Source organism: Lentzea pudingi (genome assembly GCF_014646255.1).
GTDB classification, from domain to species: domain Bacteria; phylum Actinomycetota; class Actinomycetes; order Mycobacteriales; family Pseudonocardiaceae; genus Lentzea; species Lentzea pudingi.
In genome coordinates this window covers 1-56313 of the sequence record NZ_BMNC01000016.1, presented here as the reverse complement: position 1 = coordinate 56313, position 56313 = coordinate 1, and the positions used below count along the sequence as shown (strand labels likewise).

General features: G+C 69.6%; 54 protein-coding genes (1 of these 54 only partly in view). 23 read left to right on the top strand and 31 right to left on the bottom strand.

Annotated features, from left to right (window positions below; genetic code table 11):
- From IEY88_RS35960 to IEY88_RS35945, 4 genes are all read right to left on the bottom strand, one after another.
- On the bottom strand, positions 1-596 hold the 5' portion of the coding sequence (locus IEY88_RS35960) for a succinate dehydrogenase/fumarate reductase iron-sulfur subunit (protein WP_189159384.1). 154 nt of this gene lie to the left of the window's left edge; 596 of the gene's 750 nt are visible here — the first part of the coding sequence; the start codon lies at positions 594-596; its stop codon lies off the left edge, out of view.
- Complete coding sequence (locus IEY88_RS35955; protein WP_189159383.1) at positions 593-2461, bottom strand: fumarate reductase/succinate dehydrogenase flavoprotein subunit; 1869 nt, start codon at positions 2459-2461, stop codon at positions 593-595. The genes IEY88_RS35960 and IEY88_RS35955 overlap by 4 nt, the downstream gene beginning before the upstream one ends.
- 9 nt (positions 2462-2470) lie before the next feature.
- Complete coding sequence (gene sdhC / locus IEY88_RS35950; RefSeq protein WP_189159382.1) at positions 2471-3235, bottom strand: succinate dehydrogenase subunit SdhC; 765 nt, start codon at positions 3233-3235, stop codon at positions 2471-2473.
- An 86-nt stretch (positions 3236-3321) separates the two neighbouring features.
- The gene (locus IEY88_RS35945) at positions 3322-3612 is read right to left on the bottom strand and encodes an Rv0250c family protein (protein WP_189159381.1); all 291 of its coding nucleotides are present in this window, start codon (positions 3610-3612) and stop codon (positions 3322-3324) included.
- A 227-nt stretch (positions 3613-3839) separates the two neighbouring features.
- Between IEY88_RS35945 and edd the strand changes: the two genes are divergently transcribed.
- Together edd and eda are read left to right on the top strand one after the other, a co-directional pair.
- Positions 3840-5696, top strand: coding sequence for a phosphogluconate dehydratase (edd, locus tag IEY88_RS35940; protein ID WP_189159380.1), 1857 nt, complete (start codon positions 3840-3842; stop codon positions 5694-5696).
- Positions 5697-6144: 448 nt separating this feature from the next.
- A complete protein-coding gene (gene eda, locus IEY88_RS35935; RefSeq protein ID WP_090073250.1) occupies positions 6145-6768 on the top strand; it encodes a bifunctional 4-hydroxy-2-oxoglutarate aldolase/2-dehydro-3-deoxy-phosphogluconate aldolase in 624 nt (207 codons plus the stop codon).
- 233 nt (positions 6769-7001) lie between these two features.
- Here the strand turns inward: eda and IEY88_RS35930 are convergent, their stop codons facing one another.
- From IEY88_RS35930 to IEY88_RS35920, 3 genes are all read right to left on the bottom strand, one after another.
- Positions 7002-9542 (bottom strand): BREX system ATP-binding domain-containing protein, encoded by a 2541-nt coding sequence (locus IEY88_RS35930; protein WP_189159378.1) that lies wholly within the window; start codon positions 9540-9542, stop codon positions 7002-7004.
- A 247-nt stretch (positions 9543-9789) separates the two neighbouring features.
- A complete protein-coding gene (locus tag IEY88_RS35925; RefSeq protein ID WP_189159377.1) occupies positions 9790-10236 on the bottom strand; it encodes a zf-HC2 domain-containing protein in 447 nt (148 codons plus the stop codon).
- A gap of 2 nt (positions 10237-10238) precedes the next feature.
- Positions 10239-10766, bottom strand: coding sequence for a sigma-70 family RNA polymerase sigma factor (locus IEY88_RS35920; RefSeq protein ID WP_189159376.1), 528 nt, complete (start codon positions 10764-10766; stop codon positions 10239-10241).
- A gap of 273 nt (positions 10767-11039) precedes the next feature.
- Between IEY88_RS35920 and IEY88_RS35915 the strand changes: the two genes are divergently transcribed.
- On the top strand, positions 11040-12260 hold the full coding sequence (locus IEY88_RS35915) for a DUF4142 domain-containing protein (protein WP_189159375.1): 1221 nt from the start codon (positions 11040-11042) through the stop codon (positions 12258-12260).
- A gap of 308 nt (positions 12261-12568) precedes the next feature.
- Here the strand turns inward: IEY88_RS35915 and IEY88_RS35910 are convergent, their stop codons facing one another.
- Genes IEY88_RS35910 through IEY88_RS45190 form a run of 3 tightly spaced genes read right to left on the bottom strand, consistent with a single transcriptional unit; the run spans position 12569 to position 14624 of the window.
- Positions 12569-13696, bottom strand: coding sequence for an AAA family ATPase (locus IEY88_RS35910; protein ID WP_189159374.1), 1128 nt, complete (start codon positions 13694-13696; stop codon positions 12569-12571).
- On the bottom strand, positions 13689-14456 hold the full coding sequence (locus IEY88_RS35905) for an RNA ligase family protein (RefSeq protein WP_189159373.1): 768 nt from the start codon (positions 14454-14456) through the stop codon (positions 13689-13691). Before IEY88_RS35905 ends, IEY88_RS35910 begins: the two co-directional genes overlap by 8 nt.
- 42 nt (positions 14457-14498) lie before the next feature.
- Positions 14499-14624: a hypothetical protein gene (locus tag IEY88_RS45190; protein WP_268241281.1), complete on the bottom strand. Its 126-nt coding sequence runs from the start codon at positions 14622-14624 to the stop codon at positions 14499-14501.
- A gap of 48 nt (positions 14625-14672) precedes the next feature.
- Between IEY88_RS45190 and IEY88_RS35900 the strand changes: the two genes are divergently transcribed.
- The 3 genes from IEY88_RS35900 (at position 14673) to IEY88_RS35890 (ending at position 16213) form a co-directional block, all read left to right on the top strand.
- Positions 14673-14810 (top strand): hypothetical protein, encoded by a 138-nt coding sequence (locus IEY88_RS35900; protein WP_189159372.1) that lies wholly within the window; start codon positions 14673-14675, stop codon positions 14808-14810.
- Positions 14811-14816: 6 nt separating this feature from the next.
- Entirely contained in the window at positions 14817-15239 is a 423-nt protein-coding gene (locus IEY88_RS35895; RefSeq protein WP_189159371.1) for a hypothetical protein, read from the top strand.
- Between the two features lie 167 nt (positions 15240-15406).
- Positions 15407-16213 carry a S1 family peptidase gene (locus IEY88_RS35890; protein ID WP_189159370.1) on the top strand — a complete coding sequence of 269 codons (807 nt, stop codon included), beginning with the start codon at positions 15407-15409 and terminating at the stop codon, positions 16211-16213.
- Positions 16214-16277: 64 nt separating this feature from the next.
- On the opposite strand, the gene IEY88_RS35885 is transcribed toward IEY88_RS35890, so the two are convergent.
- From IEY88_RS35885 to IEY88_RS35855, 7 genes are all read right to left on the bottom strand, one after another.
- Positions 16278-17078 (bottom strand): alpha/beta fold hydrolase, encoded by an 801-nt coding sequence (locus tag IEY88_RS35885; RefSeq protein ID WP_189159369.1) that lies wholly within the window; start codon positions 17076-17078, stop codon positions 16278-16280.
- Positions 17079-17188: 110 nt separating this feature from the next.
- A complete protein-coding gene (locus IEY88_RS35880) occupies positions 17189-17644 on the bottom strand; it encodes a MarR family winged helix-turn-helix transcriptional regulator (RefSeq protein WP_229694076.1) in 456 nt (151 codons plus the stop codon).
- 76 nt (positions 17645-17720) lie between these two features.
- The gene (locus IEY88_RS35875) at positions 17721-18230 is read right to left on the bottom strand and encodes a regulatory protein RecX (protein ID WP_189159367.1); all 510 of its coding nucleotides are present in this window, start codon (positions 18228-18230) and stop codon (positions 17721-17723) included.
- A gap of 13 nt (positions 18231-18243) precedes the next feature.
- Entirely contained in the window at positions 18244-19290 is a 1047-nt protein-coding gene (recA, locus tag IEY88_RS35870; RefSeq protein WP_189159366.1) for a recombinase RecA, read from the bottom strand.
- Positions 19291-19437: 147 nt separating this feature from the next.
- Complete coding sequence (locus tag IEY88_RS35865) at positions 19438-19632, bottom strand: DUF3046 domain-containing protein (protein WP_189159365.1); 195 nt, start codon at positions 19630-19632, stop codon at positions 19438-19440.
- 9 nt (positions 19633-19641) lie between these two features.
- A complete protein-coding gene (locus tag IEY88_RS35860) occupies positions 19642-20904 on the bottom strand; it encodes an MFS transporter (protein ID WP_189159364.1) in 1263 nt (420 codons plus the stop codon).
- A gap of 53 nt (positions 20905-20957) precedes the next feature.
- A complete protein-coding gene (locus IEY88_RS35855; RefSeq protein WP_189159363.1) occupies positions 20958-22826 on the bottom strand; it encodes an Hsp70 family protein in 1869 nt (622 codons plus the stop codon).
- A gap of 109 nt (positions 22827-22935) precedes the next feature.
- On the opposite strand from IEY88_RS35855, the gene IEY88_RS35850 reads away from it, so the two are divergent.
- A complete protein-coding gene (locus IEY88_RS35850) occupies positions 22936-27477 on the top strand; it encodes an ATP-dependent helicase (RefSeq protein WP_189159362.1) in 4542 nt (1513 codons plus the stop codon).
- Between the two features lie 9 nt (positions 27478-27486).
- Here the strand turns inward: IEY88_RS35850 and IEY88_RS35845 are convergent, their stop codons facing one another.
- The 4 genes from IEY88_RS35845 to IEY88_RS35830 form a co-directional block, all read right to left on the bottom strand.
- Positions 27487-28479, bottom strand: coding sequence for a 1-aminocyclopropane-1-carboxylate deaminase (locus IEY88_RS35845; RefSeq protein WP_189159361.1), 993 nt, complete (start codon positions 28477-28479; stop codon positions 27487-27489).
- The gene (locus tag IEY88_RS35840; RefSeq protein WP_189159360.1) at positions 28476-29105 is read right to left on the bottom strand and encodes a GntR family transcriptional regulator; all 630 of its coding nucleotides are present in this window, start codon (positions 29103-29105) and stop codon (positions 28476-28478) included. Before IEY88_RS35840 ends, IEY88_RS35845 begins: the two co-directional genes overlap by 4 nt.
- A 334-nt stretch (positions 29106-29439) precedes the next feature.
- Entirely contained in the window at positions 29440-30003 is a 564-nt protein-coding gene (locus tag IEY88_RS35835) for a GNAT family N-acetyltransferase (RefSeq protein ID WP_189159359.1), read from the bottom strand.
- Entirely contained in the window at positions 30000-30488 is a 489-nt protein-coding gene (locus tag IEY88_RS35830; RefSeq protein WP_189159358.1) for a YbaK/EbsC family protein, read from the bottom strand. The genes IEY88_RS35835 and IEY88_RS35830 overlap by 4 nt, the downstream gene beginning before the upstream one ends.
- Before the next feature lie 203 nt (positions 30489-30691).
- Here IEY88_RS35830 and IEY88_RS35825 point away from each other — a divergent pair, with 203 nt between their 5' ends.
- Both IEY88_RS35825 and IEY88_RS35820 read left to right on the top strand, forming a co-directional pair.
- Positions 30692-31111, top strand: coding sequence for an SAV_6107 family HEPN domain-containing protein (locus tag IEY88_RS35825; RefSeq protein WP_189159357.1), 420 nt, complete (start codon positions 30692-30694; stop codon positions 31109-31111).
- Positions 31108-31854, top strand: a complete 747-nt coding sequence (locus IEY88_RS35820) for a maleylpyruvate isomerase N-terminal domain-containing protein (protein WP_229694075.1) — start codon at positions 31108-31110, stop codon at positions 31852-31854. Before IEY88_RS35825 ends, IEY88_RS35820 begins: the two co-directional genes overlap by 4 nt.
- On the opposite strand, the gene IEY88_RS35815 is transcribed toward IEY88_RS35820, so the two are convergent.
- A complete protein-coding gene (locus tag IEY88_RS35815) occupies positions 31831-33399 on the bottom strand; it encodes an alkaline phosphatase D family protein (RefSeq protein WP_189159356.1) in 1569 nt (522 codons plus the stop codon). The genes IEY88_RS35820 and IEY88_RS35815 overlap by 24 nt on opposite strands.
- A 24-nt stretch (positions 33400-33423) precedes the next feature.
- Here IEY88_RS35815 and IEY88_RS35810 point away from each other — a divergent pair, with 24 nt between their 5' ends.
- Positions 33424-33918 (top strand): VOC family protein, encoded by a 495-nt coding sequence (locus IEY88_RS35810; RefSeq protein ID WP_189159355.1) that lies wholly within the window; start codon positions 33424-33426, stop codon positions 33916-33918.
- A gap of 210 nt (positions 33919-34128) precedes the next feature.
- Here IEY88_RS35810 and IEY88_RS35805 read toward each other — a convergent pair whose 3' ends face one another.
- The gene (locus IEY88_RS35805; protein ID WP_189159354.1) at positions 34129-35781 is read right to left on the bottom strand and encodes a DUF885 domain-containing protein; all 1653 of its coding nucleotides are present in this window, start codon (positions 35779-35781) and stop codon (positions 34129-34131) included.
- 106 nt (positions 35782-35887) lie between these two features.
- Between IEY88_RS35805 and IEY88_RS35800 the strand changes: the two genes are divergently transcribed.
- Positions 35888-36541 carry a DUF3153 domain-containing protein gene (locus IEY88_RS35800; RefSeq protein ID WP_189159353.1) on the top strand — a complete coding sequence of 218 codons (654 nt, stop codon included), beginning with the start codon at positions 35888-35890 and terminating at the stop codon, positions 36539-36541.
- Here the strand turns inward: IEY88_RS35800 and metF are convergent.
- Positions 36538-37419, bottom strand: coding sequence for a methylenetetrahydrofolate reductase [NAD(P)H] (gene metF, locus IEY88_RS35795; RefSeq protein WP_189159352.1), 882 nt, complete (start codon positions 37417-37419; stop codon positions 36538-36540). The genes IEY88_RS35800 and metF overlap by 4 nt on opposite strands.
- A 104-nt stretch (positions 37420-37523) precedes the next feature.
- On the opposite strand from metF, the gene IEY88_RS35790 reads away from it, so the two are divergent.
- The 3 genes from IEY88_RS35790 (at position 37524) to IEY88_RS35780 (ending at position 41080) form a co-directional block, all read left to right on the top strand.
- The gene (locus IEY88_RS35790; RefSeq protein ID WP_373294256.1) at positions 37524-38591 is read left to right on the top strand and encodes a polyprenyl synthetase family protein; all 1068 of its coding nucleotides are present in this window, start codon (positions 37524-37526) and stop codon (positions 38589-38591) included.
- 168 nt (positions 38592-38759) lie between these two features.
- On the top strand, positions 38760-40208 hold the full coding sequence (mptB, locus tag IEY88_RS35785) for a polyprenol phosphomannose-dependent alpha 1,6 mannosyltransferase MptB (RefSeq protein WP_229694074.1): 1449 nt from the start codon (positions 38760-38762) through the stop codon (positions 40206-40208).
- A gap of 11 nt (positions 40209-40219) precedes the next feature.
- Positions 40220-41080: a phytoene/squalene synthase family protein gene (locus IEY88_RS35780; RefSeq protein WP_308426038.1), complete on the top strand. Its 861-nt coding sequence runs from the start codon at positions 40220-40222 to the stop codon at positions 41078-41080.
- Between the two features lie 77 nt (positions 41081-41157).
- Here the strand turns inward: IEY88_RS35780 and IEY88_RS35775 are convergent, their stop codons facing one another.
- Positions 41158-41523, bottom strand: coding sequence for an Rv2175c family DNA-binding protein (locus IEY88_RS35775; protein ID WP_268241280.1), 366 nt, complete (start codon positions 41521-41523; stop codon positions 41158-41160).
- A gap of 77 nt (positions 41524-41600) precedes the next feature.
- Here IEY88_RS35775 and pknB point away from each other — a divergent pair, with 77 nt between their 5' ends.
- A complete protein-coding gene (gene pknB, locus IEY88_RS35770) occupies positions 41601-43661 on the top strand; it encodes a Stk1 family PASTA domain-containing Ser/Thr kinase (protein ID WP_189159347.1) in 2061 nt (686 codons plus the stop codon).
- A gap of 74 nt (positions 43662-43735) precedes the next feature.
- Here the strand turns inward: pknB and IEY88_RS35765 are convergent, their stop codons facing one another.
- Positions 43736-45124 (bottom strand): class II 3-deoxy-7-phosphoheptulonate synthase, encoded by a 1389-nt coding sequence (locus IEY88_RS35765; RefSeq protein ID WP_189159346.1) that lies wholly within the window; start codon positions 45122-45124, stop codon positions 43736-43738.
- Positions 45125-45300: 176 nt separating this feature from the next.
- Here IEY88_RS35765 and IEY88_RS35760 point away from each other — a divergent pair, with 176 nt between their 5' ends.
- On the top strand, positions 45301-46308 hold the full coding sequence (locus IEY88_RS35760) for a DUF2891 domain-containing protein (protein ID WP_189159345.1): 1008 nt from the start codon (positions 45301-45303) through the stop codon (positions 46306-46308).
- Positions 46309-46403: 95 nt separating this feature from the next.
- On the opposite strand, the gene IEY88_RS35755 is transcribed toward IEY88_RS35760, so the two are convergent.
- Positions 46404-47168, bottom strand: coding sequence for an IclR family transcriptional regulator (locus IEY88_RS35755; RefSeq protein ID WP_189159344.1), 765 nt, complete (start codon positions 47166-47168; stop codon positions 46404-46406).
- An 80-nt stretch (positions 47169-47248) separates the two neighbouring features.
- Here IEY88_RS35755 and IEY88_RS35750 point away from each other — a divergent pair, with 80 nt between their 5' ends.
- From IEY88_RS35750 to dmpG, 3 genes are read left to right on the top strand one after another with little or no spacing between them, the layout of a single operon-like run.
- Complete coding sequence (locus tag IEY88_RS35750; protein ID WP_189159343.1) at positions 47249-48028, top strand: 2-keto-4-pentenoate hydratase; 780 nt, start codon at positions 47249-47251, stop codon at positions 48026-48028.
- Positions 48025-48942, top strand: coding sequence for an acetaldehyde dehydrogenase (acetylating) (locus tag IEY88_RS35745; protein WP_189159342.1), 918 nt, complete (start codon positions 48025-48027; stop codon positions 48940-48942). Before IEY88_RS35750 ends, IEY88_RS35745 begins: the two co-directional genes overlap by 4 nt.
- Positions 48939-49943: a 4-hydroxy-2-oxovalerate aldolase gene (gene dmpG, locus IEY88_RS35740; protein ID WP_189159341.1), complete on the top strand. Its 1005-nt coding sequence runs from the start codon at positions 48939-48941 to the stop codon at positions 49941-49943. The genes IEY88_RS35745 and dmpG overlap by 4 nt, the downstream gene beginning before the upstream one ends.
- Here the strand turns inward: dmpG and IEY88_RS35735 are convergent.
- Genes IEY88_RS35735 through IEY88_RS35720 form a run of 4 tightly spaced genes read right to left on the bottom strand, consistent with a single transcriptional unit; the run spans position 49927 to position 53058 of the window.
- Entirely contained in the window at positions 49927-50856 is a 930-nt protein-coding gene (locus IEY88_RS35735; RefSeq protein WP_189159340.1) for a DODA-type extradiol aromatic ring-opening family dioxygenase, read from the bottom strand. The two genes, dmpG and IEY88_RS35735, sit on opposite strands and share 17 nt — an antisense overlap.
- The gene (locus tag IEY88_RS35730) at positions 50856-51740 is read right to left on the bottom strand and encodes an alpha/beta fold hydrolase (RefSeq protein WP_229694073.1); all 885 of its coding nucleotides are present in this window, start codon (positions 51738-51740) and stop codon (positions 50856-50858) included. The genes IEY88_RS35735 and IEY88_RS35730 overlap by 1 nt, the downstream gene beginning before the upstream one ends.
- The gene (locus IEY88_RS35725; protein WP_229694072.1) at positions 51737-52252 is read right to left on the bottom strand and encodes a cupin domain-containing protein; all 516 of its coding nucleotides are present in this window, start codon (positions 52250-52252) and stop codon (positions 51737-51739) included. The genes IEY88_RS35730 and IEY88_RS35725 overlap by 4 nt, the downstream gene beginning before the upstream one ends.
- Before the next feature lie 38 nt (positions 52253-52290).
- The gene (locus IEY88_RS35720) at positions 52291-53058 is read right to left on the bottom strand and encodes an SDR family oxidoreductase (RefSeq protein ID WP_189159338.1); all 768 of its coding nucleotides are present in this window, start codon (positions 53056-53058) and stop codon (positions 52291-52293) included.
- A 39-nt stretch (positions 53059-53097) separates the two neighbouring features.
- Here IEY88_RS35720 and IEY88_RS35715 point away from each other — a divergent pair, with 39 nt between their 5' ends.
- From IEY88_RS35715 to IEY88_RS35700, 4 genes are all read left to right on the top strand, one after another.
- Positions 53098-53880 carry an IclR family transcriptional regulator gene (locus IEY88_RS35715; protein ID WP_189159337.1) on the top strand — a complete coding sequence of 261 codons (783 nt, stop codon included), beginning with the start codon at positions 53098-53100 and terminating at the stop codon, positions 53878-53880.
- A gap of 77 nt (positions 53881-53957) precedes the next feature.
- Positions 53958-55463, top strand: coding sequence for a flavin-containing monooxygenase (locus IEY88_RS35710; protein WP_189159336.1), 1506 nt, complete (start codon positions 53958-53960; stop codon positions 55461-55463).
- Positions 55423-55881, top strand: a complete 459-nt coding sequence (locus tag IEY88_RS35705; RefSeq protein WP_189159335.1) for a cupin domain-containing protein — start codon at positions 55423-55425, stop codon at positions 55879-55881. The genes IEY88_RS35710 and IEY88_RS35705 overlap by 41 nt, the downstream gene beginning before the upstream one ends.
- A complete protein-coding gene (locus tag IEY88_RS35700; protein ID WP_189159334.1) occupies positions 55878-56237 on the top strand; it encodes a nuclear transport factor 2 family protein in 360 nt (119 codons plus the stop codon). Before IEY88_RS35705 ends, IEY88_RS35700 begins: the two co-directional genes overlap by 4 nt.
- Positions 56238-56313 lie beyond the last annotated feature (76 nt).

Here is a 56313-nt window from a genome sequence, read left to right as displayed (position 1 = left end):
AGCCCGTGCTCGTCCTGCGCCTGGTCGACGCGGTCCGCGGTGTCGAGCGGGTGCATCTCCAGTTCGGCGACCCGCATGAGGAACCGCGGCCCCGAGAACGCCTCCTTGTTCTCCTCGTGGTCACGCACCACGTGGCAGGTGTTCTGGCACAGGAAGCACTCGATGCACTTGCGGAACTCCTGCGAGCGCTCGACGTCGACCTGCTGCATCCGGTACTCGCCCGGCGCCAGGTCCTTCGGCGGCGCGAACGACGGGACCTCGCGTGCCTTGGTGTAGTTGAAGGACACGTTGGTCACGAGGTCGCGGATGATCGGGAACGTCCGCATCGGCGTGACCGTGATCGTCTCCGACTCCTGGAAGATCGACATCCGGGTCATGCAGAGCAGCCGCGGCCGTCCGTTGATCTCCGCCGAGCACGAGCCGCACTTGCCGGCCTTGCAGTTCCACCGCACCGCGAGGTCCGGGGCCTGCGTGGCCTGCAGCCGGTGGATGATGTCGAGGACGACCTCACCCTCGTTGACCTCGACGGTGAAGTCCTCCAGCCCGCCGCCGGAGTCGTCACCGCGCCACACCCGGAACTTCCCCTGGTAGCTCATGACAACTCCTCCGAGGTGAGGTACTTCTCGAGCTCGGTGCGGTCGAACAGGTCCAGCAGGTCGTGCCGGATCGGGATCTGCGGCTTCTCGGTGACGGTGGCGCCGTCTCCCTCGGCCTTGCACACCAGCAGTTTCCTGCGCCACTCGGCGTCCATCGAGGGATGGTCGTCGCGCGTGTGGCCACCGCGGGACTCGGTGCGCAGCAGTGCCGCCTTCGCCACGCACTCCGACACCAGCAGCATGTTGCGCAGGTCGAGGGCGAGGTGCCAGCCGGGGTTGAACTGCTGGTGGCCCTCGACGGTCAGCGACCGGGCGCGTTCCTTGAGCTTCTCCAGCCGCTGCAACGCCTCTTGCATCTCACCGGCTTTCCGGATGATGCCGACGAGGTCGTTCATCGACTGCTGCAGCTCCATGTGCAGCGTGTACGGGTTCTCACCGCCTTCCTGCTGGAAGGGTGCGAGGGCGGTGGCACGTGCCTCGCCGACGAGGTCCTCCGACACCGTCGGGCGTTCGGTCATCGCCCGCACGTACTCGGCGGCCCCGGCTCCCGCCCTGCGTCCGAAGACGAGCAGGTCCGACAAGCTGTTGCCGCCCAGGCGGTTCGAGCCGTGCATGCCGCCGGAGACCTCGCCGGCCGCGTAGAGACCGGGCACCGAGGACGACCCCGTGTCCGGGTCGACCTCGACGCCGCCCATCACGTAGTGGCAGGTCGGGCCGACCTCCATCGGCTGCGCGGTGATGTCCACATCGGCCAGTTCCTTGAACTGGTGGTGCATGGACGGCAGCCGGCGGCGGATCTCCTCGGCGGGCAGACGCGTGGACACGTCGAGGAAAACTCCGCCGTGCGGTGAGCCCCGGTTCGCCTTGACCTCGGAGTTGATCGCGCGGGCGACCTCGTCACGCGGCAGCAGTTCCGGTGGGCGCCGGTTGCCGGCCTGGTCGGTGTACCAGCGGTCGGCCTCTTCCTCGTTGTCGGCGTACTTGTCCTTGAACACCTCGGGGATGTAGTCGAACATGAACCGCTTGCCGTCGGAGTTCCGCAGCACACCACCGTCACCGCGGACGGACTCGGTGACGAGGATGCCCTTGACCGACGGCGGCCAGACCATCCCGGTGGGGTGGAACTGGATGAACTCCATGTTGATCAGCGAGGCACCGGCGCGCATCGCGAGCGCGTGGCCGTCGCCGGTGTACTCCCAGGAGTTCGAGGTGACCTTGAACGACTTGCCGATGCCGCCGGTCGCGAGGATCACCGCGGGTGCCTCGAACAGCACGAACCGGCCGGACTCGCGCCAGTAGCCGAACGAGCCCGCGATCCTGTCCCCGTCCTTGACGAGGTCGGTGACGGTGAACTCCTGGAACACCCGCAGGCGTGCCTCGTAGTCGCCGAACTCCTTGAAGTCCTCCTGCTGCAACGACACGATCTTCTGCTGCAGCGTGCGGATCAGTTCGAGCCCGGTGCGGTCGCCGACGTGCGCGAGCCGCGGGTACTCGTGGCCGCCGAAGTTGCGTTGCGAGATCCGGCCGTCCTTGGTGCGGTCGAACAGCGCGCCGTAGGTCTCGAGCTCCCAGACCCGTTGCGGCGCTTCCTGTGCGTGCAGTTCGGCCATGCGCCAGTTGTTCAGGAACTTGCCGCCGCGCATGGTGTCGCGGAAGTGGACCTGCCAGTTGTCGCTCTCGTTCGCGTTGCCCATGGCGGCGGCGATGCCACCCTCGGCCATGACGGTGTGGGCCTTGCCGAACAACGACTTGCAGAGAACGGCGACGCGCAGGCCGTGCTCACGGGCCTCGATCGCGGCACGCAGACCGGCGCCACCCGCGCCGATCACGAGAACGTCGAACGAATGCCTTTCCAGCTCGGGCAAAACCACTCCTTAGTTGATGAAGCGGAGGTCGGAGATCGTTCCCGAGGCGACCAGCGCGACGTACAGGTCCGTGAGGCAGACGAAGATCAGCGAGGCCCACGCGAGCTGCATGTGCCGGTTGTTCAGCTTCGAGATCTGCGTCCACGTCCAGTACCGGACCGGGTGCTTGGAGAAGTGCTTGAGCCGCCCGCCCGCGATGTGGCGGCACGAGTGGCACGACAGCGTGTAGGCGCCGAGCAGGCCGACGTTGACCAGCAGGATGATGTTGCCCAGACCGACGCCGGTCCCGAACGCGAGGACCGCGTCGTAGATGTTGATCAGCAGCAGGAGTGACGCCGCGTAGAAGAAGTAGCGGTGCAGGTTCTGCGCGATGAGCGGGAACCTGGTCTCACCGGTGTACTTGCTGTGCGGCTCGGCCACGGCGCACGCGGGCGGCGACGCCCAGGCCGCGCGGTAGTAGGCCTTGCGGTAGTAGTAGCAGGTGATCCGGAATCCCAGCAGGAACGGGATGATCAGCAGCGGCGGTGTCAGGAAGCCGGGCAGCGCCGGGAACCACTGACCGAAGTGGGATGCCGCGGGGACGCACTCCTCCGTGAGACAGGGCGAGTACATCGGTGTGAGGTAGTGGTACTGGTCGACCCAGTAGTAGTCCCCCTGGAACGTGCGGAACGCCGCGTAGATCGAGATGAGCAGCAGGCCGACGAATGTCGTCAGCGGCGGCAACCACCATCGGTCCGTGCGCAGAGTCCTGGCGGCGATCTCTGCCCTCGCCATTGGTCACCTTTCTGGGGGTCCACGTCGTTGTGGAGGAAACGCGTAACGGCCCCCGCTGACTGCGAGGGCCGTGAATTCGGACTGGGTCAGGTCCGGTGCCGGTACCCACCGAGTCCTTCGTCGTCCGCGTCCTTCCAGAGCGACTCGTCGTAGGGCGTGTCGGGCACGACCACGACCTCGCGTTCCACTTGAGGCGCTTCGCGCTGCCTCGGGGTGCTCAGGTCGACGAGTTCGGTGGCGTCGATGTCCATGCGTTCTACGTCGTTGGCAAGACGTTGTACGGCTGCCACGTCGCCGTACCTGGCGCGCAGGTTGCTGACGGCATGCCGCATCTGACCGATGACCCGCCGCAGCTCGACGATCTCCGTGGACGTCATGGGACACCTCCGTTCCAAGGTCGTGCCCCGCACTCTGCCCAATCTCAAGCCATGTGACAAGCACCACACGCCAAGATTCAAAACTGGTTCCAGACCAGTTACTGAATCGTTTTTGTGCCTACGACCAGCCATGACTTATTGTGTGTGGCGTCACGCCCGTCCGTGGGACGCCACCGTTGTCGTCTCGTAAGGGCCCCACCACGGCCCGTGATGACCCGGAGACCCCCATGACCGAACTGCATCCTGTTCTGACAGAGGTGACACGCCGGATCGCCGCCCGCAGCGCCGATTCCCGCCGCGCGTACCTCGAGCGCGTGGCCGCCGCCGCGCAGGACGGAACGTCCCGGTCCGGCTTCGCCTGCAGCAACCTCGCGCACGGCTTCGCCGGAATCACCGGCGGCGACAAGGCCGCGTTGCGCGCGCTGCGCAAGTCCAACGTCGCGATCGTCTCGTCCTACAACGACATGCTGTCGGCGCACCAGCCGTTCCAGGAGTACCCGGCCTGGATCAAGGACGCGGTCCGCGCCGTCGGCGGCGTGTCCCAGTTCGCCGGCGGTGTGCCGGCGATGTGCGACGGCATCACCCAGGGCCGCGAGGGCATGGAGCTGTCGCTGTTCAGCCGCGACGTCATCGCCATGTCGACCGGCGTGGCTCTGTCGCACGAGATGTTCGACGCCGCGGTGCTCCTGGGCGTGTGCGACAAGATCGTGCCGGGCCTGCTGATCGGCGCGCTGTCGTTCGGGCACCTGCCGTCGATCCTGGTGCCCGCGGGCCCGATGTCGTCCGGCCTGTCGAACAAGGAGAAGGCCCGCGTCCGGCAGCTCTACGCGGAGGGCAAGGCCTCCCGTGACGACCTGCTGGAGGCCGAGGCCGCCTCGTACCACTCCCCCGGCACCTGCACGTTCTACGGCACCGCGAACTCGAACCAGATGGTCGTCGAGGTCATGGGCCTGCACCTGCCGGGAGCCTCGTTCGTCCCGCCGGGCACGTCGTTGCGCCGCGCGCTGACCGAACACGCCGGCCGACGCGCCGTCGAGATGGCCAAGGGCGACGGCTACACCCCGATCGCGCACGTCGTCGACGAGAAGGCCGTGGTCAACGGCGTGGTCGCGCTGCTGGCCACCGGCGGCTCCACGAACCACACGATGCACCTGGTCGCCATCGCCGCCGCCGCGGGCATCGAACTGAGCTGGGACGACCTCAACGACCTGTCGGCCGTCGTACCGCTGATCGCGCGGGTCTACCCGAACGGCAGCGCCGACATCAACCACTTCCAGGCCGCCGGCGGCGTCCAGTTCGTCGTGGGCACCCTGCTCGACGAGGGCCTGCTGCACGCCGACGTCACCACCGTGGCGGGCTTCGGCCTGGACCGCTACCGCCAGGAACCGATGCTGGCCGACGGCGAACTGATCTGGGTCGACGGCCCCGGCCGCTCACTCGACCTCGAGGTCCTGCGCCCCGCCTCGGACCCGTTCGCCTCCGACGGCGGCCTGCGCATGCTCTCCGGCAACCTCGGCCGCTCCGTCATCAAGGTCTCGGCCGTGGCGTCGGAGAACCACGTCGTCGAGGCCCCGGCCCGCGTGTTCACCACGCAGGAGGCGTTCCAGGAGGCCTTCAAGGCGGGCGAACTGGACCGCGACGTCGTCGTGGTGGTCCGCCAGCAGGGCCCGCAGGCCAACGGCATGCCCGAACTGCACAAGCTCACCCCGCCGCTCGGCGTCCTGATGGACCGCGGCCACAAGGTGGCGCTGGTGACCGACGGCCGCATGTCCGGCGCCTCGGGCAAGATCCCGGCGGCGATCCAGCTGACCCCGGAAGCCGCGGTCGGCGGCCCACTCGGCCGCGTGCGCGACGGCGACGTCGTCCGCTTGGACGCCACCGCCGGAACCCTGGAGGTCCAGGTGCCCGCGGAGGAACTGGCGACACGTCCCCTGGTCGACTTCCCGCCGACCAGCCGCGAGTGGATGGGCACGGGCCGCGAACTGTTCGCCGCCCTCCGCCGCAGCGTCGGACCGGCCGACCGCGGCGCCACGGTGTTCGGGCCGATCACCGCCGACCACTTCGCCCCGGTCACCCACCACTAGCCGTTGCACCCGCTGCAACCAATATATTGGTTCATGCACCACCGCTGACCTGCCCCTTAGCAATGACTCTTTGGACTTCGTCCGCAAAAGACCCATTGCAAAGGGGCGGCGACGCCCGATTAGTCCGTCCCATCCGCCCGACCGCAGGCCTGTCGGCTTGCCCAACCGCAGGCCTGTTGACTTGCCCGACCGCGCCCCGCCCAGCCGCACGTACCTTCACGCCGCCAACCCGGATGCCATTGCAATGAGTCTTTTGACTTCGTCCGCAAACGTTTTTTGCATCCGGGTGAGCGGCAGCAGGCACAGTGAGGGCGCGAGACGGGGTGCTCACGAGTCACGGCAGCCCGAGCGTCCGACCGGCAATATGCGATATATCGGTTTTCGATCCCCTAGATTCGACCCAATTTCGGCAAGGAGAGCAGCAGTGACCAACGGTGACAATCTTCGGGTGACCACCGGCGCGGACCTCCTCGGTCTGTCGCCCGTCATCCCCGTCGTCGTGGTCGACGACGCCGACCACGCGGTGCCGCTCGCCCAGGCACTGCTGCGCGGTGGCGTCCGCGTCATCGAGCTCACGCTGCGCACCCCCGCCGCGCTCGCCGCGATCGAGAACGTCGCGCGCGAGGTCCCGGAGATCGTGATCGGCGCGGGCACCGTCACGGCGCCGGAGCACGCGGAGCAGGCGGCGAAGGCCGGGGCGGCGTTCCTCGTCACCCCCGGCACGACCGACCGGGTGCTCGACGCCGCCGACGCGACCGGGCTGCCGTACCTGCCGGGTGCGGCGACGGTGTCCGAGGTGCTGCGGCTCGCCGAGCGCGGGCTGACCGCGTTGAAGTTCTTCCCCGCCGAGGCCGCGGGCGGTGTCGACTACCTCAAGTCGATCGGTGGCCCGGTCCCGCACGTGCGGTTCTGCCCGACCGGCGGCATCACCCCGCAGACCGCGCCGAACTACCTCGCGCTGCCGAACGTCGGCTGCGTCGGCGGTTCGTGGCTGGCCCCGAAGGACGCCCTCGTGCAGGGCGACTGGGACCGCATCGAGACCCTTGCCCGTGAGGCTTCGCAGCTCGGCTAATCGCGGACCGGAAGTCCAGCTCACACCACGAGACCGGCGTCCCACCACGTTGGATCCTTCACCCCAACGGGAGGCGACGCCGGTCTCGAACTGTCAAGGTCGGGAAGCGCGCGTCCGGCAATCAGCCCAAGATTCCCCTTACCACGCAACGCTTCCGTCAATCGAGTCCATCATGGACAGTACGATGTGCACGGTCGCACTCGGCGTCTCGCCGGTAGGTCTGATGGTCGCTGTCAGGACCACAAGGCGGCGACGAGCTCGGCTCGTCCCGTGATGCCGAGCTTGCGATAAGCGCTCGACAGGTGCAGTTCCACCGTGCGCCGGGTGAGGTGCAGGGCTTCGGCGATCTGCCGGTTCGTCAGGCCCTGCGCCGCCATCCGGGCGACCCGGTTCTCCTGCTTGGTCAGGCCCTGCACCTGGTCGTCCTCGTCGCGGACCTCGTCGCCCGCGAGCTTGGCCAGAGGGTGCGCGCTCAGGCGCCGGGCCAGTTCGAACGACTGCCGCAGGTGCACCGCGGCCGCGTCGGCACGGCCCTTGCGGCGCAGGTGGTGGCCGAGCCAGTACGACGACTGGGCGTGCAGCAGCCGGTGCGGTGACGAGGCGAGGAGTTGTTCGGCCTCGGTCAGGACGTCGATGTCGTCCGTGCTGATGCCGACGCTCATCAACGCCGTCCCGATCACCCTCGGGGAACCCCACCGCTTGGCCAGGTCGAGTTCCTCGTGCGCGAGCCGGGCCGCGTCGTCACGGTTGCCCAGCGCCAAGTGCGCGCGCACGGCGTGGTGCCGCCACGCGATCAGCGCGGGGTTGGGCATCTCGCGGCTGGCAAGCCGGCGGCCTGCCTCCAGCAGGTCCTCCAGCCCGCCCTCCGCGTGGCACGACGCGAGCTTGAGCCGGCCGCGGGCGTAGACGATGTTGATGTGCTGCAACAGATCGCCGTCCTCGACGACGAGCGGGGCGGCCTCGTCGAACTGTCCCATCTCGATGCAGACCTCGGCCAGCTTCGCGGTCGCGAGCACGACGGCCGGGCAGTCGATGTTGCCCGTCGACACCGGCGGGGTCAGGAACGTGTACGCGCGCGCCAGGTCGCCGCCGTTGTGGAAGGCGGAGGCGCGGGCGATCATGCTGAGCATCCCGCGGCGCAGGTGCGGGTCGTGCGAGACCGGCGCGGTGCTGTGCGAGAGCCAGAACTTGTTGATGTGCTCGGGATTGTCGCCGAGGACCGGCACCAGGAACGTGAAGACGTAGGACGCGCCGAAGACGTCGATCCACTCGCCTTCGAGCGCTTCCAGCGCGTACTCGACGGCTTCGGGGTACGAGTCACCGCTGCGGGCGTTGCCGACGGCGAGCAACGCCGACCGCGCGCGCTGGAGGTTCGGGTCCTGCGGGACGTCTCCGACGAGGTCCTCGAAGTACTTGCCGGCGCAGTTGGCCATGTGCGCGTTGCGGTTCGCCGCGAGCAGGTACGTGGTGCAGACGAGGTTCCAGACCATGTCGCGGTCCTCTGGCAGCAACCGGGCGACGACCATGATCGCGAGCGAGACGGCGAAGTGGGCGTCCGAACCCGTGCACATGCGCTGGATCAACGCGAGCGCGACGTTCGCGGCGAGGTGCGGGTCCTCGCACTGCACCAGCGCGTCACGGACCCGGTCGCGGCCCAGTGCGTTGTCCTGCAGGTGTTCCGTGTGTCCGAGCTCGACCTCGATCGCGAGGCGGTCCTCGTCGGACAGGTGTTCCTCGAGCGCCCGTTCCAGGTGCTCGACGCCGCCGACCTCGCGCAGCAGGTCGACGGACCACGGCAGGCGCACCGACCTGGCTTTCAGCACGTGCTCGGCGACGCGCTCGTCCGGGGCGTCCGACTCGAACAGCAGCCACGCCGCGCGGGAGTGCGCGGCGGACCGGACCGCGATCGGCATGTCAGCGAGGATGCTGTTGCGCACGAACGGATGCCGGAACGTGAGCGGGTCGGTGTCGGCGAGCACGCCGAGGCGGACGAGCATGTCGACGGCGGGCAGCGCGTCGAAACCGGTGAGCGCGGAGAGCAGTTCGAGGCCGGCGTCGCCGTCCAGCACCGCGGCGGAGCGCGCGACCTCGGCGGCTCCGGTGTACTCGCGCAGCCGCATGCCGATCATCTCGCCGACGGCGGCGGAACCCTCGCCTTCCTCGCGCAGCAGGGCCTGCAGCAGGTAGGGGTTGCCGCCGGTGAGCTCGTGGCAGCGCTTCGGGTCCCGGGCCGGGAGGTTCTCGGTCAGGCTCGCGACGGCGGCGACGTCGAGGCCGTCGAGGTCGAGGCGGTGCGGGTGGGCACCCGCGATCTCGGGCAGCGTGACCTCGTCGGTGGAGAAGTAACCCTGGGACGCGCCGAGCGCGATGACGACCGGCATCTCCTGCAGCCGCGGGCGCAGGTACGCGAGGGCGCGCTTGGAGAAGGTGTCGGCGACGTGCACGTCGTCGATGACCATCAGGATCGGGCCCTTGCGCGCGGAGTTCGCGGCGCGCGCGTACAGCTCTTCCAGGTCGTGTTCGTTCGCGAGGCACGGCGCGAGCTGGCGCACCACCGCGCCGGGGAGGTGGCTCTCCAGCCGGGCGCTCTTGGCCAGCCGGACGGTGAAGCCGCGTTCGCGGGCCTCGGCGGCGAGCGCGTCGAGCACCGCCGTCTTGCCGATGCCGAACCCGCCGGTGACGACGACGCAGGAGCCGGTGCCCTGGACCGCGTCGTCCAGCAAGCGACCGAGAGTCGCGAGTTCCGCGTCCCGGCCGAGTAGTGGAGATGTCACCTCTGTCTGCCCCTGCCTTCGGTACCGAGAGGACCGCAGGTCGAAGGTTTCGGTGTTCCTTCGGTGGCGACCGTAGAGACCTGCGCTTCGTCGTCGGGCAAACTTACCCACAGGTAACGGCTGGCGGAACCGTGGGCCGTTCGCGGGATGGTTCGGAGTGGGAGTGCTGGAGCGAGCGATGATCTTCGCCGGGCTGATGCGCGCATGGGTGCGCCTCGCCCGTCTGCTCGCTGGCTCCCATCAGGACTCACATGCGTCCGACCAGCGGAAACCGCTCTTCGTAAGTGGTTATAGCGCGCGTGAGACTGCCTACGTCGACAGGGGTGTCGACGTGCGAGGACAGCGACTCCACGACCGAGAGCACCGCGGCGATGGCCACCACGACGCCCGCCGCCACGACCAGGATGCTGCGAGCGATCGGGCACGAACCGGGCACGCCCGGCGGGTTCTCGGTCAGCACCGGCCGCAGCACCGGCGCGAACATGCCGAAGTCGGCCGCGTCACGCCGGCAGTCCTCGCACCCGGCTAGGTGCCGGGAGAAGCTCACGTGCTGCGCCGGGTCCAGCACCCCCAGCGCGTACGCCGCCACATCACCGCACGGACCTTCCTGGTCCGCGCGGTTGTCGTCGTCCTGACTCTGATCTTGGTCTGGTCCTGCTCCCGCGTGCTCGTGATGTGGTTGACGGGTCACCATCACTAGCTCCTGTCCTGCAGCGCCCGGCGGATCGTGTGCATCGCTTTGTAAAGCCGGGACTTGACGGTTCCTTCCGGTACTCCGAGAACGATCGCGGCCTCCCTCACCGTTCGTCCCATGACATACGTTTCGTAGATAGCCGCACGATGTTCTTCACTCAATTGGCGTACTACGTCGGTAATGACCATCACCGAAAGTGTCTGTTCTGTGTCGTCCGGAGATTCGGCGATGTCCGGACGTAACAATTCGACTTCCTGCGGGCGCGCCTGCCGGCTTCGCCATCCGTCGATCACAATGCGACGAGCCACAGTACAAAGCCAGCCGCGCAACATACCCGGTTCACGAACAAGGTGTGCGGAGTTCTGCCAAGCCCTGATCAACGTCTCCTGAACGACGTCTTCCGTCCACTGGCGGTCGTAGTTGGTCAGGCACAGGACCTGCGAGAACAACATCCGCTGGAACTGCCCGTAGAGCAACGTGAGCAATTCTTCGTCCTGCTGGGCGTGTGCGACCTTGCCCTGATCACCCATGAAGCTGACGACCTCCCCAGATATCGGCGACGGGTTCGCTTCGGGCGGCAGTCCTAGCGACTCAGCGGCCGAGCACGGAATCGTCCAGATAGTACATCGCGAACACGAAAACCTCTCGGGTACGTAAATTCAGTCCCAATGGTTCGCCTACAGCCCTGTGATCCACGTCACATAAGCATCTGCGCATGTCGGATGAACCCTGACTTCACCTGCGCGTATCTCCCTTCGAAGGCAGCTCGATCGCGGGAGGGAACGGGCACTATGCGTCACCGATTGGACACGCTGGGGCAGCACGCAGCGCTGTTCGCCATCCTGTCTGTCGTATTTCTGGGGGCTTTCATCGGAGCCGTCCCGGCCAATGCGCAATCGACAGAAGTGCAACCGTCAGACCGCTCATTCATGGTATCTCTGCGCCAAGCAAACTCGTGGCTCGTGCCGGTGAGCAAAGAAGCTCCCACGCGTTCGACGAATGCGAGCGTGAGCAACGCCGGGCGGGACATATTCGAAGGACACTCACGACTCGACGTCGAACTCCTGAAATCTGCCGAACAACTGGGCGTGGTTCTGCCGAACGACGTCAGCAGTGAACACCAGTCACTCATCGATGAGATGGCCGAACGCACCGGTGACAACCACGACCGCGCTTACGCGACGATCGTCCGGCAGACGCAGGGCGGCCTTCTCGTGATGTCCGTGCAAACGCGGGCGACGACACAGAACACAACAATTCGCACACTCGCCCACCAGACGGTGCAAATGCTGATTCGTACAATGACGGTCCTGGAGAACACCGGCAGGGTCGACCCGTCGGCACTCGAATTGGTGACCGCCAAGGCACAGGTGAACGCGGTCCGCGTCATCGGCCAGAACATCGAACCGTCGGACCGCGAATTGCTCGTACTGCTCACCCAGCATTCGCTTTGGCAGAAACCGGCCAGCCGCGAGAGCTCGGACCGCGCCCGTGACGCGAAGGTCCGCAAGGTCGCGGGTCAGCTCGCCGCCGAGCACACCCAGATGGCCCAGGCGGTCACGGAGGCCGCTCGCCAGATCGGCGTGGACCTCCCCGTCGAACCGACCACCGAACAGAAGTCGTGGGCGAACGCCATCTCGTCCAGCTCCGGCGAGGAGCTCGACGACATGTACACGAACCTGTCCCGCGCCGCCGACGGCTCACTCATCACGCAGGTCGCCCACGCCCGCGCGACGACCAAGAGCCTTCCCGCCCGCATCGCCTCGCAGACCGCCCTGACCCTCCTGCTCAAGCACATGCTCCTGCTGGAGGGCACCGGCCTGGTGAAGGCGAACTCACTGCAGATGACCAACACCCCGCCCATCGCCCAGCAGACGCAATCCAACAGCGGCTCGTCGCCACAACCCGACGACTCGTCCACGAGCGTCGGCTTCCTCACCGGTATCGCCGTCCTGGTGGTCGCCGCCGCAGGCACCCTCTGGCTGGTCCGGGCGATCGGCCACCACGGAGAACACCGCCGCTGACAGTCCGCCAACTGATATATCGGCTGCCGCCCTCGCCAACCGATATATCAGTTCCCAGCGGCCCGCTGGAGCGTCATCGACGCCCTTAGCAATGACTCTTTTGACGACGAAGTCCAAAGAGTCATTGCTAAGGGCCAGGTCAACGCGCTGCCGGGTTGACATAACGAAGGTGAACGCGCAAGCGGGCCGAGACAGCAACACCGGCGCGGGCTTTCGCAGACGAGCACGACAGGGTTCGCTCACACACCAGTACGCGGTGCAGAAGTCGGCCTACGCGGACTTCGGCACGGCCACCAGAGGCTGCTCGCTCAGGCGGACGCCACTGCGGTGTCCACCCGTTCGACCACGTGCGCCTCAGTGGGGTCGACCGCCTCCCACTTGCCGATGAGCCGGTCGATGACGGCGGCCGGCACCGGCTCCGGGCGGGCGCGGTTGCGAGCGTGGATCACGGTCCGCGGCGCTTCGAGCCCGACCAGGGTGACGCGGGCGCGATAGTCCGCGGCGAGTCCGATGCAGCGCTCGCGCAGCTGCTGGGAGATGTTGGTCGCGTTCCAGACGAACCGGTCCCCCGCACGCAACAGCGCTCGGGCTTCCTCGAACGCCGCGGCGGCCACGGCGCGTTGGTCACCGTCGGGCGCGATGCCGAGCCGTGAACGCACCGCGTCGAGACTCACCACCGGCCAGCCCGGCCGGTGGGCGGCGATCCAGTGGTCCTTGCCGACGCCCGGCAGGCCGGACAGCACCGTCACCTCGACGCGCGTGTCGTCGTAGGCGGCGTAGCCGGGGTCGCGGCCGGGCGTGCGGAAGTACTGGAACCGGGCGTGGTCGGACGGGAAGGCGCGTGGCCGGTCGAGGCAGTCGCGTTCGCGGCAGTACTCCTCGAACAGCGCGATGTTCTCGAGCACCGAGTCCGCGTCGCCGCAGATCCGGCCGAGGATGTCGGCGCGGGCGAGCGTCGCCAGGTCGTCGTTGCGCGCGAGCAGGCTCACCCGGAACGCGATGCGGTCGAGGTCCGGGCGTTCCAGCGCCCAGAACGGCACCTGGTGGTGCCGCACCAGCGCGGCGACGTGCTCGCGCCACGCGATCGGGCGTCCCATCTCCCACAACAGCTTGCGCGCCAGCAGGTCTCCGGCTCGTGAGTGGCCGTGTGCCGTCACGCGGCCGTCGGCGATCTGCGTGCGGAACGGCTTCGCGGCGTCGTGCAGCAGCACCGTCGCGAACAACCGCACTCGGTCCGCCTCGGGACGCGACCGCCATTCAGGCAGCGACACCAGGGCCTCGCACGCCATTCGGGTGTGCGTGGCGACGTCGCCTTCGGCGTGGTGCACGGGATCTTGCGGCACGCCCTCGAGAGCGCGCACCCACGGGAACACCGAACGGATGGCGTCCCAGTCGAGGGTCCACTGTGGTCCGGCGGGGCAGAGTTGCTCAAACACGGGCCACCACCTGGTTCGGCAGGATCGGGCGGTCCTGCCAGTGGCTGCCCGAGTCCAGCACGGCGGTGGCGAACGTCGGCCGCACCCACTTGTAGCGCTCGACCGTGCGACCGTTCTCCTCCACCTTGATGTAGAGGCCTTCCATGTCGTCGTCCGAATCCGTCTCCGCGACGACGACCGCCGGGTCCTGCCCCGCCGCACGCGCCGCCTCGACCAACGCGTCACGCCACACCGTGGTGCGGCAGGTGGACGGGCCGAGCAACGCGGTCAAGTCCTTCAAACGGCGCAACGGCCCCTCGTGCAGCACCGGCACGGACACCACCGGCGTACCCGCGAGCAGCCGGCGGCGTTCCGGAGTGGACAGGAACTCACCGGTCGAGCGGTCGAGCAGGTCGAACTCGCAGAAGTGGTGCGGCAGCGCGTCGTAGAACACGGTGTGCTTGGCGTACAACCATTCCCCGTAGAGCACGAAGCGCGTGCCGAGCCTCTCCCACAGCACGCCCTGGTGCGTCGCGGCCCACGCCTTCAACGGCGCGAACTGCCGTTCCCTCGGCCCGCCCGCGAGGAAGTGGCCGCGTGACTGGAGTTTCAGCACACCGTCCGAGTCGAAGCTGATGCCCGCGTTGGCACCGTCGAGCTTCTCCTCGACGACGAGGTGCCGCCCCGCGATCGCGCGGAACGGCACCTGGTCGAGGTCCTCGTCGCCCGGTTGCAGGCGGGAGCCCTCCAGATGGGGCGTTCGCGGGTACTTGCGCAACATGCCCCATTTTGTAACCCGTCCGTGCGCCCGCAAGCGAACGGTTTACGCCTGACCGACGAACGCGGCCTTGTCGGAGTTGAAGGTCGGCTCGAACACGAGCTGCATCTCACCGGGCTGCGCGCCGACCGAGTACGCGATGTGGAAGGTGTAGGTCTTGCCCGGCAGCACGGTCGCCGAGTCGAACGTGCTGTCGCAGCCGCCGCCGAGTCGAACACCATGTCGGCCTTCTGCCCGTTGAACTGCGCGTCGGTGCCGATCGACATCAGCGCGGTCTCGAACGCGGCACTCGTGCCGTTGGTGATGGTGATCTCGAACTTCACCGCGCGGGCGATGTTCGGCGGCGCCGAGAACTGACCGGGCGTGCACGCGACCGGCTTCGCGACGTCGACCGAGAGGCCGTTCGCCCACGAGTACCGCTTGCCCCAGGTCGGGTTCTCCTTCAGCGCGTCCTGCTTCGCGGTCTCGCCCGGTGCGCCGACCTGGCCCTGGTTCACGTCGCCGTCGAGGATCTTGTCGAGCTCCTCGACCGCTGCCTGCTGCGCCACGACCGTCAACACGATCGCCAGGACGCAAAGCACGACACCGACCGCCGCGAGAACCTTGCGCGTGCCGAACAACGCGATCACGCCGAGCACGATCCCGACGAACGCGGCGATCGCCGTGAGGTTGTTGAAGAAGATGAGCCACGAGCTGAGGATGCCGACGATCCCGACGATCACCGAGGTCCAGGCGAGCGCACCGAATCGCGTGGGCTTCGGCGGTGCGACCGGAGGCTCGGCGTAGACGGGCGGCGTCGGATAGGTCATCAAGGCTCCCGAGGTTGCGACGTGTGACCACGACGTCGATTGGTCCGCTCCACCCGTTAGCCCCACCCCACGGCACCACCCGATCGAGTTACGGTGGGCCAAGTAGCCGACTGCCGAAGGTAGTTGATCGACTACGATCCGTGCATGGCACGACGATTCGCCGCAATCCTGCTGGCCGCGACCGCCGCGCTCGGCGTGACGACGACACCCGCGCAGGCCGCCGTCGACTTCACCGGCACGGTCAAGCTCGACAACTGCTCCGGCTCCCTCGTGCGCCTGCCCGATTCGAGCCCCTCGGACAAAGCGCTCGTGCTCACCAACGGGCATTGCGTCGAGTTCATCAAGGCGGGCGAGGTGTACGTCGACCGGCCTGCGGACCGCACCTTCAAGCTGCTCAACGGTTCCGGCTCGGAGATCGCGACGGTGCAGAGCACCCGACTCGTCTACGCGACGATGACCGGTACCGACGCCGCGCTCTACCGGCTCGACAAGACGTACCAGCAACTCCAGCAGCAGCACGGCGGCCGCGCGCTCGAACTCTCCGCCGCGCGCCCGTCCGCCGGGACGGAGATCCGGATCGCCTCCGGCTACTGGAAGAAGATCTACTCCTGCCAGATCGACGGATTCGTCCACCAGGTCAGGGAAGCGAGCTGGACCTGGCGTGACTCGCTGCGCTACACGCCGTCGTGCGACACGATCGGCGGCACGTCGGGTTCACCGATCATCGACAACGCGAGCGGCAAGGTCGTCGGCGTCAACAACACCGGCAATGAGAGCGGCGGCCGCTGCACGATGAACAACCCGTGCGAGGTCGATGCCGCCGGCAAGATCACCGTCCGCCGCGGCACCAACTACGGCCAGCAGACCTTCGGTCTCGTCGCCTGCTTCGGTCCCCGCACGACGCTGGACCTGGCGCTGCCCCGCTGCCAGGTCGCGAAACCCGCCCGGTAGACCAGGGCACAGACGCGAAGAAACCGGGACGCCCCTGCCCGCGTCCCGGCTTCTTCGTCTTCCACTACCGCGCGGCGCGCACGATCAGGTCGGCCACGGTGTCCGGGTGCGACACGGCCACCGAGTGCGAAGCTCCCTTGACCTCGACGGTCGCACGGGAGTGGGCGCGCTCGGCCATCCACTTCTGCGCGGCGATCGGGATGTTCTTGTCCTTGCCCGCCACCACGAAGTACGACGGGACGGTCTTCCAGGCAGGCTCGCCGGCCTGCTCGTTCAACGCGGTGTCGTTGATCGGGCGCTGCGTCGCCGCCGCCAGCGTCGCGTCCTTGCGGGACACGTCCGCCGCGAACTGCTGCCAGTACTTGTCCTGCGCGATCACGAGATCGGTGGTGCCGTCGGCGAGCGGGATCGGCCGCACCGCGTCACCGAGGGTGCTGCCGGGGAACTGGTTCGACAGGCCGAGGGCGGTCTCGCCCTTCTCCGGCGCGAACGCCGCGACGTAGACGAGCGACTTCACGTTCGGGTTGCCGAGCGCCGCGGCCGACTGGACCATGCCGCCGTAGGAGTGTCCGGCGAGGACGATCGGCCCCTCGATCGTGGCGAGCACCTGGCGCAGGTAGTTCGCGTCACCGGTGACGGACCTGAGCGGGTTCGCCACCGCGACGACCGGGAACCCCTTGCGCTGCAGGCGTTCCACGACACCGTTCCAGCTGGACGCGTCCGCGAACGCGCCGTGCACCAGGACGACGGTCGGCTTCTTGGTGCCCTGCTTCGAGGTCTCGTCCGCAGCACCGGCACTCGACGGAACAACAGCGGCCATCGCCAGCAGCGTCCCCAGAACGGCGATCACCTTACGAACTCGCATTGATCTCTCACTCTCTCGTCGGGCACCGTAGCGGTGGTGCATCGCGCTCGATTAGGTCGTGCACGATGTAAGTTACCCGACGAGTTACCTCGTACGCGATGTGTTTCAGCTCACTGACGTTCGGCGCCGTGCTTCACGCGGTTCAGCGCCTTGCGCAGGATGGCGATCTCCTCGAGCGTCATGCCGAGCGCCTTGCCGAGCTGGTTGAACATCTCGGCACCGATCCACCGCAGCTCACGGCCCTTGTCCGTGAGCTGGACGAGCACGGAACGCTCGTCGTCGGGATGCGTGACGCGCACCAGCAGACCGCTCTTCTCCAGCCGCTTGATCAACGGCGAGAGCGTGCTGTACTCCAGGTCGAGCTCCTGCACGAGCTCCCGGATCGGCCTCGAGTCCTTCTCCCACAGCAGCAGCATCACCAGGAACTGCGGGTAGGTGATGCCCGCCTTGTCGAGGATCGGGCGGTAGAAGCCGGTCACCGCTCGCGACGTCGTGTAGAGGTCGAAGCAGAGCAGGTCCGAGACCGTGGGGGTCACGGCGGACGGCGCGTCGGGAGTAGTGCTCACGCTTTTCAGGCTACTCGGAGCCCACCGCCGCAGCGGCGTGATCGGGTACGGCACCGCGAACGGGACCGGCCCTGGCCTACGACCAGGGCTCGTCCAGCGCCGACGCCTCGTCACCGGCGTTGCGCAGCTCATCACGCACCACGCGATAGGCGAGGCCTTCCGCATAACCCTTGCGCGCCAACGCACCCACGAGACGGCGGATCTTCGTCGTCTCGTCCACGCCGGACAGGGTGCGCAGGCGTTTGCGGACGAGCTCGCGGGCGCGTTCTTCCTCGGCCTCGCCGTCGACCGCGGCGACGGCCTCGGCCACCACCTCGTCCGCCACGCCCTTGCGGCGCAGTTCCATGGCCAGGGCGCGGCGGCCCAGGCCGTTGTACGTGTGACGGGAATGCACCCACATCTCGGCGAACTGCGCGTCGTCGATCAGGCCGGCGCGGTCGAACCTGCCGAGGACGATCTCGGCGGCGCCGGCACTGATCCCCTTGCGCAGCAACGCGTCGTGCAGTTCCTGCCGGGAGCGGGCCCGAGCACCGAGCAGCGCGTAACAGATGTCCCGTGCCTTGCGCTGCTCTTCAGCCTCGTCCAAACCCCACTACCTCTTAGAACTCGACCGGCGCGGCGGGAACCGTCTCGTCGGCGTCGAGGGTGGCGCCGATGCCGAGCTTGTCCTTGATGCGCTTCTCGACCTCGTTCGCGATGTCCGGGTTGTCCAGCAGGAACTTGCGGGCGTTCTCCTTGCCCTGGCCCAGCTGGTCGCCCTCGTAGGTGTACCAGGCACCGGACTTGCGCAGGATGCCCTGGTCGACGCCCATGTCGATGAGCGAGCCCTCGCGGCTGATGCCCTTGCCGTAGAGGATGTCGAACTCGGCCTGCTTGAACGGCGGCGCGACCTTGTTCTTCACGACCTTGACCCTGGTGCGGTTGCCGACGGGCTCGCCGCCGTCCTTCAGGGTCTCGATGCGGCGGACGTCCAGACGCACGGAGGCGTAGAACTTCAGCGCCTTACCACCGGTCGTGGTCTCCGGGGAGCCGAACATCACGCCGATCTTCTCGCGCAGCTGGTTGATGAAGATCGCGGTCGTGTTGGACGCGCTGAGCGCACCGGTGATCTTGCGCAGCGCCTGGCTCATCAGGCGGGCCTGCAGACCGACGTGGTTGTCGCCCATCTCGCCCTCGATCTCGGCGCGCGGCACGAGGGCGGCGACCGAGTCGATGACCAGGATGTCGAGCGCGCCGGAGCGAACCAGCATGTCCGCGATCTCGAGCGCCTGCTCACCGGTGTCGGGCTGGGAGACCAGCAGCGCGTCGGTGTCGACGCCCAGCTTCTTCGCGTACTCGGGGTCGAGCGCGTGCTCCGCGTCGATGAACGCCGCGATGCCGCCGGCCTTCTGCGCGTTCGCCACGGCGTGCAGCGCCACGGTCGTCTTACCGGAGGACTCCGGACCGTAGATCTCGACGACCCGGCCACGCGGCAGCCCACCGATGCCGAGCGCCACGTCCAGGGCGATCGCGCCGGTCGGGATCACGGCGATCGGGGCACGGCCCTCCTCGCCGAGGCGCATCACGGAGCCCTTGCCGAACTGCTTGTCGATCTGCGCCAGGGCCAGCTCGAGTGCCTTGTCCCGGTCGGGTGCTGCGGGTGCCATCTTGGGTCCACCTTTTGTCGTCTGCCGTTGCTTCGTCATGTTGGACCTGACGCTACTGGCGGGGTCTGACAATTCTGCGAAGCCGGGGGTCGGCGCCACTGTAGCCGAACACGTGTTCGAGCACACGTGACACTCCGAACCGCCACTTCAGCGACGACTTTCGGGGATTTCGAAGGCGTCGCAGACCGCGACCCAGATCTCCTTGGCGCCGATCCCGGCCTCCAGGGCCTGGTCCGCGGTCCGGCCTCCCAACGACGACAGCACGTGGTCGCGGGCGATCATCACGGCCCTGACCTGGCCGAACTCCCCTGCCATGAGCTTGCGGAACATGGTGATGCGCACCGGGAGACCCTAACGAACGGGCCTGCGCAGCGACGCGAAGAGGCACACGACGAGCAACGGCAGCGCGGTGAACCCGACGATCAGCCCGAGCGCCGCGTACGACCACGCGGTCACGACGATCCCGGCCACCGCTCCCCCGATGGCGCCGCCGACGTTCATCACCAGATCGGACAGTCCCTGCGCGGCGGGCCGGTCGTCCACCGGCACGGACTCCGTCAGCAACGCCGATCCCGCCACGAGCCCGGCCGACCAGCCGAACCCGAGCAGCGCCAGGCCCACCGCGAGTTGCGGGGCGTCGTGCGAGGGCGCCATCCCCGCGACCCCGGAGGCCGCCACCACCAGCGACGCGCCGATCGCGAGCACCGGCACGCGACCCAGCTTGTCGGCCATCCACCCGAACAACGGGCTCGCGGCGTACATCGCGGCGACGTGCAGGCTGATCACGACGCCGACCACGCGCAACGACGACCCGGCGTGGTTCATGTGCACCGGCGTCATCGACATCAGGCCGACCATCGCGGTGTGGCACAACATCACACCAACGAGTGCAAGCCGGGCCATCGGCCCGAGCGTGCCCCACACCTTGAGACCACGGGGACTCTCGCCGCTGGAGCCCCCGGTGCAGCAGTCCGCGGATTCAACCGGTCGTGTGCTCTTCACGACGACCAGCGGGTCCGGCCGCAGCCCGAACTGGATCACCAGCACGGCGGCGCCGAGCACGACCGCGGCCAGTAGGAACGGCCCCACCCCGGCCGGCATGCCGAGGAACTCGGCCACGCGCCCGGCGGGATCGGCGAGGTTCGGGCCGATGATCGCGCCGATCATGGCCGCCCACACGACGCGGGAGAGCTCGCGCGCACGGCGGTGTGGGTGCGCCAGATCCGTCGCGGCGTAACGGGCCGCGTAGTTCGCGCTGGAAGCCCCTCCGAACAGCAGCAGGCCCAGCAGCAGCACCTGCCACGACCCGAGGCCCACGGCGACGGCGGCGATCAGCGCGCCGAGCCCGCCCATGCCGTAGCCGAGGACGAGCGCGGGACGGCGTCCGCTGCGTTGCGCGAGCCGGGCCCCTGGCAGGGCGAGCACCGCGGCACCGGCCACGGCCGCGGTCTGCGCGAGCCCGCCGACGGCCTCGGACCCGGACAGGGAAGCGGCGATCAGCGTGCTGAACGCGAGGCCGATCGTCACGGCCGCCGACCCCAGGACCTGGGTACCGGTCAGCACGCGGACGACCTTGCGCTGCACGCGTTCGACCTGCGGCGCGACGGTCACCATGATCACGATCGTGGCACGCGGGAGCGGCGTGCCGACAGGGCCATCAGGGGCGGTTACTCCCCCGGTTGCACGGACTTCTCGAAGAAATCGGCCATTTCGTCGGCCTTGAGCTCGTCCGCGTTCTCCTCGGCGGTCTTGGTGAGGATGCCGAACATGGGACGGCCCTTGGCGGTGAACACCAGCACGCCGGTGCCGCTCGACGTGGCCGCGCGGTAGTCGCCCTCGAGGCCGTTGCCGGTCCAGTCGGCCTCGACGCGCTCGGTCTGGAACGACTTCGCGATCGAGGTGACGTTGTTCTCCGCGCCCGTGACGCTGTCGGTGAGGATGTACTGCACCGCGTAGCCGTCGCGGATCGTGCAGCTCACGACCGTGCCCTTGATCTCCTCCATGCCGGTGATCTGCGCGGAGTCGGCCTTCTCGCAGCCGCCGCCGTCCGGCACGGTGCCCGCGAGCTGGCGCAGGCACTTCGTGAAGCCCTGGCCGTCCTGCGCGGTGTCGTCCTTGCAGTCGTCGGCGCTGGGCAGGCTCGGGCCGGAGAACGCGAAGATCGCGCCGATCACGCCCGCCACCACGAGGACCGCCGCGCCGGCACCGACGAGGACCTTCTTGTTGTCCTTCTTCGGCGCCTGCTGCTGCGGGAAGTTCATCGGGTAGCTGCCGCTGGTGTTCGGGTTCACCGGGTACGGCGAGGTGACCGGGTAGCTGCCGCTGGCCGAGTACGCGCCGCTCACGGCCGGGTTCGGGAACGACCCGCTGATCACCGGGTTCGGGCCGCTGATCACCGGGTTCGAGCCGCTGACGTTCGGGTTCACCGGGTGCGGGCCGGTCACGGCAGGGCTGACCGGCGCGGTGACGACCGTGGGCGGCTCGACGAACTTGGGCTTGTCGTCCTCGGCCTTGAGCGTGATCGCCGCCCGGTCCACGACCTGCGCGCCGGACGCGACGATCGTCTCCGGGTGGTCGGGGTTGGTCGGGACGATGCCGACCTTCTCCGCGATCATCTGCGCGACCAGCGGCATCCGGCAGGAGCCGCCGACGAGGTAGACGTGCTCGGGCGTGACGCCGGCCTTGCGGACCGCGGAGATGAGGACCTCGGTGGTGCGGATCAGGCTCGGCCGGATCAGCGCCTCCAGCTCGGCGCGCGTGATGAGGACCTTCTCGAACGGCTCCGGCATCAGCACCTCGACGTGGGGCAGCTCGGAGAGGTCCTCCTTGGCGAGGCGCAGCTCCTCGCGCAGGCCGAGACGGGCGCGGTGGTCGTCGACGGTGGTGGGGCGCAGCAGCCGCTGCCAGCCGGCCGGGTCCTTGTGCGAGACGCTGCGGCCGATGTGCTCCAGCAGCGCCTGGTCGATGTCGAGACCGCCGACGTCGCTCAGGCTGCCGTCGGCGAGGATCCGGTGCTGGGAGTCGAGCACGGACACGTCGAACGTGTCGGCGCCGAAGTCGTAGACGGCGAGTGGGCGGCCGCCGCCGAGCGAGGCCACCGCGATGGCCTCGGGCACCGGCACGAGCTCGCCGGTCATGCCCGCGAGCCTGGCCGAGGACAGCAGCTTGTTGCGCCTGCTCGGACCCCACTCGGCCGGGTGCGTCAGGCGGATCTCGTCGAGGTGCTCACCCTTGAGCAGCGCCGTGACGGCCTCCATCACGCGCGCGTAGATGGCCGCCAGCGCGTCGTTGGTCGGCAGGTTCTGCTCACCGAGCTTGATCGTCGCCTTGTCGATGTGGCGCTTGGGGTTTGCCTCGTAGCGCGACGGGTCCTGACGGGACCGCCGCTCCGCCTCTCGGCCGACGCGGAGGGTTCCGTCCTCGTCGAGGTAGACGGACGAGGGCATCGTGGGCCCTCCGTCCACATCCACCACACCGTGGTCGGACAGCACCGCAACCGTGTTGGCGGTGCCCAGGTCGACGGACAGGACGCGCACCGTGCTCCCCTCGCAGGACGTACCGGGTGATCGTGCCACAGCGGGCTTCGGCGGGTGCTCGGACCTGCGTAATCAGAAATTGTCAGACCCCGCCGTCATGATGGTTCGCATGGATGCGATGAAGGCTTTCTCACCGGCGACCAGGCAGTGGTTCGCCGGGGCCTTCGCCGCGCCCACCCAGGCGCAGACGGGTGCGTGGGCGGCCGCGGCGGCGGGCGAGCACGCGCTGGTCATCGCCCCGACGGGCTCGGGCAAGACGCTGGCCGCGTTCCTGTGGGCGCTGGACAGGCTGGCTTCCTCCCCGGTGCCCGCGGAGCCGAAACGGCGCTGCCGGGTGCTCTACGTCTCGCCGCTGAAAGCCCTGGCGGTGGACGTCGAGCGAAATCTGCGCGCTCCCCTGACCGGTATCCGGCAGGCGGCGCACCGGCTGGGCCTGACCGAGCCGTCGATCACCGTGGGCATGCGCACGGGCGACACGTCCCCGGAGGAGCGCAGGGCGTTCGGGCGCACTCCCCCCGACGTGCTGGTGACGACGCCGGAGTCGTTGTTCCTGCTGCTCACGTCGTCGGCGCGCGAGTCGTTGCGCGGCGTGGAGACGGTGATCCTCGACGAGGTGCACGCGGTGGCGGGCACCAAGCGCGGCGCACACCTCGCCTTGTCACTCGAAAGGCTGGACTCGCTGCTCGAGAAGCCGGCGCAGCGGATCGGCCTGTCGGCGACGGTGCGGCCGGTCGAGGAGATCGGCACGTTCCTGTCCGGCGGCCGGCCGGTGTCGGTGGTGCAGCCGAAGACGCCCAAGGTCATCGAGGTCGAGGTGGAGGTGCCGGTCGAGGACATGGCGCAGCTCGGCCAGCCGACGGGTGAGGTGTCGGGTTCGGCCGCCGGGGCCGAGCAGCGCACCTCGATCTGGCCGTCGGTCGAGGCGCGGGTGCTGGAGCTCGTGCGGGCGCACCGCTCGACGATCGTCTTCGCGAACTCGCGGCGGCTCGCGGAACGGCTCACGGCGCGGTTGAACGAGCTCGCGGAGGAGGCCTCCGAACTGGAGTCCTTCCCGGCCGCGGCCATCGGCCAGGCGGGCATGACCGTGCAGAAGACGGCGTCCGTGGCCCGCGCGCACCACGGCTCGATGTCGCGTGAACAGCGCACGGCGGTGGAAGAAGACCTGAAGTCGGGCCGGTTGCCGTGCGTGGTGGCGACGTCGTCGCTGGAGCTCGGCATCGACATGGGCGCGGTCGACCTGGTGGTGCAGGTGGAGGCGCCGCCGTCGGTCGCCTCCGGCCTGCAGCGCGTCGGCCGGGCCGGTCACCAGGTCGGCGCGGTGTCGCGCGGCGTGATGTTTCCGAAGTTCCGCGGCGACCTGGTGTCGTGCGCGGTGGTGGCGGAACGGATGCGGGACGGCGCGATCGAGGCCGTGCGGTTCCCGCGCAACCCGCTCGACGTGCTGGCGCAGCACATCGTCGCGATGGTCGCGATGGAGACGTGGACGGTCGACGAGCTGACGGCGCTGGTGCGGCGGGCGGCGCCGTTCGCCGGGCTGCCGGACTCGGCGTTGAACGCGGTGCTCGACATGCTGTCGGGCCGGTACCCGTCCGAGGAGTTCGGCGAGCTGCGGCCGCGGATCACGTGGGACCGGGTGAACTCAGAGCTGCGCGGCCGGCCTGGTTCGCAACGGCTGGCGGTCACGTCCGGCGGCACGATCCCCGACCGCGGGTTGTTCGCGGTCATGACCCCGCCCTCGGAGAAGGGGCCGGGTTCACGCGTCGGTGAGCTCGACGAGGAGATGGTCTACGAGTCGCGGGTCGGCGACACGTTCCTGCTGGGCACGTCGTCGTGGCGGGTCGAGGACATCACCCACGACCGGGTGATCGTGGTGCCCGCTCCGGGCCAGCCCGCGCGGATGCCGTTCTGGAAGGGCGACGCTCCCGGCCGCCCGCTCGAACTCGGCCGGGCGATGGGCAAGTTCCTGCGCGAAGTGTCCACGATGGAGGATTCGGCGGCGCGCGCACGGGCGAAGTCCGCCGGTCTGGACGAGTGGGCGACGGACAACCTGCTGGCGTACCTGGGCGAGCAGCGGGAGTCCACGCGGCACGTGCCGAACGACAGGACCGTCCTGGTGGAACGGTTCCGCGACGAGCTGGGCGACTGGCGGCTCGTCGTGCACTCCCCGTTCGGCGCGCAGGTGAACGCGCCGTGGGCGCTGGCGATCGCGGCGCGCCTGCGGGAGAAGCGCGGTGTCGAGGTGCAGGCGGCGCACTCCGACGACGGCATCGTGCTGCGGCTGCCCGACGCCCTCGACCACGAGGGTGCCGAGGTGACGGCGACCGCGGAGGACGTGCTGCTCGACCCCGACGAGGTCGAGCAGATCGTGGTCGCGGAGGTGGGCGGTTCGGCGTTGTTCGCGGCCCGGTTCCGCGAGTGCGCGTCCCGTTCGCTGCTGCTGCCCCGCCGCGATCCGAAACGGCGCACCCCGTTGTGGCAGCAGCGGCAGCGGTCGGCGCAGCTGCTGTCGGTCGCCTCGAAGTACGAGAGCTTCCCGGTGGTCCTGGAGGCGATGCGCGAATGTCTGCAGGACGTGTACGACGTGCCGGGCCTGAAGGAGCTGATGTCGGACGTCCGCGCGCGCAAGGTGCGCGTGGTCGAGGTCGAGACCCAGTCGCCGTCGCCGTTCGCCCGCAGCCTGCTCTTCGGGTACGTGGGCATGTTCCTCTACGAGCTGGACGCCCCGCTGGCGGAACGGCGGGCGGCGGCGTTGTCGCTCGACTCGACGCTGCTCGCGGAACTGCTCGGCTCGGAGGCGATCCGCGAGCTGCTCGACCCGGAGATCGTGGCCGAGGTCGAACGCAGCCTGCAGCGCCTCTCGGAGGACCGCCGGCCGCGCCACGCCGAGGACACCGCGGACCTGTTGCGGTTCCTGGGAGATCTCTCGGACGCGGAGGCGCTCGAACGCGGTGTGCCGCGCGAGTGGCTCGACGAGCTGGTGGCCGAGCGCCGGGTGATCCGCGTCCGGATCGCCGGCGAGGAACGCTCGATCTCGATCGAGGACGCGGGCAAGGTCCGCGACGCGCTCGGTGTGGCCCTCCCGGTCGGCGTGCCGGAGGCGTTCACCGAACCGGTGGCGGATCCGCTGGGCGACCTGCTGAGCCGCTACGCCCGCACCCACGGCCCGTTCCCCGCCTCCGAACCCGCTGCCCGCTTCGGTCTGGGCGTGGCCGTGGTGACGGGTGTGCTGGAACGGATGGCGGCCACGGGCCGGTTGGTGCGCGGTGAGCTCCGTCCCGGCGGCACGCACACCGAGTACTGCGACGCGGACGTGCTGCGCCGCCTGCGCCGGGCCTCGCTGGCCCGGCTGCGCTCCGAGGTCGAGCCGGTCGAACCCGCCGCGCTCGGCCGGTTCCTGCCGCAGTGGCACGGCCTGGGCCGGCGGTTGCGGTCGGCACCGACCCTCGACGACGTGTTCTCGGTGGTGGAACAGCTGGCGGGAGCACCGCTTCCGGCGAGTGCGCTGGAATCGCTGCTGCTCCCATCCCGGTTGCCCGGCTACTACCCGGCGCTGCTGGACGAGCTGACGGCGTCCGGCGAGGTGACGTGGACGGGGTGCGGTGCGCTGGCCGGTGGCGACGGCTGGATCGCGCTCGCCCCGGCCGACGTGGCCGATCTGCTGCTGCCCGACCTGGTGCCGGAGTCGATCCCCGAGTCGCCGCTGCACACCGCGGTCCTGGAGGCGTTGTCCGGCGGGGCGTTGTTCTTCCGCCAGGTGGTCGACCGGGCCTCGGCGTCCGTGACGTGCACGGACGCCGAGGTCGTCGGCACGCTGTGGGACCTGGTGTGGGCGGGGCTGGTCACGAACGACACGTTGTCGCCGTTGCGCGCCCTGGTGTCCGGTGGCGGGGCGGCGCACAAACCTCGCCGCGCTGCTCCGCGGGGCCGCTATGCCCGCCTGCGTTCTCGTCCCGACATGCCGTCGCGCACGGGCCCGCCGACCGCCGCCGGTCGCTGGTCCCTCGCGGTGACGCCGGCGGAGAACCCGACCCGCCGGGCACACGCGCGTGCCGAGGCGTTCCTGGAACGGCACGGCGTGCTGACCAGGGGTGCTCTCGACACCGAGCGCGTGACGGGCGGGTTCAGCGGCGTCTACAAGGTGTTGCGGGCCATGGAGGAGTCGAACCAGGTCATCCGCGGTTACGTCGTCGAGGGGCTGGGCGCGGCCCAGTTCGCGGCGCGGGGCGCGGTGGACCGGCTGCGGGCGTTGTCGCGCCCGCCCGGTCAGTCCTCGCAGGCCGACGAGACCGCGGTGGTGCTCGCCGCGGCCGACCCGGCTCAGCCCTACGGAGCCGCGCTGGCGTGGCCGGATCCCTTGGGCGAGGGCAAGCACAGGCCGGGCCGCAAAGCCGGTGCGCTGGCGGTGCTGGTCGACGGCACCCCGGCGCTCTACGTGGAGAGAGGAGGCAAGTCGCTGCTGTCGTTCACCGACGACGAGCCGGCCCTGCGCACCGCCGCGAACGCCCTGAGCCGGGCGGTCCGCGACGGCTGGCTGGGCCAGCTGGCGGTCCAGCGAGCCGATGGCGAGGTCGCGCTCACCTCACACCTGGCGACGGTCCTGCAGGAAGCCGGTTTCCGCGCCACCCCGAAGGGCCTGCGCCTGCGGGCGTGACCACTTCGCCTAGTCGCTGGGGGAGAACAAAGAGCTGTAGGCGTTGAGGGCCGGCTGCCCGCCGAGATGGGCGTAGAGGACGGTGGAGTCGCGGCCGATCTCGCCTGACGACACGAGGTGGATGAGCCCTGCCAGGGACTTCCCCTCGTAGACTGGGTCGGTGATCATCGCTTCCAAGCTGGCGCCGAGGCGCATGGCCTCCACTGTGGACTCGTCGGCGATGCCGTAGGTGCCGGCGTGGAAGCGGTCGTCGAGGACGATGTCCTCTTCGGACACCGTGACCTCGCGGAGCTTGGCGGTGTTGTGCGCGATGCGGGTGATCTGCTCGAGGGTCTCGGCGGGTTTGGCGGACGCGTCGATGCCCAGCACACGGCGGCCGGTGTCGTTCGCGAACCCGGCGACCATGCCCGCCTGGGTGCTGCCGGTGACGGAGCAGACGACGATCGTGTCGAAGAAGACGCCGAGTTGCGCTTCCTGCTGGCGGACCTCGTCGGCCCAGTTCGCGAACCCCATGCCGCCCAGCGGGTGGTCGGAGGCGCCGGCGGGGATCGGGTAGGGCTTGCCGCCGTTCGCGCGGACCTCTTCGATCGCCTGTTCCCAGGCGGGTTTGACGCCGATGCCGAACTCGGCGTCCACCAGCCGCACGTCGGCTCCCATCATGCGGCTGAGCAGGATGTTGCCCACGCGGTCGCTGCCGACGTCGGACCACTCGACCCAGCTCTCCTGCACCAGCACGGCCTTCACACCGGCCCGAGCCGCGGCGGCCGCGACCTGGCGGGTGTGGTTGGACTGGATGCCGCCGATCGACACGAGGGTGTCGCAGCCCGTGGCGATCGCGTCGGCGACGAGGTACTCGAGCTTGCGGGTCTTGTTGCCGCCGTAGGCGAGGCCGGAGTTGCAGTCCTCGCGCTTCGCCCACACGGCGGCGCCACCGAGGTGGGCCGTGAGCCGGTCCAGCCGGTGGACTGGAGAGGGGCCGAAGAGAAGCGGGAATCTGTTCACAGTTCCTCCGTCAGGGTGTTCCAGTTCTCGTCGACCAGGACCGCCGCCTGCGCCGCGTCACCCTTCTCGCACGCCTCGATGATCTGCTGGTGCTGCGTCACGGAGTGGCGCGCGTTCGGCGACGAGAAACGGCTGTGCTCGATCCGGCGCACCAGCGGCGTGAAGCGGTCGATGGTCGCGGTGATCGCGAAGTTGTCGCAGCAGCGAACGGCCACCGCGTGAAACTCGTCGTCGGCGGCCAGCGCGGCGACAGCGTCGTCGGCGTCGAGCGCCTTCTTGAAAGCCTTGTTCGCGATGCGCATCGCGGCGATGTGCTCGGCCGTCATCTTCGGCACGGCCATACCGACAGCGAGCGAGTGCATCGACTGCACGACGACGAGCGCGTCGCGCACGGGCTCGGCTTCCAGCGCGGTGACACGGGTGTAAGCGTGCGGCTTGGTCTCCACCAGGCCCTCGTCGGTCAGCGTGGCGAGCGCCTCCCGCACCGGCGTGCGGGACAGCCCCAGCCGCTCCGCCAGTTCGACGTCCTTGATGGGCGTGCCCGGCTCCAGATCACCGCGCACGATCGCCGATCGGATCTCGGCCGCCGCCCGTTCCTTCAGTGACCCATATCCAATATATTGCATATCAGTGAGCGTAGGTTCGCGGCCGAGTGATCGCAACCCCGCATCCTGACCTGGCACTACGGCACTCCCCCACCTCAAGTCGCGTCCCCTCGCAGTGCCATTGCAATGAGACGTTTGCGGACGTCCGCAAACGTTTTTTGCATGGGAAGGCCATACGCGACGGCTGTCGAGCGTGAGAGACGGCAAGGCTGGCGGTGCCGCGGATCGCGGGGTCGCAGGGGTGCGCGTCCAACTGCGACGCGCCAGCAGGTGGGCCGCAGGCTCGGGCTACGTGATCAAACTGGAGAGAGCGGGAGTTGCCCGAGGAGACGCGGGACGGTAGCCCGCGCGGGCTCTAGGTGACCGGCAGCGTCCGGCCGAGGACCGCGAACGGGCGCGGGTCGCCGGTGAACTGGTAGTGCCGCAGCACGTCCTCGAAACCGACACGGCGGTAGAGCTTCCACGCCTTGCTCGGGCCTTCGGGTGTGGACAGCAGCACGCGGGAGGACGGCACGCCCTCCATGAGCCTGCGCAGCAGGTCCTCGCCGAGGCCGCGGCCCTGGGCGCGCGGGAGCACGTGCAGTTCGGTGAGCTCGAAGTAGTCGGTGAGCCAGCCGTCGACGACGGCGGGCGGCGAGACCTGCATCAGTCCGCGCCGCACCTGCTCGTGCCACCACTGGCCGGCCGCGCCCCGGTAGCCGTAGCCGATGCCGACGAGTTCGTCCTGCTCCCCCAGCGCGACGACGCAGCGCCAGTCCTCGCGCATCATGTGCGCGAGCCACATCGGGGCGCGCTGCTCGACGGTGGCGGGCGGGTAGTTCATCGCCGTCACGTACAGCGCGAGGGCTTCGCCCAGCCGCACGTTCAGCTCGGAGGCGGTGAACTCGACGATGCGCTCCAGGCGCGGCGAGGCCGTCATGCCGACACCACCGCGATGCGGCCGCCCGTCAGTGCCACCAGGTCCGCGAAGGTCGTGGGGTAGACGGCGTGCGGATGGCCCGCGGCCGCCCAGATCTCCTCGTAGCCGGACAGCGACTCGTCGACCACGGTCTCGATCGGCGCAGGGTGCCCGACCGGTGACACCCCGCCGATCACCTGGCCCGTGTGCTCGCGGACGAACTCGGGATCGGCGCGCTTGACCGCGTCCGCGCCCACGAGTGCGGCGACCAGTGACGTGTCCGCGCGGTGTGCGCCCGACGTCAGCACCAGCAGCGGGGCCGCCTCGCCGTCGCGCACAGCGGCGAACACCAGGCTGTTCGCGATCGCGCCCACCTGCACACCCACCGCCTGTGCCGCGGCCGCCGCGGTCCGCACCGCGTCCGGCAGCACGACGATGCGGTCGGCGGTGGCGGGAGGCAGGGCGTCCGCGACCTTGCGGATTCCGGGGTGTTCTAGCGCACTCACGTCTCCATCAGACCACGACGCGCGCCCACGTGGTGGGGCGGGTTGAGGAATCCATCCGCTGGCAGCTACGCTTACGGGGACTCGAACATGTGTTCGAGTCGCACCATGCCTCGGAGGTGGGGTGGGGGAAGCACCCCACCTCCGAGAGCCGCCGGCTTCCCCTCGGCGGTGACGTCGTTCACCGACGCCACGAGGAGGCCGAGATGACAGCTGAGATTTCGAATCCGGCAGCCTTCCCCATCCCCTTGCCGCCCGCGTCCGCGCTCGTCCTGCTGCGGCAGGCCCGTGACTCGCTCGCCGAGTCGGAGCGCACGCCCGACCCCCCGGAGCGGTTCGCGACCGCTTACCTCGCCGCACTGCGCGCCGCCGCCGCGGTGCTCGCCTTGCGTGGACGGCCTCATCGCGGGCGGTCGCGGCCGACCAGCGCGTGGGTGCTGCTCGCCGCGATGGCGCCGGAGATGAGTGAGTGGGCCGCTTTTTTCGCGTCGTGGTCGTCCACACGGGCCGCTGTGCTCGCGGGGATCACCAGGCACGTCAACGCGCGCACGGCTGACGATCTCGTGCGACAGACCCATCTGTTCGTGGCACTCGTCGATGGCGTGATGAGTGAGGCGAAGCGGTGAACTCGCTCGACATCTTGCGCCGTGAGGCGGATCTGCTCGCCATGTCCGCGATCGGCCAGCCGCCGCACAAGGGTGTGCCCGCCTGCCCCGGGCTGAACCTCGGGGAGACCGTGCGGCACATCGGCGGCGGCTATCGCAGCGTGCTGGCGTGGATCAGGCTCGGCCGCGAGCCCGAGGCCGGGGAATGGCAGGAGTACCCGGCCCCGCAGGAGGACCCGCTCGACTTCATGCGGTCGGGCGCGGAGGCCGTGATCGCGGAGCTCGAAGCGCACGACGAGGACGAGCCGTGTGCGACTTGGTGGCCGGATCAGCAGAACTACGGCTTCTGGCGGCGCCGGCTCGCGCACGAGACGACGCTGCACCGCATGGACGTCCAGGGCGCCGCGGGAATGGAGGTGGGTGCCGTCGCCGACGAGGTCGCGGTGGACGGCGTCGACGAGGTGCTCACGTTGTGGCTGGGGCACAAACTGGACGTGCTCGGGGTGCGGGGGTCGCGCGACAGCCTCGTCACCATCCAGGTCGAGGACCACCTGTGGCTCACGCGCTGCGGCCCGCGCGGCTCGTCGGCGTGGCGCGTGGTCGACCCGGAGGACGCCCACGTCGCCGACGCGCAGGTGTCGGCGGGCCCGATGACGATGTACCGCTGGCTGTGGGGGCGCCTGCCCGACCGCCTGGTCACGACGGTCGGCGACGACGACGCGATCGCGCAGCTGTGGGCGCTACTCCGACTCGCGACCAAGTAGGACGCTCGTGGTCTCCTCGCCCGCTGCCGAGATCAACCGGTAGCGGGCGCGGCGGCCGTCGAAGTCCAGCAGCGCCACGGAGTTCCCGAAGTGCGGGCCGCTGGTCTTGCGCCAGTGCACCAGGTCCTCCGGCACGCCCACCAGCGTCGCGAGCTTGCGGAACACCCATGAGGCCGGGCGGGACCACGACAGCCGGAACCCGGGCCGCAGGAACTTCGGCGCCTCGTTGTGGATCGGCGAGCACACGAGCTGCGCGACAACGGCCTTGGTGGGCCTGGGGAACTCGGCCTCGGCGACGTAGCTGTGGTGGACGTCACCGGACAGCACGCACACCGTCGCGGCGCCGTTGTTCGCGGCCTTCTCGATCATGCGCGAGAGCCGGTCGAACGACTCGCGGAACGCCGGCCAGTGCTCCAGGTCGACCGCCTGCCTGATCCCCTCGGCGGCCTTGCCCTGCCAGCCCGGCTTGCGCGCGCCGATCTCGTTCATGGACTGGAAGTGGCTGAGGGCGTGCGGCATCAGCCACGGCAGCGACGAGCCGATCAGCAGGTGGTCGATGTCGGCGCCGTCGGTGTTCCGCTCGATCCACGCGAACTCCTCGTCGCTGACCATCTGCCGCTTGCCCTCGTCGAGGATGCGGCCGGAGCGGGTGTCGACCATGAGCAGCCGCGCGCGGCCGAACTCGCGGCGAAAGCTCCACCACGTCGACTTGCGGCCCTCCACCTCCTTGTCCGCCTCCTCGGCGAACTCCAGGAGCATCGGCAGCACGTCCGTGTCCTGGGCTCTCACCTTGGCGTACAAGGCGTTCGTGGCGAGCTCGGCGGGACTGAGGTTGCCGAGGTGCTGGTAGACCCAGTACGAGGAGATGGCGCCGCGGATCCTGTCGCGCCACCACGGCTTGTCCGCCATCTCCTTGCGCCACACCGCGGACGTGTTCCAGTCGTCGCGCACGTCGTGGTCGTCGAAGATCATCGCCGTCGGCACGACCGACAGCAGCCAGCGGATCTCCGGGTCGCCCCAGGTCTCGTGGTAGAGACGGGCGTACTCACCGAAGTGCACGACCTCGCCGTCGGGTTCCTTCGTGCCGTTGCGGCGCGTGCGCAGCCACTTCTTCGTAGCCTCGGTGGGTTCGTCGGCGTAGACCTGGTCTCCCAGCAGGACCAGCGCCTGCGGCCACCCCTCCTCCGGCAGCGCCATGAGCCGCTGCGCGAACGCGTCGAGGGCGTCGGGACCGACCGGCTGGTGCGGGGCCGCCCGGCACGACCCGAAGGCGATCTGGCGGACCTCGCCGGTGCGGATGACCGGTTTCGGGAACTCGCTGCCGGGTTCCGGCCAGACCAGCTCGTCGTCGAGCCTGACGTCGTACTCGGTGCGAGAGCCCAGGTTCTCCAGCCGGACGAGCGCGAAGTGCTGTCCGCCCGCCTGGAACGTGCGGGCGGTGTGCCCGACGATCTTGACCTCGCACGAGGTGTCGGTCTCCACCCACACCGTCGCGGAAGTCTCGCCGACATACCTCAGGAGGGGTCCGAGCACCAGCTTCGCCACGCGCGAGACAGTACCCTCGCACGAGTGGAAATCACGTTCGAGGCGGCGGATCCCCCCGCGCTGGCCGCGTTCTGGTCCGAGTTCGCCGGTGACGAGATCGAGCTGACGTTCGTGTGGAGCAACGCTCCGAAGATCGAGAAGAACCGGGTGCACATCGACCTGGCCTCGGCCTCGCCCGAACACCAGGCGGACATCGTGGCGCGGGCCCTGAAGCTCGGCGCCGAACACGCCGACGTCGGTCAGGCCGACGTGCCGTGGGTGGTGTTGCGCGATCCGCAGGGCAACGAGTTCTGCGTCCTCGAACCCCGGCCCGAGTACCCCGGTGTGATCGCGGCCGTCGTCATCGACTCACGTGATCCGCGGGCGTCCGCCGAGGCGACCGGGCACCCGGTGGTGCGCAGTGGCGACGGCTTCGCGTCGGTCCGGCCCGAGCCGGGTCCGTGGCTCGAGTTCGTGCGGACCGACGACCCGGAGCCGATCACGAACCGGGTGCGCGTCCGGTGGGCCGATCCGGCGTGATGAACGAAGGCGCTCCCGCGACAGCCGGACCGTGAAGCGGCCGAACCGAGCCGGGGTGGGCGTGAGCTACCGCCTCGTAAACCACTGATATCCAATATATCGCTGTCCGCTTTGTCCGACCTTATGCAAAAGACGTTTGCGGACGTCCGCAAACGTCTTTTGCAATGGGGCGAGTAAAAGCAGGTCAGAGCACTGTTCCGCGAGAAGCGCTCAGAGCGCGGCCAACCGTTCACGAAGGGTGTCGAGGCCCATCGCGCCCATCTCCAGCGCCTCCTTGTGGAAGAGCTTGAGGTCGAAGTCGGCGCCCTTGCGGCTCCGCGCGTCCTCGCGGGCGGCGAGCCACAGGCGCTCGCCGATCTTGTACGCCGGTGCCTGGCCCGGCCAGCCGAGGTAGCGGTCGATCTCGTCGCGGATGTGCGCCGGCTCCGAGAGGGTGCGGGTCATCATGAACTCGAGACCGAGTTCGGGGGTCCAGCGCTCGCCGGGGTGGAAGCCGGTGCCGGCCGGGATCTCGAGCTCCAGGTGCATGCCGATGTCGATGATCACGCGGGCCGCGCGGAACAGGTGCGCGTCGAGCATGCCGAGCAGGTCGCCGTCGTCGTCGAGGTAGCCGAGCTCGCGCATGAGGCGTTCCGCGTAGAGCGCCCAGCCCTCGCCGTGGCCCGAGACCCAGCACATCAGGCGCTGGAAGTCGTTCAGCGTCTCGGACTGGTACACCGCCGTCGCGCACTGGAGGTGATGGCCCGGCACGCCCTCGTGGTAGACCGTCGAGGTCTCGCGCCACGTCGGGAACACCGACTTGCCCTCGGCGATCGACCACCACATGCGGCCCGGGCGGGAGAAGTCCGCGGTCGGCTGCGTGTAGTAGGCGCCGACGGCACCGCCGGGCGGGGCGATCCTGCACTCGAGGTTCATGAGCGCGTCCGGCAGGTCGAAGTGCACGTCGCGCAGGTCGAGCAGGGCCTTGTCGGACAGTTCCTGCATCCACGATTGCAGGCCGTCCTGGCCGTGCACCTGGTAGCGCGGGTGCTCGTCGAGGAACGCCGCGGTCTCCGCGAGAGAGGCGCCCGGCTTGAGCCGTGAGGCGACCTTCTTCATCTCGGCCTCGATGCCGAGGAACTCCTCCCAGCCCCACGTGTAGGCCTCGGCCAGGTCGAGCCGCGAGCCGGTGAAGTAGCGCGAGCCGAGGCGGTAGCGCTCCTCGCCCACGGCGTCCTTGGTCGGCGCCTGGGGAGCCAGCGTCGTGCGCAGGAACGAGGCGAAGTCCGCGTAGGCGGCGGCAGCGGCGGTGGCGCCGGCGTCGAGAGAGGAGCGCACGGAGCCGTCGACGTTCGCGGACGCGGCGAACGGGCCGAAGAACGTCGTGGCGAAGGTGTCGCACTGCTTGGCGACCTGGGTGACCTGACGCAGCGCGGAGACGTTTCCGCGGGAAGCGGCGTGTGAGAGAGAGGCGCGCAGGCCGTCCAGTGCGGCGGGCACGGCGGAGAGGCGGCGGCCGATCGTGGCCCACTGCTCCGGCGTGTCGGTCGGCATCTGGTCGAAGATGTCGCGCACGGACTGGATCGGGCTCGCGATGACGTTCAGCGAGGACTCGGTCTCACCGGCCTCGTACAGCTCGTGCTCGAGGCCCGTCCGTTCCAGGAAGACGGCGCGTGCCGCTTCCTCGGAGGCATCCGCGGGCTGTGCGGCGGTGATGGCGGCGAGCGCGCGGACGGCGAGTTCGTCACGCGCCGCGTGCCCCTCCGGGGAGAGGTCCGTCAGCTCGTGGTCGGATCCCGCGAACCCGAGGCTCGTGGCCGCGATCGGGTCCAGCGCCACGTAGTCGCTGACGAACTTGTTGCTGATGTCGTGCACGGATGCCATGTTTCGAGACGCTACCTCGCACCCCTCCACACCGAAAGTAATTAGTCAAGCTCACGACCTTCGGAGGGAACCTGCGTCGTTTGGACCGTCCTGGCAGGATGTCCGGGTGCGTCGTTCCCGGGCACTGCTGCTGCCGGTCTTCTTGCTGCTCACCCTGTTCTCGCTGAGTGGTTGCGTTCGCGTGTACGCCGCCATGGCCGTGTCGGACGACGACCGCGTCTCCGGCGAGATCGTCGCGGCCACGCCTCCCACCCAGGACAACGACCCCGGTCCGCAGCTCAAGGTGCCGCCGGAGCTCGCGAGCCGGGTCACCACCAAGCCGTACCGGGTGGAGTCGTACGCGGGCACGCAGCTGTTCTTCAACGGCCTGTCGTTCGACGAGATGCGGACGCTGTCGTCGTCCACCAGCTCGTCGAACAGCCGCTACAGCCTCAGCTTCCGCCGGTCGGGTGATCTTGTGACGCTCTCGGGCTCGGTCGACCTGACCCAGGTGCCCGTGGAGCGCGCGGACATCCAGGTCAAGGTCAGCTTCCCCGGCAAGATCGTGAACACCAACGGCCGGGAGGAGGAGAACAACACGATCGCGTGGTCTCCGAAACCCGGTCAGGCGTCGATGCTGCAGGCCACCGTGCAGTACGCGGGCGAGAACTCCCAGTCGTTCTTCGGCTGGGCGCTGCTGGTCGCCGGGCTCACCGGCGGTGCGGCGCTGATCGTCGTCGTCCTCGCGCTCATCGCCCACAAGCGCAACGTCACGCTCTAGGCGCGCGTCACCAGCCCCAGGCGCCCCAGCACTTCCCGCGTCGCCTTGGCCCTGTTCATCGTGTAGAAGTGCAGCGCGGGAACACCCTCGTCGAGCAGCCGCTGGCACATTTCGGTCGCGATGTCGATGCCGGTCGCCCGGAACCCCGCGACGTCGTCCGCGTACCGCGCGAGCCGGCGTGAGACGTCGAGCGGCAGGTCGGCGCCGGACAGCTCCACGATCTTGGCCAGGCCGCGCGGCGAGAGCATCGGCATGATGCCGGGCAGGATCGCCGCGGTGCAGCCCGCGTCCGCCACCCGGTCGCGCATCCGCAGGAACGGCTCCGGCGCGTGGAACAGCTGGGCCACCGCGTAGTCCGCGCCCGCGTCGAGCTTGCGCAGCAGGTACTTCAGGTCGGTGTCGAGGTCGCCCGAGCGCGGGTGCCCGTACGGGAACGCCGCCACGCCCACGCAGAAGTCGCCGAGCTCGCGGACCAGCCGCACCAGCTCGTCGGCGTAGTTGAGGCCTTCGGGGTGCGCGACCCACTCACCCATCGGGTCGCCGGGAGGGTCGCCGCGCAGCGCCAGGATGTTGCGCACGCCGATCGCCGCGTACCAGCCGATGACGTTGCGCAGCTCCGCCACCGAGTGCTCGACGGCGGTGAGGTGCGCGACGGGCAGCAGCGTCGTCTCCTGCGCGATGCGGCCGGTGGCGCGGATGGTGCGGTCCCGGCGCGACCCGCCGGCACCGTAGGTGATCGACACGAACGCCGGGTCGAGGCTCTCCAGTTCGCGAACGGCCTTCCAGAGGATCTTCTCGTCCTCCGCGTCTCGCGGCGGGAGGAACTCCACCGAGAACTTGGGGAACTCCCCCTGGAGCCGTTGCACCACCGACGTCATGGGGCTAACCCTAATGGGTCTTCCGGCAGGTGAAACACCCGCTCACCATGTGGTAGCCGTGCCCCGGCATGCGGGTGGCCCCGGACACAGCGGACCATGGACGCGTGTCCCACCACCCAATCGACGCCGCCCTGCCCCGGCACGTCGACGAAGCGCTGACCACGTACCTGGCCTCCCGGCGCGCGTCCGGCGAGGCGATGGACCCGAGTTTCGCGAGCGCGGTCGACGCGCTCTCCGGCTTCGTGCTGGGCGGCGGCAAGCGGATCCGCCCGACCTACGCGTGGTGGGGCTGGCGCGCGGCCGGCGGCGACCCCGGCGGGGAGCTCGCGGCCGAGGTCCTCACGGCGGTCAGCTCGCTGGAGCTGATCCAGGCGTGCGCGCTGATCCACGACGACCTGATGGACGCGTCGTCCGTGCGCCGGGGCAAGCCGACCGTGCACATCGCGTTCGGCGCGCGGCACCGCGAGCAGGGCTGGCTCGGGTCGCCGGAGCGCTTCGGCATGTCCGCGGCCGTGCTGATCGGCGACGTCGCGCTGGCGTGGGCGGACGACATGCTCTTCGCCGCCGGGCTGCCCTCCGAGGTGCTGCGCCGGATGAGCGAGCCGTGGCGGGACATGCGCACCGAGATGCTCGCCGGGCAGTACCTCGACGTGCTGACGCAGGCGCGGGGCGACTCGTCCCCGGACGCCGCGCTGCGCATCGACCGGCTCAAGACCGCCGCCTACACCGTCGAACGGCCGCTGCACATGGGCGCGGCGATGGCGGGCGCCTCACCCGAGCTGATCGACGGCCTGCGCGCGTTCGGTGCCGACATCGGCGTCGCGTTCCAGCTGCGCGACGACCTGCTCGGCGTCTTCGGCGACCCCGAGGTCACCGGTAAGCCCGCGGGCGACGACCTCGCCGAGGGCAAGCGCACGCTGCTCGTCGCCCTGGGCATGCAGTACGGCGCCGATGTGCTGGACATCGCCCTCGGCAAGCCCGACCTCGACCTGGACACGGTCGAAGAGGTCCGGCGCGCGCTCGTGGAGGTCGGCGCCGTCGACGCCGTCGAGGAGCGCATCGAGGAGCTGACGAAGAGCGCTCTGGCCGCGCTCGACGACGCCCCCGTGGCCGAACCGGCCGCCACCAAGCTCGCCGACCTCGCGATCAGCTCGACGAAGCGGGCCTTCTGAAGTCGATCATGAGCTCTCTTCCTGAGAGTTGATTAACTCCTCGTGACCGTGTGGGCCGTTGCCTGCTGACGCTTCCGCGCGTTGTGCAACGATGTTCGGGCGATGGCAGCAACTCCGTCCCTACCCCGCACGAGCTCCGAGGCGTCCCCACAGGAGCTTCAACCAGTCGTGCGCGCGAACACCTACGCCATCCCCATCCGCACGACCATGCTCGGCCTGCTGGGCGTGGCGCTGATCGCGCTCGGGGGCATGGGTGCCGGCGCGATCCTCGAGCGCGACCCGCTGCTCGCCCAGGTGGGCCTGAGCTGGCTGCGCTACGGCCACGGCCGCGACCTGGCGAGCATGGTCCTGTACCTCGGGCTGGGCCTCGTCATCTGGGCGTGGATCCGGCTCGGCCGCCTCGTGCGGTGGGGCGAGATCGGCGACTTCGCGGTGCTGGTCGCGGTGACGGTCTGGACGTTGCCGCTGCTGTTCGCGCCGCCGCTGTTCAGCAAGGACATCTACAGCTACCTGGCGCAGGGCCAGCTCGCGCTGAGCGGCTACGACCCGTACACCGTCGGGCCCGCCGTCCTGCAGAGCACGCTGTCCGAGAACGTCAGCTGGGTGTGGCAGCACACGCCGGCGCCGTACGGGCCGTTGTTCATCCTGATCGCCAAGGCGATCGTGTGGATCACGGACGCGAGCGTCATCCTCGGCGTCGTCGCCATGCGCTTCTCCCTCGCCGGTGGCCTGGTGCTGCTGTGCTGGGCGCTTCCGGGCCTGAGCAGGCACCTGGGCGGCAAGTCGGCGATCGCGCTGTGGCTGGTCGCGGCGAACCCGCTGGTGCTGATCCACCTCATCGGCGGAGCGCACAACGACGTGCTGATGATCGGGCTGATGGCGGCCGGGGTGCTGCTGGTGCTCGACCGCCGGCACGTGCTCGGCTTCGTGCTGCTCGCCCTCGCGTTCTCGGTGAAGGCCACGGCGGTCTTGGTCGTGCCGTTCCTCGTCTGGATCTGGGCGGCGCGCCTGGACGGCGACAAGCGCGCCCAGTTCCGCAAGGCGCTGCTGCCGGGCCTCGCGGCGTTCCTCGGGACGTTCGCCGTGTGCACGGTGATCGCCGGGGTGAACCTCGGCTGGATCCCGGCGCTGCGCAGCTCGTCGATGATCATCAACTGGCTGTCGGTGCCGAGCGCGGTCGGCGACTTCGTGCGCATGGTCGTGAACTGGTTCGTCTACGTCGACGGCGGCATCTTCATCGGCGTCGCGCGAGCCCTGGGCTCCGTGGTGCTGGTCTGGATCGCGTACACGCAGTGGTGGGCGGCCCGGGACGGCGAGGTGCGCGACGCGATCCGCCGGGGCGCGCTGACGATGCTCGCCGTGGCGCTGCTGTCCCCCGCGACGCTGCCCTGGTACTTCACCTGGCCGCTGGCGCTGGCCGCCGGGTTCGCGTGGAGCACGGCCGGCCTGGTGACGATGACGGTCGCGTCGCTGTTCCTGCTGCTGGTGACGTTCCCGAACGGCGACACGGCGCTCTACTCGTGGGGCTACCTGTTCTTCGCGCTGGTGGTGTCGGGGCTCGCGGCGCGGTCGCTGGTGAAGCCGGACCCGTTCGGCCTGTCCTCGCGCTACGAATGAACCCCGGGACCGTGGACCTGGGCCCCGCCTATGCCTCTTGCCGCCGGGTGAACGCGCGGTACGGCAGGACGTTCTTCCTGGCGACGACGCTGCTGCGGCCTGAGCAGCGGCCCGCGGTGCACGCGCTGTACGCGTTCGCGCGCTGGGCCGACGAGATCGTCGACGCCGCAGGGGTGGCCGACCGCGCGGGCGAACTGGACCGCCTGGAGCGGCTGCTCGACGAGGAACCGTCGAACCCGGTCCTGCACGCGCTGGCCGACACGACACGCCGCTACGACATCGACAGGTCGCTGTTCGCCGAGTTCCTCGCGTCGATGCGGATGGACCTCAGCGTGACCGAGTACGCGGACCTCGGCGCGCTCGGCGTCTACATGCGCGGTTCGGCGGAGGTCATCGGGCTGCAGATGCTGCCGGTGCTCGGCACCGTCGTGCCCCGCGAGGAGGCCGAGCCGTACGCGGCCAGGCTCGGGACGGCGTTCCAGCTCACGAACTTCCTGCGTGACGTCGGTGAAGACCTCGACCGCGGCCGGGTCTACCTGCCGTTAGACGTTCTAACCGCGCACGGTGTCGACCGCGAGCTCTTGCAATGGTGTCGTTTGCGGAAGCGCGCAAACGACCGGGTGCAAAGGGCTCTCGATGACCTAGTCGCGCACTCACATGCGATGTATCAGTCTGCGGAGCCGGGCATCGGCATGCTGTCGGCGGCGTCGCGGCCCTGCGTACGCGTTGCATACACGCTGTATCGCGACATCCTCGGGCTCGTCGGCTGCGAGGTGCTGTGGCGGCGGGTGGCCGTGCCGAACTCACGGCGGCTGGCCGTGGCGGTGCCCGGCGCCGCTCAGGCCCTCATCGCACGTGTGATGACGAGGTGAGCACCGCTTTAGCCGGGCACAAGGGTTCCAGACGCCTCTCACCTGCGGAGACGTCTGGAACCGCCGTGATCGGTGGTCTAGAAGCCCATGGACTGCGCGCGGCGCTTTACCTCGCGCCCACGGTCTCCGCGCAATGCTTCGATCGGAGTGCCAGGGAGGCTTTCGTCCTCCGTGAAGAGCCAGCGCAGGATCTCGTCCGTGGAGAAGTTCTGGTCGCGCAGCACCGTGATGGTGCCGGGCAGACCCTTCACCACTGCCCCGGCAGCGAGGAACGCCGCCGGGATGACGAGGACGCCGGCGCGCCGCTCGGCGAGCAGTTGCCCGTCGCGCAGCAGTTGGTGGACCCGGGTGACCGGAAGCCCCATTCGGTCGGCAACCTCGGGGAGGGGAAGAACCTCCAGGTCGGCAGCCAATACATCCGCAGCGGCAGGAATCGCACTCACGGGGGTCACAATGCCATAACCGAACTGGGAACGCCCTTCCGCCAACCGGGTCATCCTGAGCTTTACCATCTCGCACTGTGGAGAGGTCGGTTTCGAACGTGATGGGTGGACTGCTGGAGCAGCGCTACCGGGTGGACTCCGTGCTCGCGCGCGGTGGCATGTCCACCGTCTATCGAGGTCGTGACACTCGCCTCGATCGCGATGTCGCCATCAAGGTGATGGATCCGCATCTGACGGCGGACCCCTCGTTCGTGCTGCGCTTCGAGCGCGAGGCGCGGGCGGCGGCCCAGTTGCACCACCCGGCCGTGGTGTCCGTGCACGACCAGGGCGTCGACGGTGACCAGGTGTATCTGGTGATGGAGCTGATCGACGGCGGCAACCTCCGTGACCTGCTCAACCAGCGCGGCAAGCTCGCTCCCGCCGTCGCGTTGAGCATCCTCGGGCCGGTCCTGTCGGCGTTGGGCGCGGCACACCGCGCCGGGCTCGTGCACCGGGACGTCAAACCGGAGAACGTGCTGATCGGGCCCGGTGGCCAGGTCAAGGTGGCGGACTTCGGGCTGGCCCGCGCGATCGGCGAGAACGGCGTCACGAGCGACAGCGAGATCCTGGGCACCGTCGCCTATCTGTCACCCGAACAGGTGGAAACGGGCGCCGCGGACGCGCGCAGTGACGTCTACTCGGCCGGGATCGTGCTCTACGAGATGCTGGCGGGTCAGGCGCCCTACCGCGGCGAGACGGCCATCTCCGTGGCCTACCAGCACGTGAACTCGGACGTCCCGTCGGTTCCGGAGATCCCGCTGGCGCTCGACACGCTGGTGCGCAAGGCGACGCGGCGCGACCCGTCGCTGCGGCCCGCGAACGCCGACGCGTTCCTGGCCGAACTGGAGCGCGTGGGCACGGATCTGGGCCTCACGCCGCAGCCGGTGCCCGTGCCCGGTTCGCTGCCGGAGAACGACAGGACGGTCGTCATGCGGCCGGTTCCCGTCGCCGTCGGCGCCACTCCTCCCTCGGTGGCCGAGGCGACCAGGCCGGTGGTGCCGAAGCCGCCGCTGAACCCCGGGCTGAACCCGGGGTTGAACTCCGCGGCGATGACGACGGTCCACACGGGGCCGCCGACGCCCCCTCCCGGCTTCCCCGCCGGAGCCTCGGCGACGCGGACGATGCAGCGGCCCGAGCCGCCGCGCCGCCGTCCCGCGCAGAAGCGGAAGACGCAGGCCGAGAAGCTCGAGGAAGAACGCAAGCGGCGCAAGAAGCTCTACACGATCTGGGGATCCGTCGCCGCCGTCGTGGTGGTCGCCATCGGCCTGTTCACCTGGTACGTCGGCGCGAACCGCTACACGGAGATGCCGTCGGTGGCCGGTCAGTCCGAGCAGAACGCGCAGGTGCTGCTCTCGAAGGCCGACCTGACGGGCCTGGTCGAGAAGGTGCCGTCCAACGACGTGCCCAACGGCACCGTCATCAGCTCCGACCCCGGTCCCGGCGCGGAGCTGCGCAAGAACGAGCAGGTCAAGCTCGTCGTGTCGCGCGGCAGGCCGGTCGTGCCGTTCATCACCGCGGGTGCGGAGGTGGACGCCGCGACCAAGGAGATCCAGACCGCGGGCCTCAAGACGGTCAAGGACCCCACCAAGGACGCGTTCCACGACACGGTGCCGATCGGCAAGGTCGTGGGTCTCGATCCACGCCCTGGCACGGCGCTCGCGCTCGACGCCCCGGTGACGCTCATCCTGAGCAAGGGACCGCCGCCGCGCCTGCCCGTGCCGAACGTGACGGGCAAGACGAAGGACGAGGCGTTCGCGGAACTGCAGCGCGCCGGTCTGGAGGCGGTCGACGCGAGCGGTGACGACGGCCCGGAGAACAACGGGTCGCGCGTGGTCCGGACGGACCCGCCGGCGGGCACGGTGCTGGACCCGACGCAGAACAAGCGCGTCACGTTGTTCTACGAGAACAACAACCGCGAGGTCGAGGTCCCCGACGTCACCCGGCAGAAGGTGCGGGAGGCCAAGGAGGAGCTCGAACGGGCCGGTCTGAAGGTGAAGGTCGAGTTCAACAAGAGCAACAACGCGACCGTCGTGAACCAGTCGATCCCGCCGCGGACGCGGGTGCAGCGAGGCACCGAGATCACGATCGTCGGCCTCTGACCAGGGCAAAGCGAAGGGCCCCGCGTTCTCGACGCGGGGCCCCTTCGTTCTTCAGCTCGTCTTCAGGAAACCCGTCAGGACCGCAGCATCTCGGCGACGAGGAACGCGAGCTCGAGCGACTGCTGCGTGTTCAGGCGCGGGTCGCACGCCGTCTCGTAGCGGCCGGCGAGGTCCTGGTCGGAGATCTCCTGGGCGCCGCCGAGGCACTCGGTGACGTCCTCGCCCGTGAGCTCGATGTGGATGCCGCCGGGATGCGTGCCGAGGCGGCGGTGCACCTCGAAGAAGCCCTGGACCTCGTCGACGATGCGGTCGAAGTGCCGGGTCTTGTAGCCGGTCGACGACTCGTGCGTGTTGCCGTGCATCGGGTCGCACTGCCAGATGACCTTGTGGCCGCTGGCCTCGACCTTCTCGATGATGGCGGGCAGCACGTCGCGCACCTTCTGGTTGCCCATCCGCGAGATGAGCGTCAGGCGGCCCGGCTTGTTGTGCGGGTCGAGGCGCTCGACGTACTCGACGGCCATCTCGGGCGACGTCGTCGGGCCGATCTTGAGGCCGATCGGGTTCGCGAGCATCTCGGCGAACGCGATGTGCGCGCCGTCGAGCTGACGGGTGCGCTCACCGATCCACACGAAGTGCGACGACAGGTCGTAGAGCTTGGGCTCGTCGCCCGTCGTGTCGAGGCGGAGCAGCGCGCGCTCGTAGTCGAGGAGCAGCGCCTCGTGCGAGGCGAAGATCTCGGTGCCGTGCAGCGACTGGTCGTTCACGCCGCACGCCGACATGAACTTGAGGCCGCGGTCGATCTCGCCTGCCAGGGCCTCGTAGCGCTCGCCCGCGGGCGAGGTGCGCACGAAGTCGCGGTTCCAGTCGTGCACGCGGTGCAGGTCGGCGAGACCCGCGCCGGTGAGCGCCCGGAGCAGGTTCATGGCCGCGCCGGCGTTCGCGTAGGCGCGGATCATGCGGCCGGGGTCGGCGACGCGGGCTTCGGGCGTCGCGACCAGGGAGTTGATGATGTCGCCGCGGTAGGACGGCAGGCCGAGGGCGTCGATGCCCGACGAACGAGGCTTGGCGTACTGGCCGGCGATGCGGCCGACCTTCACCACCGGGAGACTCGCGCCGTAGGTCAGCACCACGGCCATCTGCAGCAGGGTCCGGATGTTCGCGCGGATGTGCGGCTCGGTGTTGTCAGCGAACGTCTCCGCGCAGTCACCGCCCTGCAGGAGAAACGCCTCACCGTTCGCGACCTGCGCCAGTTGGGTGTGCAGCCGGTCGATCTCGGCGGGCACGGTGATCGGCGGCACGCTCTCGAGCACGGTCCGCACGCGACGCACCTGTTCGGCGTCGGGCCATTCGGGCTGCTGGGCTGCCGGGCGCGACAGGGCGTCGTCCAGGCGCTTGCGCATCTCGGGAGGCAGCGGCGGAAGCTCGGGAAGCGTGTCGATGGGCACGTCCACGGTCCAGTTCACGCTGCTCATCCTAGTTGTCCCACACTGAGAGACCGGGCCGGGCCCGTCAGCGCTCCCCGGCCGCCGGCCTGGGCGTCATCCGGCGTAGCCGCTGTTACCTCCGGCAGGGTGAAGTCTGTTACTCGTCAACTACCGGCCTCTGCCGTGTCGCTGTGCCGCATTGCATGATGTGGGCCATGAACGCCACCCGATTGGATGACAGCACCGCGACCCGGTTGCTGGGCATCGCGGTCGACAACATCCAGCGCGACCACCCGGTCCATTGGACGCACGTCATCGACGGCGACGACCGGCTCGTGCCGCAGCGGGTGCTGCATCCGGTGTTCGCCGGGTCGTTCGACTGGCACTCGTGCGTGCACCAGACGTGGCTCGCCGTGCGCCTCCTGCGGCTGCGTCCCTCTCTCGCGGGAGCGGACACGGCTCGCAACGCCCTCGACAAGCTGATCACCCCCGACAACTGCGCCACCGAGGCCGCGTTCTTCGCCTCGCCGTCCGGACGGCACTGGGAGCGCCCGTACGGCTGGGCGTGGCTGCTGCTGCTCGACGCCGAACTGCGCTCCTCGGGCCTGCCGTGGTCGGTGACGCCGATCGCGGACGTGCTGCGCGACCGCTGGCTGGAGTGGATCTCGGTGGCGCGCCTGCCGATCCGCACCGGCACGCACAGCAACACCGCGTTCGCGACCGGCCTCGTGTGCGACGCAGCCAAGGCGAACGGTGACTCCGAACTGGTCTCCGCGTGCGCCGAGGCCGCACTGCGGTGGCACCGGGACGAGGTCGCGTACGGCGGCTTCGAGCCGGACGCCGCCGACTTCCTGTCCCCCGCGCTGACGACCGCCGACCTGATGCGCCGCGCCCTTCCCGCCGCGGAGTTCGCGGACTGGTTGGACGCCTACCTGCCGGAGCTCGAGTCGGAGCGGTGGCGCGTGCTGCGCGAGCCGTTCCCGGTCGACGACCCCAGCGACCCCTACGGCTCCCACTTGGCCGGACTCGCGTTGTCGCGCGCCTGGAACTGGGAGGCGATCGCGGAGGCGCTGCCGGACGGGCACCGGTACGTGTCGCTGGCCTCTGCGGCCTCGGCCGCGCACCGCGAGGCCGGGTGGAGCTACGTGTTCGGCGGGCACGGCTACATGGCCGACCACTGGCTCGGGACGTTCGGCGCTTACCTCGACGTCAAAGCCTTCTGACCTGCTCTTACCCGCCCATTGCAAAAGACGTTTGCGGTCGTCCGCAAACGTCTTTTGCATAAGGTCGGACAAAACGGGCGCCGATATATTGGATATCAGTTGCCGGACGACAGCGTCGCGCGCCGGATCAGGGTCAGGGCGATGCCCGTCGCCGCCGCGTGCACCGAGGCGGCGTGCGCACGGGGATCGAACCGGATCGCCGGGCCGGCGACGCTGACCGCGGCCACCACCGCCCCGTCGTGGCCGAGCACCGGCGCCGCCACGCAGGCCAGGCCGACCCGGGACTCCTCGAACTCGTAGGCCACCCCCGTCTGCCGGATCGTGGCCAGCTGCCGGCGGAGCATGCCGGGCGTGACGACCGTGCGCGGCGTCCGGCGGGCCAAGGGAGCGGACAGGACCTCCGTGCGCAACGCCGGCTGGGCATGGGCGAGCAGGGCCTTGCCGATCGCGGTCGCGTGCAGCGGCATGCGTCCGCCGAGCCGTGACGGTGACGACGCCTGCCGGTGGCCGCCGATCTTGGCGGCGTAGACGACCTCGTGGCCTTCCAGGAGTCCGAGGTGGACGGTTTCGTGGGTGCGTTCGTAGAGGTCTTCCAGGTACGGCGTGGACACCTCGACCAGGCGGCGTTCGACCGACGCGCGGATGCCCAGCTGGAACAGGTGGCCGCCCAGGCGGTAGCCGCTCGTGCCGCGGTCGAGCAGGCGGACGTCGGTCAGGTCGCCCAGGAGGCGGTGCAGGGTCGCCTTCGGGAGGCCGGTACGCCTGCCCAGTTCAGCGAAGCCGAGTTCGTCGTCGTCGGCTCCGAAGGCGTTCAGCACCGACATCACCTTGCCCAGCAGGGTGTTCGGTACCTCGCTCATCACTCGATCGTGCCACCGAGTTCCGGTCAGCGGAACTCCTGAGTCCCACGAGCACGAAGAACACCGCGACGATGTGCGGCATGAGCGAAGTCCGAACTGCAGCGGAGCGCCTCGCGAAAGCGGCGCGCGACAAGGTCACGTGCGCGCCCGTGCGGGACATCATCGGCGAGGCCGAGGCCTACGCGGTCCAGCAGCACAACATCGCCGCACGCGTCGCGGACGGCGCCGAACCCGTGGGGCGCAAGATCGGTCTCACCTCGCCCGCGGTGCGCCGGCAACTCGGTGTGGACCAGCCGGACTTCGGGGTGCTGCTGGACGACATGGCGTTCAAGGACGGCGACGTGCTGCCGTCGCACCGGCTGTTGCAGCCGCGGGTCGAGGCCGAGGTGGCGTTCGTGCTGAAGGCGGATCTCGCGGACGGCCCGTTCAACGAGGAGAAGGTCGCGGAGGCCGTCGGGTACGTCCAGGCGTCGCTGGAGGTCGTGGACAGCCGGATCGAGGCCTGGGACATCACGTTCGCCGACACCGTCGCGGACAACGCCTCGGCCGGCCTCTACGTGCTCGGCGCCCAGGAGAGGACGCTGGCCGAGGTCGCGCCCAAGGAGGTGTCGATGGTGCTCAGCGTCAACGGCGTGGAGCGCTCGACCGGTACCGGCGCGGACTGCATGGGTGATCCGCTGACCGCGCTGGCCTGGCTCGCCACGACCGCCGCGGAGCTCGGTGCCCCGCTCAGGGCCGGTGACGTCGTGCTCAGCGGGTCGCTCGGCCCCGTCGTGCCCGTCCAGGCGGGCGACGAGGTCGAGGCGACCATCACCGGGCTCGGCACGGTGCGGGCGACGTTCGGGAAGGAGGAGGCGTGAAGGTCGCGGTCATCGGGTCGGGCAACATCGGCACCGACCTCGTCATCAAGGTGCTCAAGCGGTCCACCACCCTCGAAGTGGCGGCGCTGGCCGGCATCGACCCCGATTCGGACGGACTCGCCAAAGCCAGGAAGCTCGGCGTCCCGACGACGGCCGACGGCATCGACGGTCTCGTGGCCATGCCGGGGTTCGACGACGTCGAGATCGTCTTCGACGCCACGTCGGCGGGTGCGCACGCGAAGCACGCCGAGATCCTGGCCGCGCACGGCAAGAAGGTCATCGACCTCACCCCGGCGGCGATCGGGCCGATGGTGGTGCCGACGGTCAACCTCGACGAGCACCTGAACGCGCCCAACGTCAACATGGTCACCTGCGGCGGCCAGGCCACGATCCCGATCGTCGCCGCGATCAACACGATCACCCCGGTGCCGTACGCGGAGATCGTCGCGTCGATCTCGTCGCGCAGCGCGGGTCCCGGCACCCGCGCGAACATCGACGAGTTCACCGAGACGACCGCGCAGGCCATCGCGGACGTGGGCGGCGCGAAACGGGGCAAGGCCGTCATCGTGCTCAACCCGGCCGATCCACCGATCACCATGCGGGACACCGTGTTCGCGCTCGTCCACGCGCCGGATTCCCGGACGCGGCACCGGATCCGCGAGTCCGTCGAGCACATGATCACCCAGGTCGCGGCCTACGTCCCGGGCTACCGCCTCAAGCAGCCCGTGCAGATCGACCCGGTCGAGCAGCCGCACACGCTCACCGAGGAGCCGGTGACGCACCAGGTCACCGTGCTGCTGGAAGTCGAGGGCGCGGCCGACTACCTCCCTGCCTACGCGGGCAACCTGGACATCATGACCAGCGCGGCCCTCAGAGTCGCCGAGACGATGGCGAAGGCCGTGGTGCGCGCATGAAGCTCTACCTCCAGGACGTGACGCTCCGGGACGGCATGCACGCCCTGCGGCACCGCATCGATCCCAAGAAGGTCACCGAGATCGCCAGGGCACTGGACCAGGCCGGAGTCGACGCCGTCGAGGTCTCGCACGGCGACGGCCTCAGCGGCGGCTCGCTCGTCTACGGTCCCGGCAGCCACACCGACTGGGAGTGGATCGAGGCGGCCGCGGAAGCGTTGACACGGGCCAAACTCACGACGTTGCTGCTGCCGGGCATCGGCACGCTGCACGACCTCAAGCGTGCCCACGGCCTTGGCGTGCAATCGGTTCGCATCGCCACGCACTGCACCGAGGCCGACATCTCCGCCCAGCACATCGCCGGCGCGCGTGAGCTCGGCATGGACGTGTCCGGGTTCCTGATGATGAGCCACCTCGCCGAACCGCAGGAGCTCGCACGGCAGGCGAAGCTGATGGAGTCCTACGGCGCGAACTGCGTCTACGTAACGGATTCCGGCGGCCGACTGCTCCCCCACGACGTCCGCGACCGCATTCGCGCGTACAAGGACGTCCTCGACGACAGCACCGAGATCGGCATCCACGCGCACGAGAACCTCTCGCTCGCCGTGGCGAACTCGATCACCGCCGTCGAGGAGGGCGCCACCCGAGTCGACGCGTCCCTGGCCGGACTCGGCGCTGGAGCGGGCAACTGCCCCATCGAACCGTTCGTCGCCGTCGCGAACCTCCAGCGGTGGCAGCACAACGCCGACCTGTTCGCGCTCCAGGACGCGGCCGACGACCTGGTCAGGCCGCTCATGGACCGTCCGGTCCGGGTCGACCGCGAGAGTCTGACGCTGGGCTACGCGGGGGTCTACGGCTCGTTCCTGCGCCACGCCGAGACCGCGGCACAACGCACTGGCGCCGACGTCCGCACGCTCCTGCTGGAGGCGGGACGTCGGCGCCTGGTCGGTGGTCAGGAGGACATGCTGACCGACATCGCTCTGGACCTCACACGGGAAAGGTAGTTCCGATGCCCATGCCCGTGATCCACTCGGGCACGGGCTCGTAACTCGTCCACACCAGCGGCAGGCCGACGGCGACCTGTCCGATGAGCCAGCAGCGGATCTCGTGCCCGCCGCTGCCGGCGTGGTCCTCCAGCGCCTCGTGGCCGATGGAGGCGATCTCACCGGCTGACCCCGCCGACAGCCGGTCGAGGAACCACTCGTCCCACGACGCGTTCACGCATGCTTCCGGGTTACCGCCCATCGCGCGCACCCGAGGCTCCCGCGCGGCGGCGAACTCCTTCGCATAGGCCCGGCCCCGGATCAACGACTCGCGGCGCTCCCCCACCACGGACGGATCACGCGGGTCGTTGGACGGCAACCAGTGCGACAGCCCGCCGGAAGCGACCACCAGCACCCGTCCGGGAAACGCCGACGACCGCAGCGCGGCCCCCAGCGCACGCCCCAGTTGCACGCACCGGTCCAGCGACGGCAGCGGCGGCGCGGCCGTGTTGACCACCAGCGGCACCAACGGGAGCGTCGTGCCACCGGTGATCATCTCGTAGCTCTGCACGATCCCGTGGTCGACAGTTAGCGAGTACGACAGCGACACGTCGAACCCGGCCTCGGCCAAGCCGCCGTGCGCCGACCAGGCCAGCGTCCGCTGCACCGGCAACGGCCCCGAGCTGCTGCCGAAGTCGCCGAACCCCACCGCTTCCTCGACGCCGAGCACGAACGGCGGCATGACGTCGTAGAAGTTGGCGTGGAAGTGGTCGGGCCCGATCACGACGATCGCGTCGGGTTCCAGCTTCTCCACGGCCAGCCGCACGCGGTCCGCGTCGCGCAGGAACACGGAGCCGGGTCCGGCACCGTCCGGCGGCAGCAGCGTGGCGAACGGGCTGTGCGACATCCCCGCGAAGCCGATGATCTCCGCCATCAGGACGGGTCCTTTCCGTGCAGCAGCCAGGTGCGGTGCGTGTCGAGGAACTCGGAGACCTTCTCCCACTGCGGCCAGTGCCCGGCGTCGTCGATGACGTGCAACCGCGCGTCCGGCAGCCACCCGAGCAGCATGTCGGCCTCGTCCAGCCCGCCGGTCGGGTCGTGGCTGGTCCACAGCAGCAACGTCGGTGCCGCGACCTTCCCCACCCACTCCGGGTCCCACGCGAAGTCCTTGCGCACCACGGGGTCCTGCAGCACCAGCGTGTTGGTGATCGCCTGCACGAACCCCGGCCGCGAGTACACCTGACGGCGCAGGTTCACCAGCTCGTCGGTGACCATCTCCTTGTGGTGGAACAGAAACTCGACTCGCCGCCGGACGGTCTCCTCGCTCGGGTCGAGCACGGCGGCCATCGTGCTGTCCCGCATGCGTTGCATGACCTCGGGCTTGTTCGCGATGTTGCCCGGTGTGTTCAGCACGAGCCGGTCGACGCGCTCAGGGAAGTGCGCGGCGGCCCAGGCGACGACCCAGCCGCCCAGCGACTCACCGGACAGGTGCGCGCGGTCAACACCCAACGCGTCCAGCAGCCCGACGAGGTGCTCGGACAGCACGTCGATCGTGTACGGCAGGTCGGGCAGGTCCGACCAGCCGTGACCGATCATGTCGTAGGCGGTGACGTGGAAGTCCTCCGCCAGCCCCGCGATGTCGCGCGCGTAGGCCTCCAGGTGGCCGCCGGTGCCGTGCAGCAGCACGAGTTCCGGCCCGGAACCGGCCTGCAGGACCCTGGTCCGCACGGTGTGACCGCGCACCGGGACGTCGACGTGCCGCACGGTGTGGTCCACATGCGACAGTTCGCCCCAGATGCTGACGTGCTCGGGAATCACTGTTCCTCCCCGGAGGAGTCGGGTGCTGGTGTGTCGAAACGGGCGCGGGCCTCGGCGAAGGTCGCGAGGCCGGCGCTCTGCCTGCGGGCGAGCCCGAAGAGGGCCAGCAACCGGGAGTTCTCGATCGTGAGGAACTCGACCGGATGCTCGGAAGAGTCGTTGTAGTGGCGGTGCCACGTCCACGGCGGTGTGTAGACGAACGAGCCGGAGGTCCACGACACCGTCTCGAACGAGTCCGGTTCGGCGTGCTGGATCTCGCTGTGCCCGTCGCCGGAGATCACGAAGTGCACGGTCTCGTGGTAGTGCCGTTGCATGTCGGAGCTCTCGCCCGGCGGGATCACCTGCCGGAACAGTTCGAACGTCGACGTCGGCAGCGTGCCCGCGATCCGCAGCGTCGTCGGGTTCGGCACGGCGCCCGGCGGGATCGTCTCCAGCTCGTCGTCGTGCACGACCAACGGCCGCGCGCCGTCCGGCCGCACCGCGTGCGTGAGCGCCCCGAGGAAGTCGGTCATGGCGAAGTCGGGTCCTGAGGTGGCCAACGCGATCCCTTTCACACAGTGTCGGTACGGCCGCCGTCGACGGTCAGCACGGTGCCGTTGACGTACGAAGCCTGCGGTGAAGCCAGAAACGCCACAGCGGCGGCGACCTCGCCCGGATCGGCCGCGCGCAGGGCCGGGATGTCGGCGAGGTCGTGCGCGGCGGCGGTGTCGAAGTCCACGCCCGCCGCCTCCGCCCTGCGCCACAACACCTCCATGCGGCGCGGGGTCAGCGTCGCGCCCGGAGCGACGCAGTTGACCGTGACGCCGTCCGCCGCGAACTGCCGTGACGCGAGCTTCATCGCCGACGTCACGGCGGCGCGCAGCACCGTCGACGACGCCAGGGCGGGTTGCGGCTGCTGCACCGCCGTCGACGTGATCGCGACGGCCCGCCCGAAGCCGCGGGCCGCCATCGGTGGCAACGCCTCCCGCAGCAGCGCCAGCGGGCCGAGCAGCAGCAGGTCGAGGTCGCGGTGCCACTGCGCGTCCGCGACCTCGAAGATCCCGCCCGGTGACGGCCCGCCCGCGTTCACGACCAGCACGTCGAGCGCCCCGTGGCGGTCGACGACCTCGTCCACGACCGCGGCGGCCTCGCCCGGATCGGCGAGGTCGCAGACCACGTGGTCCGCGCCGAGTGCCGCGCCGGTCTCCTTCAACGTGGACTCGGTGCGTCCGGCCAGCACGACGCGGTGCCCGCTCTCGACGAGCGCCGCGGCCGTCGCCGCACCGATTCCGCCGGCGCCGCCCCCGACGAGCGCGACCCGCGTGGTGTTTGCGTCCATGAGCTCCTACAGTCGCCGTGTGCGAACGGTCGACCAAGGATGAGTCCCAGTGACCGGGACTCGCAGTCAGGCGAGCCGAGCGGTTCACTCGAACGCGCGGCGGCGATCCTGGACGCCTTCGACGTCGCGCACCGCGAGCTCGGCCTCGCCGAACTGGTGCGCAGGTCCGGGCTCCCGCGCTCGACGGTGCACCGCACGGCGGCGCGCATGATCGAGCTCGGCTGGCTCGACAAGCCGGGTGACCGCTACCGGATCAGCACCGGCCTGTTCAAGCTCTCCGGCCTGGTGCCGGTGCGGCACGAGCTGCGCGAGGCCGTGCTGCCGTTCCTGCAGGACCTGTACGCCGCCGCCCGCGTGACGGTGCAGCTCGGTGTGCTCGACGGCACCCGCGTGCTGGTCGTCGACAAGATCACCGGGCACCGGCCGATGCCGATGCTCGACCAGGTCGGCGGCGTGATCCCGGCGCACTGCTCGGGTCTGGGCCGCGCCATGCTCGCGTTCTCCGAGACGTCCACTGTGGACGCGGTGATCGCCGCCGGGCTGGAACGCCGCACTCCCCGCACGATCACGAGCCCGACGGCGTTGCGCCGTGAGCTCGCCGCGATCCCCGACCGGGGCTGGGCCTACGACCGCGAGGAGGGCATCGTCGGCATCAGCTGCATCGCCGCGCCGATCTTCAGCGCCGGTGGCGGGGTTGCCGCGGCGTTGTCGGTCACCGGCCCGAGCGCGGCGGTGCGCCCGGACCGGATCGGGCCCGCCGTGCGGATGGCGGCCGCGGCGGCGACGCGCGCCTACTCGACGCGGCGCTGGGAGTCCCACTAGCCGGGACTCCCGGTTGGTCGCGGACTCGCGCGCGCTCCACAGTGTGGTCCGTCACATCCTCACCGAGGAGGCCCAGGATGCGTGTCGCGATCATCGGCGCCGGAGTCGCCGGCCTCACCACCGCGAAGGTGTTGTTGCAGGCAGGGCACGAGGTCGAAGTGTTCGACCGGACACCGGACGTCGGCGGCGTGTGGAGCCGCACGAGGCGTTACCCCGGCCTCACCACGCAGAGCCCGAAGGCCCAGTACTCGTTCTCGGACTTTCCGATGCCCAAGGACCTGCCGGAGTGGCCGACCGGTGAGCAGGTACAGGCGTACCTGGAGGCCTACACGTGGCACTTCGGTGTCGACGCGTGCCTGCGGCTGGAGACGACGGTGACGTCGGTCGTGCCCGTGGACGGCGTGTGGGAGCTGACCACGCACACGGGTTCGAGGTACCGCTACGACCGCGTGGTCGTGGCGAACGGCGTGTTCTGCGAACCGCTGGTGCCGGACTTCCCCGGACGTGACGAGTTCGAGGCCGCCGGTGGACGGGTACTCGCGGGCACCGAGTTCCTCGACGTCGAGGAGGCGCGGGGCAAGCACGCGCTCGTCGTCGGGTACGGCAAGTCGGCGTGCGACGTGACGGTGCCGATCAGCGGTGTCGCGGCGAGCACGGACATCATCGCGCGCCAGTTGCTGTGGAAGGTCCCGCGCAAGATCGCCGGCGTCGTGAACTTCAAAATGCTGCTGCTGACGCGCATGGGCGAGGCCTTGTTCCGCTACCGGTCGCTGCGCGGGTTCGAGAAGTTCCTGCACGGCCCGGCGAACGGGCTGCGGCGCTCGATGCTCAACTCGCTGGGTTCGGTGTCGGTCAAGCAGTTCGGGCTCGCGAACCACGACCTGGTGCCGTCCGGGCAGATGGAGGACATCGTCAAGGGCGCGATCGGCCTTGCCACCGAAGGGTTCTTCGAGGGCGTCGAGTCGGGCGAGATCCGCGTGCACCGCGACAGGACCATCGCGCGGCTCAAGGCCGGTGGCGCCGAACTCTCCGACGGCACGGTGCTGCCCGCCGACCTGGTCGTGTGCGCCACCGGGTTCACGCAGGGCGTGCCGTTCCTGCCGGCCGACGTGCAGGAGCGGTTGTTCGACGAGCGCGGGAACTTCGCGCTGTACCGGCAGATCCAGCCGATCGACGTGCCGGGCCTGTACTTCAACGGCTACAACTCGTCGTTCTTCAGCCCGCTCAACGCGGAGATGGCGGCGCTGTGGATCGCGGCCGACCTCGCGGGAGCGCTCTCGCTGCCGGACGCTCGAGCACGTCAGGCGGACGTGACCGCGCAGCTCGCGTTCATGGACGCCGCGACGAACAAGCACCACTGCCGCGGCACGAAGATCATCCCGTTCTCGCTGAAGAACGCCGACGAGGTGCTGGCGGACCTCGGGCTGCAGATCGGGAAGCTCACCCGCGCCACGCACTGGCTCAACCCGGTCGCGCCCTCCGCGTACCGCAAGGTCACTCCCGCACTGCTCGCACGGCTCAGTCGAATCGAGGTTGGAGACCATGGAAACCCCCGTGAAGCATCACGTCTACCGCAGCGGTGAGGGCACGAACGTCGGCGCGATCGGCCTGGGCATCTACACGCGGCTGACCGGCGCGGACACCAAGGGCGCCTACTCGTTGTTCGAGTACGTGGTGCCACCGAACCTCGGCGGGCCGCCCACGCACGTCCACTCCCGCGAGGACGAGCTGTTCACGTGCGTGCAGGGACGGGTCGTCGTCGAACTGGACGGCGAGGAGCACGTGCTGGGGCCGGGCGACTCGCTGCTGATGCCGCGCGGGGTGCCGCACATGTTCCACAACCCGTTCGACGAGGAGACCCGTGTGGTCGCGGTCGTGTCGCCGCCGGGGCTGGAGAACTACTACCAGGCGTTGTCCGAGCTGCCGCCGGGGCCGCGTGACATGAAGCTGGTCGCGGAGATCATGGTCGAGCACGGCCTTTCGCTGCAGAAGAAGCCATGACGCGCGCCGACATGGTGCGGCAGATGTGTGCCGCGGTCGATTCCGGTGATGCCGAGGCGTTCGGTGCCTGGTTCGCTTCTGACGCCACTTACGTCTTCGGCAACAACGATCCGTTGATCGGTCGTGCTGCCGTGGTCGCCGCTACGGCCGGTGCGGCGGGGGCGTTGCCGTGGGTGCGGCACGTGGTCGACCAGGTCGCGGAGGTCGGGGACCAGTTGTTCTGCCGGTTCACGATCGAGACCGAGGCGCCGGACGGGAAGCAGCTCGCGTTGCCCTGCGTGACGGTGATCTGGATGTCCGGCGAGGAGATCGTGGACTACCGCGTGCACATGGACATATCGCCGGCGATGGCGTGACGAAGGGGCCCGGTTCTGAACTGCCTCCCGGAAGTTGGACTGGAAATCCAGTTCCAATCGTCCGGGAGTGGTTCGT

Bases quoted from the DNA above. Each gene is read 5' to 3' on its own strand.
- sdhC (WP_189159382.1), bottom strand. From the start codon at position 3,235: ATGGCGAGGGCAGAGATCGCCGCCAGGACTCTGCGCACGGACCGATGG.
- IEY88_RS35890 (WP_189159370.1), top strand. From the start codon at position 15,407: ATGGCACGACGATTCGCCGCAATCCTGCTGGCCGCGACCGCCGCGCTC.
- IEY88_RS35945 (WP_189159381.1), bottom strand. From the start codon at position 3,612: ATGACGTCCACGGAGATCGTCGAGCTGCGGCGGGTCATCGGTCAGATG.
- IEY88_RS35900 (WP_189159372.1), top strand. From the start codon at position 14,673: ATGTCGGCCTTCTGCCCGTTGAACTGCGCGTCGGTGCCGATCGACATC.
- IEY88_RS35720 (WP_189159338.1), bottom strand. From the start codon at position 53,058: ATGGACGCAAACACCACGCGGGTCGCGCTCGTCGGGGGCGGCGCCGGC.
- IEY88_RS35725 (WP_229694072.1), bottom strand. From the start codon at position 52,252: ATGACCGACTTCCTCGGGGCGCTCACGCACGCGGTGCGGCCGGACGGC.
- IEY88_RS35700 (WP_189159334.1), top strand. From the start codon at position 55,878: ATGACGCGCGCCGACATGGTGCGGCAGATGTGTGCCGCGGTCGATTCC.
- IEY88_RS35760 (WP_189159345.1), top strand. From the start codon at position 45,301: ATGAACGCCACCCGATTGGATGACAGCACCGCGACCCGGTTGCTGGGC.
- IEY88_RS35835 (WP_189159359.1), bottom strand. From the start codon at position 30,003: ATGACGGCCTCGCCGCGCCTGGAGCGCATCGTCGAGTTCACCGCCTCC.
- IEY88_RS35735 (WP_189159340.1), bottom strand. From the start codon at position 50,856: ATGGCGGAGATCATCGGCTTCGCGGGGATGTCGCACAGCCCGTTCGCC.
- IEY88_RS35905 (WP_189159373.1), bottom strand. From the start codon at position 14,456: ATGTTGCGCAAGTACCCGCGAACGCCCCATCTGGAGGGCTCCCGCCTG.
- edd (WP_189159380.1), top strand. From the start codon at position 3,840: ATGACCGAACTGCATCCTGTTCTGACAGAGGTGACACGCCGGATCGCC.
- IEY88_RS35925 (WP_189159377.1), bottom strand. From the start codon at position 10,236: ATGGTGACCCGTCAACCACATCACGAGCACGCGGGAGCAGGACCAGAC.
- IEY88_RS35805 (WP_189159354.1), bottom strand. From the start codon at position 35,781: ATGGCATCCGTGCACGACATCAGCAACAAGTTCGTCAGCGACTACGTG.
- IEY88_RS35710 (WP_189159336.1), top strand. From the start codon at position 53,958: ATGCGTGTCGCGATCATCGGCGCCGGAGTCGCCGGCCTCACCACCGCG.
- IEY88_RS35885 (WP_189159369.1), bottom strand. From the start codon at position 17,078: ATGCGAGTTCGTAAGGTGATCGCCGTTCTGGGGACGCTGCTGGCGATG.
- IEY88_RS35750 (WP_189159343.1), top strand. From the start codon at position 47,249: ATGAGCGAAGTCCGAACTGCAGCGGAGCGCCTCGCGAAAGCGGCGCGC.
- recA (WP_189159366.1), bottom strand. From the start codon at position 19,290: ATGGCACCCGCAGCACCCGACCGGGACAAGGCACTCGAGCTGGCCCTG.
- IEY88_RS35860 (WP_189159364.1), bottom strand. From the start codon at position 20,904: ATGGTGACCGTCGCGCCGCAGGTCGAACGCGTGCAGCGCAAGGTCGTC.
- dmpG (WP_189159341.1), top strand. From the start codon at position 48,939: ATGAAGCTCTACCTCCAGGACGTGACGCTCCGGGACGGCATGCACGCC.
- IEY88_RS35715 (WP_189159337.1), top strand. From the start codon at position 53,098: ATGAGTCCCAGTGACCGGGACTCGCAGTCAGGCGAGCCGAGCGGTTCA.
- IEY88_RS35825 (WP_189159357.1), top strand. From the start codon at position 30,692: ATGACAGCTGAGATTTCGAATCCGGCAGCCTTCCCCATCCCCTTGCCG.
- IEY88_RS35840 (WP_189159360.1), bottom strand. From the start codon at position 29,105: ATGCAATATATTGGATATGGGTCACTGAAGGAACGGGCGGCGGCCGAG.
- IEY88_RS35920 (WP_189159376.1), bottom strand. From the start codon at position 10,766: ATGGGTGATCAGGGCAAGGTCGCACACGCCCAGCAGGACGAAGAATTG.
- IEY88_RS35850 (WP_189159362.1), top strand. From the start codon at position 22,936: ATGGATGCGATGAAGGCTTTCTCACCGGCGACCAGGCAGTGGTTCGCC.
- IEY88_RS35705 (WP_189159335.1), top strand. From the start codon at position 55,423: ATGGAAACCCCCGTGAAGCATCACGTCTACCGCAGCGGTGAGGGCACG.
- IEY88_RS35755 (WP_189159344.1), bottom strand. From the start codon at position 47,168: ATGAGCGAGGTACCGAACACCCTGCTGGGCAAGGTGATGTCGGTGCTG.
- metF (WP_189159352.1), bottom strand. From the start codon at position 37,419: ATGACGTCGGTGGTGCAACGGCTCCAGGGGGAGTTCCCCAAGTTCTCG.